The following is a 52,600-nucleotide window of genomic DNA, read 5'->3' on the forward strand; positions in this document are numbered from 1 at the left end:
GCATCTGGTTGTCGTTGGCGACGCGCGGCGGCGGCGCCTTCGGCGGGCGCGGGTTGTAGGTGAAGCTCTGGGCAGCGGCAGGCGACAGCGCAGACTCGGCCACGAGGCCGAGCGTCAGCGCGACGGCGCAGACGAGTACGGCAGACCCGGCGCAACGGGCGCCCGCGCAAGCAAGGCGCGCAACGGCATGCAGCCGGAGCGCGGCGAGCGCGGTCTGACGGACGGCAACGAACGACACTAGCCGTCCTCCTGGTAGAGCAAGGCCATAAAACCGGTGAGGCCGCCGACGAACACGGGCAGCCACGCCGCAGCGATCGGATTCATCAACGCAGCCTTGCTCAAATCTTCCGTTACTTTCGACAGCACGTAGAGCAGAAAGCCGGCGCCCACGCCACTCAAAACCATTTTTTGAACGCCACCCATACGGAAGAACCTGAGGGACACGGACGCAGCCAGCATGACCATCGCAGCCAGCAAAAACGGCTGCGCGATGAGCTTATGATACTGCAGTCGGTACCCCGCGGTCGCGAAGCCCGAACTCTCCGACGAACGGATGTAGCTCGGCAGTTGCCAAAACGACACAGTTTCGGGGGTGGAGAAGCTGTTGCGGACCTGCGCCGGCGTCAAAGTGGTGGGCAGGACGAACGTCGGTTCGTCCACCGGCGGTGCATCGAGCGAGAATCGGCGCACCGATTTGAACACCCATTGGCCTTCCTCGAGACTGGCCTCGCGGGCCTCGATTCGGTCCTTGAAGCGATTCTGCGTATCAAAACGGAACAGCGTGAGGCCGGTCAGCCGAACGCCCTGCTGCTCGCTGCGCGCGGCGTTGATGATGACCGAGCCGTCCGGATTGAGCTGATTCAGCCAGAAGCCCGACGCATCCTGCACGCCGCCGCCCGGGGCCGCGCCGAACAGCTCGGCCTCCATGCGCTTCGACAGCTCGCGCAGATTGGCCGACATCGGATTGTAGAGCGTCGTCGCCATCAGGCCGAGCATGATCGCGCTCGCCAGCGCCGGCGCAATGAACTGCCAGGCCGAGACGCCGGCGGCGCGCGCCACCACGAGTTCGAGCCGCCGCGACAGCGCGAGATAGCAGGTCATGGCGCCGATCAGCACGCAGAACGGCATCATTTTTTCGAGCAGCTGCGGCACGCGAAACAGCGAGGTCTCCGCCACCATCAGGGCCGAGGCGGAAGCCAGGCCCGACGTCCTGCGCACCATCTCGATGTAGTCGACCAGCACCAGCAGCAGGAAGATGCTCGCGAACACACCGACCGCCGAAACCAGGAAACGGCCAGCAAAGTAGCGCCCGAGCGTGTTCGTGATCATGCTCATGCGGTGGCGGGCCTTCTGAACAGCCGCGCGATTCGCGCATTGGAGCGGTTGATGGCCTCCATGAGACGCGCCGGCGGCTCGACGACCACGCCGCCGACGATGATCCAGATGGACAGGCCAAGAGCGCCGAACAGCATCAGGTACTGGATCAATGCGGCGATCGGGGTTTTCACGGTCATGACCGAGCAGGCAAAGCCGGCCATACGGACGCCGAACACGGCGAGGATGGCGCTGCCGAACGAGAAATTTCGGCTCTGGCGCGTGGTCCGCGGCGCTCCCAAAAATGCGAAGGTGAGCGCGGCGAACGCGAACGGGTAGATCGGGGCGAGGAAGCGGTCGTGCAATTCCTGCCGGAATTGTCCGGGGATCTGCTTGTAGATGGGATCATCCTCGGCCGGCGCCATCAGCTCCCACACGTAGCGTTCGCGGATGCCGAGCGTGACGTCACGTCCCTGATTCGAGAACTTCGACATGTCGAAGGCATAGCGGGCGAACGCAACCATCGCCGGCTCACGCTTGCCGATCTCGAACCGCTCCAGATTGCCGTCCTCCAGCACCAGGAACGAACCGTCGGCGTTCTTCACTACGGTGCCCTTTTCGGCGATGATCGTGATCCGTTCCTTGGGATCGCGACGGTCGTCGATCAGGATGTTCTTCAACTCGCCGCCCGGCTGGCGTTCGCCGATCCGGATCGTCAGGTTCTGGTCGAGCTGCGCAAACCGCCCCGGCTGCAGGATGTTGGTCAGCACGTCGGCGGTGATTTCTGCGTCCCACTGCTTGATCCTGCGCAGACCGTCTGGCGCGATATAGGACGCGAGCAAGGTGACGAGCAGGGCGACCACGCAGGTCGCATAGGCGAACGGCACGAACAGCCGGATCGGCGACATGCCGGCGGCGTTCATGACGATGATCTCCGAATCGGTCGCGAGCTTGTTCAGCGTGTGCGAGACCGCGATCATCAGCGCGATCGGCGCGATGACCCCGAGCAGCGAGGGAATGACGAGGCCGGTGATGCCGAGGAAGGTCAGGATGGTCTGGCCCTGGCTCGTCATCAGGTCGATGCCGCGCAACGCCTGGGTGATCCAGATCACCCCGGTGAGGCTCACCAGGACCAACGCAAACGACGCGAGCGTCGTGCGAAAGATGTACCTGTCGATGGACCCCATCGTGTGCGCTCGATCCCCAATCAGCGGTCCCGGAACGAGCGCTGCAGCCACCCCTCGAAACGGGTCCTTACGCTGCCTGCGCCGTCACGTTCCAAGGGCAGAGAATATCTTTACCATCCCTTTGATCCGTCGACAAAATGGCTGTGGCGTGGCGTCACGAAAATACGATCAAAATTTCATTGATGTGGCCGCCCCGCCACGGGAAGGCTTGGCAGCTCTGGCCAAGCCGGGTCATACTGTTGCCAAGTTGGGTTCCGAACTGCCGCCATCCTCGCCTGTCCGCACGGATTTCGGCCGGTCGCGGCGGCTCTCACGTCGAAATTTTGGAGGATTGCTTGATGTCCGACACCGTCAAGGTCGGCTTCGTTCCGCTGTCGACCGCTCCGCGCGGTATCATGGTGGTGTTCTGTGATGATTCGCTGCGACTTGGAGCCGCGACCGAGAAGGCGCTCGGAGGGGTTTCGGACCTGATCAAGCGTGCCGCGTCGGCCGCGCGATTCAAGGGCAAGGATGGCGCCGTGCTGGACCTGCTGGCCCCCGAGGGAATCAAGATTCAGCGCTTGATCGTCATCGGGACGGGCAAGGGCGCTGACCTCAAGGACAAGGATTTCCTCAAATTTGGCGGGACCTTAACCGGAAAACTGAATGCCGGAACTGAACCGGTGACGGTGCTGGCCGAGCTGCCGGCCGGACCGATGACGCCGGATCAGGTCAGCTCGCTCGCCGCCGGGATCAGGCTGCGGGCCTATCGATTCGACCGCTACAAGACCAAGAAGAAGGACGACGAGGCGGGCGTCAGCGCGGCTGTGTCCGTCGCGGTCGCGGATGTCGCGGCGGCCAAGAAGGCGTTCGCGCCGCGCGCCCACGTCACCGATGGCGTGATTCTGGCGCGTGATCTCGTCAACGAGCCGCCGAACGTGCTCTACCCTGAGGAGTTCGCCAAGCGCGCCGCCGCGCTGCGCAAGCTCGGCGTCACCGTCGAGATCCTCGATGTGCCCGCGATGAAGAAGCTCGGCATGGGGGCGCTGCTCGGCGTCGGCCAGGGCTCGGCGCGGCCGAGCCGCACCGTGGTGATGCGCTACGATGGCGGCAAGAAAGGCGAGCAGCCGGTCGCCTTCATCGGCAAGGGCGTCTGCTTCGACACCGGCGGCATCTCGATCAAGCCGGCCGGCTCGATGGAGGACATGAAGGGCGACATGGGTGGCGCGGCCTGCGTGGTCGGCCTGATGCATGCGCTGGCGGCCCGCAAGGCCAAGGCCAACGTGATCGGTGCGATCGGGCTGGTCGAGAACATGCCGGACGGCAACGCCCAGCGTCCCGGTGACATCGTCACCTCGATGTCCGGCCAGACCATCGAGATCATCAACACCGACGCGGAAGGGCGGCTCGTGCTCGCCGACGTTCTCTGGTACGTCGCCACCAAGTTCAAGCCGAAATTCATGATCGACCTGGCGACCCTGACCGGCGCGATCATGGTTGCGCTCGGCACCGAGCATGCGGGCCTGTTCTCCAACAACGACGATCTGGCCGACAAGCTGCTCAAGGCGGGGCAGGAGACCGGCGAGAAGGTCTGGCGCATGCCGCTCGGTCCCGAATACGACAAGCTGGTCGATTCGCAGTTTGCCGACATGAAGAACACCGGCGGCCGCCACGGCGGCTCGATCACGGCCGCGCAATTCCTTCAGCGCTTCGTCAACGACACGCCGTGGGCGCATCTCGACATCGCCGGCACGGCCATGGGCGCGCCGAAATCCGAGATCAACCAGAGCTGGGGATCCGGCTACGGCGTCCGCCTGCTCGACCGTCTCGTCTGGGACTCGTACGAAGGGAAGGCGTGACGGAGCTGAGCCGATGACCGAAGTCCTGTTCTATCATCTGCAGAACATGACCCTGGAAGGCGTGCTGCCGCCGTTGCTCGAGAAGTCGCTCGAGCGCGGCTGGCGTGTCGTGGTGCAGTCGACCTCGGAGGAGCGTGCAGATGCGCTCGATGCACATCTGTGGACCTATCGTGACGATTCGTTTCTGCCGCACGCTACCTGGCGCGTGGCCGATGTAGCCGATCAGCCGATCGTGCTTTCGGTGGAGGAGAGCAATCCCAACGGCGCGAACGTCCGGTTCCTGGTGGACAACGCGGCGCTGCCGGCCGATTCACACAGCTATGAGCGCATGGTGCTGGTCTTCAACGGTGACGATGCCGATGCGCTTGCTGCAGCGCGATCGGCCTGGACCGATTGCAAAACACGTGGATTCGAGGTCACCTATTGGCAGGCCGACGAGCGTGGGCGCTGGCAACGCCGACAATGATGGCGTAAGCGGAGCGAGCGTGCCGATGATGGCAGCGCCGCGCGATTAATGATAATCTGCCGATTTGCCGGCAGAGCGTTGGCAAAGCCACGAACGTGCCGCAAAGTGATGATGGGACAACACGTTAGAGTGTCCACAAGTTGCAATTCAGCAAGGTTCATCGTGCGAGACCACACCAAACAACTGACGCGCGTTCTGCCGTTCCTTGTGCTTGCAGCGGTCGTGTCCGGATGCTCGAGCACGCCGGATTTCCTGTCCAAGGACGCCGAATGGTTCAATCGGCCGCAGCGTCTGTTCATCAAGAACATCTCGATCGACGCGCCGCCGCTCACGCCTGACAAGCCCGTCAACGCCGACGATCTCGTCAGCGCAGAGGGCGCGTGTCCGGGCATGGCGCCGGCTGGCGGTGCTGCCGGTGCGAATGCGTTGACGAACGATGCGGCTGCGGCGCCGCCGCCGGCCGCAGGCGGCACTGTCGCGCTCGGTCACACCGAATGCGACGTCGTGCGAGGCATCGGCGCGCCGGACAGCGTCAACATCGGCAACAATGGCGGCGATCGGGTTGCGACCGTGACGTGGCTGCGGGGCGCACGAGCCGGCGTCTACACGTTCACCGCAGGCCGCCTGTCCTCGGTGGAGCGCGCTCCCGATCCGGGGCCGGCGCCGAAGATGGCCAAGCCCAAGGCGGCCAAGAAGCGCGCGACCTGAGCGGGCTCGCCGCCGGCGCGGTCGGTCGACGACGATCAGTTCGTCAACCGGCGACCTCGTCATACAGCGTGCTGGCCTCCAGCCACTGCTCCTCGGCTCGCGCCAGCGCATCGGCGGCATTGGCTCGCGCCTTCGACAATTGCGCCGCCTGCTTCGGATCGCGCGTGAAGATGTCGGGCAGCGACAACGCGCCGTCGATCTTGGCAATGATCTCGGTGATGCGGGAAATCTCGGCCTCGGCGGCCGTGATCTTCTGCTTCAGTGCGTTGCGCCGGTTGTCGCCGCGCGGCCGCTCCGTCTTCTCGGTCACCTGCGTGCGGTCCGTCTCACGCGCGGCGGCGCCGCTGCGCGAGGACAGGATCATCCGCCGGTAATCGTCGAGATCACCGTCATAGGTCTTGACGGTCTTGTCGGCGACAACCCACAGCCGGTCGGCGCACGCCTCGATCAGGTAGCGATCGTGCGACACCATGATCACCGCGCCCGGAAATTCGTTGATCGCTTCTGCCAGCGCGGCGCGGCTGTCGATGTCGAGATGGTTGGTCGGCTCGTCCAGGATGATCATGTTCGGGCCGAAGAACGTGGCGAGGCCGAGCAGCAGTCGCGCCTTCTCGCCGCCCGACAAGCTCTTCACCAGCGTATCCGCAGCCTTGCCGGAGAAGCCGATCGCGCCGGCGCGCGCGCGCACCTTCGATTCGGGCGCCTCTGCCATCAGTTTGCGGACATGCGTGTAGGGCGAGCCGGTCTCGTCGAGCTCGTCGAGCTGATGCTGGGCGAAATAGGCGATGGAGAGCTTGTCGGCGCGCGTGACCTTGCCGGAGAACGGCGCGAGGCGTCCGGCAAGTAGCTTGACCAACGTCGACTTGCCGTTGCCGTTCGAACCGAGCAGCGCGACACGATCGTCATTGTCGATGCGCAAGGTGACGCGGTTGAGCACGGGCTGCGCGGGATCGTAGCCGACCGAGGCGTTGTCGACGGCGATGATCGGTGGCGACAGCAATCGCTCCGGGGCGGGGAAAGTGATCTCGCGCACGTCCTGGGTGACGAGCGCGGCGATCGGCTTCATCCGCTCCAGCATCTTGACGCGGGATTGCGCCTGGCGTGCCTTCGAGGCCTTGGCCTTGAAGCGCTCGACGAAGGCCTGCAACCGGGCGCGCTCGGCCTCCTGGCGCTTGACCGCCTTGGCGTCGAGCATCTCGCGCGTGGCGCGCTGCTCTTCGAACGAGGAATAGCCGCCGCGATACAGCGTCAGCCTGCCGCGGTCCAGATGCAGGATCTGGTCGACCGAGGTCTCCAGCAGGTCGCGGTCATGGCTGATCACGATCACCGTGCGCGGATAGTGCGCCAGATGGTCCTCGAGCCACAGCGTGCCTTCGAGGTCGAGATAGTTGGTCGGCTCGTCCAGCAGCAGCAGGTCAGGCGCGGCGAACAGGGTGGCGGCGAGCGCGACCCGCATGCGCCAGCCGCCGGAGAACTCCGAACATGCCCGCGCCTGGTCGGCGGCGGAGAAGCCGAGGCCGCTGAGAATGGCTGCGGCGCGCGCCGGCGCCGAATGCGCGTCGATGTCGACGAGGCGGGTCTGGATCTCGGCAATGCGATCTGGGTCGTCGGCCGTCTCGGACTCCCGCAACAGCGCATCACGCTCGAGATCGGCCCGCAGCACCACCTCGATCAGGCTTTCGGGCCCGCTCGGCGCCTCCTGGGCCAGGCTGCCGACGCGCCACCGCGGCGGCAGGCTGATGCTGCCGCTCTCCAGCGACAGTTCGCCGCGGATGGCTTTGAACAGCGTCGATTTGCCGGTGCCGTTGCGGCCGACCAGGCCGACGCGCGCACCGGGCGGAATCTGCACCGTGCTCTGGTCGATGAGCAGCCGTCCGGCGAGACGGATGGAGATGTCGGTGATGGAAAGCATTCGCGCCTTGTCACCGCGCGCGCGGCCAAACGCAACCGCTTTGTCGCCGATTCAGGCGCAGCGGCCTTCAATCGAAACGCGCGAGCGGCTCATCGCGCTTACGCAACTCGTTCATGAGAGGCGCCAGCGGATCGGGCAAATGAGAGCCGTCAGGCGGCAGACTGCGCTGCAGCCGTTCGCCCACGGCGTCGCAGATCGACCGGCTGGTCTTGCGATCGAGCGCCTCGCTGAAATCGGCGGTGCGGCCAGTCATGACGGAGTTCCACGAGCAGTTGCAATACGATGTCGTATCAAGTCGTGGGCGGCCGATTTGTTTCCGGAGTGCTGCCGGAATGCGCCGGATTGAGTTGAAAATGCATGAAAAAAGCCCCGGCGTGGGGGAACGCCGGGGCGATGCGAGTTCGGAGCGGCGGGGGGCGGGTGCCGCGCCGAGGCTCGTATCAGAGGCTCAAATCAGTAGCAGCGGTTGATCCAGCGCCAGCGCGGTCCCCACGGGGTCGGAACCACGCGGCGGACGTAGCAGCCGCCGTAGCCGTAGCTGTAGGCCGGGCCGCCGACGAAGAAGCGGGGGCCGTAGAACGGACGGTGCCAGCCGCCATGCCAGCCTCCGCCATGATGCCAGCCGCCACCATGATGCCAGCCGCCGCCATGCCATCCTGCCGATGCGGCGGTCGGGGCGAGGGCGGCTGTGCCCAGGGCAATTGCGGCCGCCGCGGTGAGGGAGAGTTTGCGCAACATGATCGTCTCCTGGATGACAGCGCTGGTGGCGCCGAAATTGTCCGACGGATGAGGCTGGGAGAAGGCGGCCAGCGGAAGGCGGCTGGTTCATCTTCGCCCGATACCGATCACCTTAAGTCACGGCAGCTGAACGCTGGTCGCACGGCGCCTTCAGACTATGTTCAGAATCGTGAAATTGTCGTAAGGCGTCGCGCCTCCGGCAGGGGCCCGGTCGCTTGCCGTCGGCCAATCGCGTCGATATAAGCCCGCAACTCACCCAAATCCCGCATCTCCAAGGACGATATCATGGCGATTGAGCGCACCTTTTCCATCATCAAGCCCGACGCGACCGAGCGCAATCTGACCGGCGCGATCAACGCGCTGATCGAGAAGGCCGGCCTGCGCATCGTGGCCCAGAAGCGGATCCGCATGACCCGCGATCAGGCCGAGACCTTCTACGCCGTGCACAAGGCGCGGCCGTTCTTCGGTGAACTGGTCGACTTCATGATCTCCGGCCCTGTCGTGGTCCAGGTGCTGGAAGGCGAGGGCGCCATCCTGAAGTACCGTGACGTGATGGGCGCGACCGACCCGTCCAAGGCGGCCGATGGCACCATCCGCAAGGCGCACGCGAAGTCGATCGGCGAGAATTCCGTGCACGGCTCGGACGCGCCGGAGACCGCCGCGATCGAGATCGCGCAGTTCTTCGCCGGCAACGAGATCGTCGGCTGAGCGGGGTTCGCTGCGGCGAGGCCTAAGCTTCGCCGCAGCATCGCCCGCATGCGAAATCACGTCGAACGCATCTGAAAGGTCTGGCCGTGAACTGGCTATCGCAGCTTGCTGATCCCGCCACTTACGGCCATTTGCTCGCTCAATTCGAAGCCGACCTGCACAGCCCGGGCTTCTGGCTCGCGCTCGGCAAGATCGTCTGGATCAACGTGCTGTTGTCGGGTGACAACGCGCTGGTGATCGCGCTCGCCTGCCGCGGCTTGCACGGCAAGCATCGCGTCTGGGGCATGGTGGCCGGCTCCGGCATCGCCGTTGCGCTGCGCATCGCTTTTACCGGCATCGTCGCCACCCTGATGGCGCTGCCTTATCTGAAGCTGATCGGCGGTCTGGCGCTGCTGGTGATCGCTGCCAAGCTGCTGGTGCCCGAGGACGAGAACGACGACATCGCCGCCGGCACCACGCTGTGGCACGCGGTGCGCATCGTCGCGCTCGCCGACCTCGTGATGAGCCTCGACAACGTGATCGCGGTGGCAGCCGCCGCCAACGGCCAGGCCTCGCTGCTGATCATCGGCCTCGCCATGAGCATCCCGTTGATCATCGCGGGCGCCGCGCTGATCATGCTCGTGCTCGACCGTTTTCCGCTCTTGGTCTGGCTCGGCGCCATGCTGCTCGGCTGGGTCGCCGGCGAGGTGATCGCGACCGATCCGGCCATCGAGCCGATGCTGCACCATCTCCTCGACGGCACCGTGGTCATCAACATCGAGGCAGCCTCGGGCCTGTTCGCGGGCAAGACTCATCTCTCCAGCCATGTCGACGTCATGGAGACGCTGATGTCGCTGCTCGGCGCCGCGGTCGTGCTGGTCGCCGGCTCGATTTGGCGCCGTCGCGCCCTGGAGCACCAGGCCAAGGACGAACTCGAGGCGGTGCCCGCGCGCGGCGTCAACCTGCCGTAGCTGATCCGCCGCGGTTCAGACTTCTCACGCGCCATCGATCGCGGCCGCTCGTCACATGAGCGGTCCGCCCGATCCGCGTCTCGATCGGCCTAAGCGCCGGTCGTGATGATCGAGCCGAGTGATGGCCGCGAAGCGCTGCCGTCAGCCGAACCCGGTACCAGCTCTCGGATATCTCGCGGATTGCGCGGCCCCAATTGCCCGATTATGGAGGGCTGAGCCGTCGCTCTCTCGCGGCCGGACCTGTGCGTGCCGCATCTTTCCCGATGTCGATACGGCTGCGGCAAGGTGCCGCGCTGCGGGCAAATACCGTAGGGTCGGTTATCAGCTCCTCGTAGTCTTGAACCACAATGTGCCGCGGCGACACCACCACGTCGTACTCATTCCTCGCTGCTGATTTGCATGCCTTGAACCGGACTTGATAATGTTGACTGCAGAGGAGATCGGTCACGTCAGATCGTCGTTCGACATGGTGTTTGCCAATGCTTCGGACATGACGACGACGTTTTACAACCGTGTTTTCGAGCTCGCCCCGGAATGCCGCCCGATGTTTCGCGACGATATGGACGTGCTCAAGCGGGACTTCATCGCAACGCTGGCCGTGCTCGTCGGCAGTCTCGACCAGATGACGGGATTGATGTCGAGCACCGACATTCTCGGCCGCAACCATGCGCGCTACGGCGTCAAGCCGGAGCATTATCCCGTGGTCGGCGAAGCGCTGTTGTGGACGCTGGCCAGGGGGCTTGGCCCGCAATGGAGCGACGAGGTGGAGCAGGCCTGGCGCAAGGTCTACGGCATCATCGCGCAACGCATGATCGCGATCTCTGCGCGGGCGCCGCGGCCCTGATCCCGCTCAAGCGAGCAGAAACGCTCGCGGGGACCGCCTCGCGATTCCTGCCGTGTCGTGCAGATCGTTGGCGAACGCCTCGAACATGGCCGCTCAGTTCAGCACTACAGAGCCCGAGCGCCCGACCAGCCGCGCGAGCTGCTTGAAGCGGCCGCCGACGCGGTCGGCGACGAGGTCGACCAGATGATGCTCGAACACCAGCATCAGCTTGCGGTCCTGGGTGCGGAAATGGGTGGCGGGCAGCACCCCCGGCCGCGCGGCCGAGATCAGATGCGCGACGCGGAAGGCGGTGCCGAGCAGACGCGCGCGATCGATTTGGGCCGGGCTCAGCTGCTCGGTGAGGGCAGGCGCCGCGGCCTCGTCGCCCAGGCCCTCGTAGCGAAAGAACACCGACAGCGCCGCGAAGATGCGGCCCTCATGGCTGATCGAGCCGAAATTGCCGTTGAGGATGATGCCATAGGTCTGCTCGCCGCGATGATCCGGATGCATCCGCCAGCCAATGTCGGACATCAGGCAGGCGGCATGGCGCAGCCTTCGCTCCTCCTCGGTCTCGCGGATATGAACCACGCGGAACAGCCGGTCGGTCCAGTCGATCAGCTCGCGCGCATGCTGGGCGGAGCGCGACAGCAACTCGTTCAGCCCTTGCGCTGCAGAGAGCAGGCCGTCCTTGGCGCGCTCGGGATCGGGAAGCTTGGAGTACAGCAGGCCCTCGCGCACGCCGAAGGTCGAGAACACCACGGTGGTCGGCTTGGCAACGCGGATGATGTGCTCGAGCACGAGCGCGGCATAGGCGAGCAGGGGGCGCCGGGCTTCGGCGATCGCCTCGATGTCGGCCAGCATGTCGGCGGCGACGAGCCGGCGCAGGCGGCGCACGAAGGCAAGGGCATCGGTCGCGGGGATCGCATAGCCGTGCATGACGCCGAGCGGATAGCCGCTCTGGATAATGTGAATGCGGGCTAGCGCGCGCCAGGTCCCACCCACGGCGTAGAAGGTGCGGCCCTCGCCGGCCAGCAGTTGCGGCAAATCGGTCAGCGCCTCGCTGGCGATTCGCTGCGCTTTCTTCAGCGACTTCTCCGCCAGATCCTGCAGCGCCAGGCTGCCGAGCGGCAGGGTGACGCCGCTGCGCACCTGGTGGCCGCGTACGTCGATCAGCTCCAGCGAGCCGCCGCCGAGATCGCCGACGATGCCGTCGGGCTTATGAATGCCGGAGATGACGCCGAGCGCCGAATAGCGGGCTTCCTCGGGCCCGGTGAGGATCTGGATCGGCGCGCCGCAGATCTTCTCCGCCTTGGCGATGAAGTCGGGGCCGTTCGAGGCATCGCGGCAGGCGGCTGTCGCGATGGCGTAGACGCTGCCGACCTGCTGCACCTTGCACAGCGCGCGGAAACGCTTCAGCGCGGTCAGCGCCTTGTCGACGGCATCGGTCGCCAGCAGGCCCGTCGTCTGGACCTCGCGGCCCAGCCCGCACAGCGCCTTCTCGTTGAACACGGTGACGAGGCTGCGCTCCATCGCCTGGTAGACGACGAGGCGGACCGAGTTCGAGCCGATGTCGATGACGCCAACGCTGGCCGCCTGGGCAGCGGGCCGTCTCACCGCGGCGTCCTCCGACGAGCGTCGCCGCTACGAAGAGTTGCGTTCGTTCCGGCGCGTGAGCCGGCGCGGCGATGATTCCTTGAGCGACTTTCCACGGCCGGACAGACTCGGATTCGTCATGAAGTAATTGTGCAGGTTGAACGGCTCCTCGCCCTTCGCGGCCTTCATACGCGTTGACGACCCATCCGGCAACAATTGCCAGCTCTGCTCGGTATCCTTCAGATTGGCGACCATGATCTGCTCCAGAACCTGCTGATGAACAGTCGGGTTCTGCAGCGGGCACAGCACCTCGACGCGGCGGTCGAGATTGCGCGGCATCATGTCGGCCGAGGAGATGTAGACGGCGGCCTTGGCGCTCGGCAGGCCCTGACCCATACCAAAGCAGTAGATGCGGCCGTGCTCGAGGAAGCGGCCGATCACCGATTTGACTCGGATGTTGTCCGAGAGGCCGGGAATGCCCGGACGCAGGCAGCAGATGCCGCGCACGATCAGCTCGATCGACACGCCGGCCTGCGAGGCCTCGTACAGCGCGTCGATGATGTCGGGATCGACCAGCGAATTCATCTTCATCCAGATCACGGCCGGCTTGCCCTGGCGGGCGAAGCTGGTCTCGCCCTGGATGTGCTCGATCATGCGCTTGCGAAGCGTGAGCGGTGACACCGCCATCTTCTCGATGTCGATCGGCTCGGCATAGCCGGTGATGTAGTTGAACACGCGCGTGACGTCGCGGCCGATCACCGGGTCCGACGTGAAGTAGGACAGGTCGGTGTAGATGCGTGCCGTCACCGGGTGATAGTTGCCGGTGCCGGTGTGCACATAGGTCGTGAGGCTTCCGCCCTCGCGGCGCACGACCATCGACAGCTTGGCATGCGTCTTCAGCTCCAGGAATCCGTAGACGACCTGCACGCCGGCGCGCTCCAGATCGCGAGCCCAGCGGATATTGGCCTCCTCGTCGAACCGCGCCTTGAGCTCGACCAGCGCGGTCACGGACTTGCCGGCCTCGGCGGCTTCCACCAGCGTGCGCACGATCGGCGAGTTGTTGGAGGTGCGGTACAGCGTCTGCTTGATCGCCACCACATCGGGATCGCGCGCCGCCTGCTGCAGGAACTGCACGACGACGTCGAACGATTCATACGGATGGTGGACGATGAGGTCCTTCTGCCGGATGGCGGCGAAGATGTCGCCGCCATGGTCACGGACGCGCTCCGGATGGCGCGGCACGTAGGGCGCGAATTCGAGGTCGGGACGGTCGACCCGCGTCAGCTGCGACAGCTCGTTCATCGCCAGCACGCCGTCGACGACGAACACCTCGTCGTCGGTCGTGGACAGCGCATTCTGCACGAAACGGCGCAGCTCCTCCGGCATGTTGGCCTCGATCTCGAGCCGGATCACCGAGCCGCGGCGGCGCCGCTTCAGTGCCGTCTCGAACAGCCGCACCAGGTCCTCGGCCTCTTCCTCGATTTCGATCTCGCTGTCGCGGATGATGCGGAAGGCGCCCTGGCCCTTGACGGTATAGCCCGGGAACAGCCGGCCGATGAACAGGCCGGTGGCCTGCTCCAGCGTGATCAGGCGGATCGCGCCGTCCTTGGCGCCGGGGAAGCGGATGAAGCGGTCGATCTTGCCGGGCATGCGGATCAGCGCATTCATCGGCCGACCGTCGGCGGTGCGCGTCAGCTGCAGCGCGACGGTGAAGCCGAGGCTCGGGATGAACGGGAACGGATGCGCCGGATCGATCGCGAGCGGCGTCAGCAGCGGGAAGATGTTGGCGAGGAAATGGTCCTCGATCCAGGCCCGCTCGCTCTTGCTGACGTCCTGGCCGTCGACCAGCACGATGCCGAGTTCGGCGAGAAATTTGCGCAGGTCGCGCCAGATCGCCTGCTGGTCGATGGCGAGCTGGGAGACGGTCTCGTTGATCAGCTTCAGCTGCTCGGTCGGCGTCAGCCCGTCCGGGCTGCGCTCGGCGATGCCCTCGCGCACCTGGGCGCGGATGCCGGCGACGCGGACCATGAAGAATTCATCGAGATTGTTGGCGGAAATCGACAGGAAGCGCACCCGCTCCAGCGCCGGATGGCGCGGATTGACCGACTCCTCGAGCACGCGGCGGTTGAAATGCAGCCAGGACAGCTCCCGATTGATGAAGCGCTCGGGACTCGACGCGATCTGCAGCGGCGCCGCCACAGCCGGCTCTTTCGAAACGATCTCAGAAACTTGTTCGGTATCCATCAGAAATTCGATCCATATCCGATCACGGCATCAAATCAGGGCGCTCACCCTCGACCGTAGCCCACTCTGGGTGACCAGGGGATGACGTTCCCGGCACCATTGAGGTTCCCCGGCGGACCGGCGTCAAGATGGCCGCAAGATGGCCGCCCGTCACACCGGGCGCAGCAGTTCGGCGGCCAGTGCGCGGGTGACCGGTCGGCCGAGCCTCAACGACTCATTGTCCAGCAGCGCGATGGTCTCGCGGGCTGCGGCGTAGGATCGCTCGATCCGGGTGGCGAGGTAGCTGACGACCGTTTCGTCGATCGCCAGTTGCCGGTCCGCGGCCAGCTTGACGATCAGGGCGCGGAACAGCTGGTCGTCCGGTGGCAACAGCGTGACCACGGGAACGGCGCGCAGCCGCGATCTCAGATCGGCGAGCCCGATCGGCAGCGCCGCCGGCGCCTCCCGCGCGGTGACCAGGATGTAGGCCTCGTCCTGACGCGCCAGGTTCAGCAGGTGGAACAGCGCCCGCTCGTCGAGATCGGTCGCCGTCAGATCCTCCAGCACCAGGGCCCCCGTGGCGAGCGCCCCGGGCACGGTGCTCGCCTCCAGCGCATGCGCCGACAGCGAGCGGGCGCCGGAGCGCTCGGCCCAGATCGCCGCCAGATGACTTTTGCCCGAGCCGTCGGGGCCGACGAGGAACATGGTCCGCGCGGGCCATTCCGGCCAGGCATCGACCAGCGCGAGCCCCGCCGCATTGCCCGGCCCCTCGAAGAAATTGTCCCGCGTCAGGCTCTCCGCATGCGGCAGCGCGAGCGCCAATTGACGAGGGGGGATATGGCCGGCCAAGGTTGACGTGCTCCGTGTCGTGTCGTCGGCGGGGGCGGTACAGGGCCTGCCTGGCGGGCTCATCGCACTTCGATCGTGTTCATGTGGCGCACCCATTCGACGAGATACAGCCCGACCGATACGAGGGTAAAGACCGTCACGAGCACCATCAGCACGACATCGTAGGGCTTGGGCTCGAAGCCGAACGCGAGCGCGGCCAGCACCAGCCCTGCGAATCCGACCTGCGCCGCGGTATTCAGCTTCGAGACCATCAATGGCTTCATTGCGACGGGCCGGTCGAACAGCCAGGAGACGATCACGGCAGCGACGATCATGATGTCGCGCGACACCACCAGGATCACGATCCAGCGCGGGATGGCCCCCCAAATGCCGAGGGTGACGAATATCGACACCAGCAGGGCCTTGTCGGCGAGCGGGTCGAGCAGGGCGCCGAGCTCGGAGCGCAGATTGAAGCGCTTGGCCAGAAAACCGTCCACCGCGTCGCTCACGCCCGCGACGACGAACACCATGAATGCGACTTCCATCTCGCCGGCCGCGATCGCCCAGACGACGATCGGAACCAGCAGGATTCGGCCGAGTGTAATGAGATTGGGGATAGAGTGGGGAATGGTCACGCAGAACGTCCCGACGACAACTCGATCAAAATCCAACCCGATTCCGAAGCGGGGCGAACCGGTCCGGTTCCTAGATAGTATGGGGACGAGCCCCTTGCGAGCCATTGCGCGCGGCCGGATTCCGACGTAACCAGCGGCCAGATTAGGGGTTTTGACCATGACCGAGCGCAAGAACGGGCTCACTTATGCAGATTCGGGCGTCGATATCGATGCCGGCAATCGTCTGGTCGATATGATCAAGCCCATGGTGCGCGCCACCGCGCGCGCTGGCGCGGATGCCGAGATCGGCGGCTTCGGCGGCCTGTTCGACCTGAAGGCGGCCGGCTTCAAGGATCCGGTGCTGGTGGCGGCCACCGATGGGGTCGGCACCAAGGTGAAGATCGCGATCGAGACGGGGCTGCATGGCGGGATCGGCATCGATCTGGTCGCCATGTCGGTCAACGACCTGGTGGTGCAGGGCGCCGAGCCGCTGTTCTTCCTCGACTACTTTGCCTGCGGCAAGCTCGATCCCGAGGCGACCGCGTCGATCGTGGCAGGCGTCGCCGAGGGCTGCCGGGAGTCCGGCTGTGCCCTGATCGGCGGCGAGACCGCGGAGATGCCGGGCCTCTACAAGGATGGTGACTATGATCTCGCCGGCTTTGCGGTCGGCGCGGCCGAGCGTGGCACGTTGCTGCCGTCGCCGGACATTGCCGCTGGCGATGTGGTGCTGGGGCTCGCGTCGTCGGGCGTGCATTCGAACGGCTATTCGCTGGTACGCAAAATCGTTGCCCAGTCCGGCCTCGGTTTCGATGCCCCTGCGCCGTTTGCGCCGGTCCTGACCCTGGGAGCGGCGCTGCTGACGCCGACCCGGCTGTACGTGAAATCCTGTCTGCGTGCGATCCGCGAGACCGGCGCGGTGAAGGGGCTGGCGCACATCACAGGCGGCGGCTTCACCGACAACATTCCGCGCGTGCTGCCGAAGCACCTCGGCGTCTCGATCGACCTGGCGCATCTGCCGGTGCTGCCGGTATTCAAATGGCTGGCGGAGCAGGGTGGCATTGCCGAGCGCGAGCTGCTCCGCACCTTCAATTGCGGGATCGGCATGATCGTGATCGTCAAGGCCGAGGCCGTCGATGCCGTGACCGAGGTGTTCACCGCCAATGGCGAGCACGTCGCACGGCTCGGCGAGGTCGTTGCTGCCGCAGGCGACGAGCGCGTGATCTATACCGGCGCGCTCGACCTGTCCCTGTGAGACGAGTGACGAGATGAAGCGCCGCGTCGCCATCCTGATTTCCGGCCGTGGGTCCAACATGGCCGCGCTGATCCGAGCGGCCACGCAGTCGGATTTTCCGGCCGAGATCGCCGTCGTCATCTCCAACCGCGCCGACGCCGCCGGTCTGCAAAAGGCGGCGGAGAGCGGCATCGCCGTCGAGGTCATCGAAAGCAAGCCGTTCGGTAAGGACCGGGCGGGCTTCGAAGCCAAGCTGCAGACGGCGTTGGATGCGCGGGGCATCGAGATCATCTGCCTCGCCGGCTTCATGCGGCTATTCACGGCGGAGTTCGTCCAGCACTGGTATGGCCGGATGCTGAACATCCATCCGTCGCTGCTGCCGTCGTTCCCAGGCCTCGATCCGCACGGCCAGGCGCTGCGCGCCGGCGTGAAGCTGTCCGGCGCGACCGTGCATTTCGTCATCCCCGAGACGGATGCGGGACCGATCGTCATGCAGGGCGCTGTGGTGGTCAGGGACAATGATACGCCCGATACGCTGTCGCAGCGCATTCTCGGCGTCGAGCATCGGATCTATCCGGAGGCGCTCAAGCTGCTGGCAAGGGATCAGGTGCGGCTGGAAGGCGACCTCTGCCGTACGGCCGCGACGACACAGGCGGATCAGATGATGATCTGGCCGGTGGTCTCGTAGTCGCTCTGCGTGTTGTCTGTTGGCCTCCATCTAAGACGGTGCTCTCTCGCGGAGAGAACCCGTCATTGTGAGGACCACGCCGGCGTCCGTGTAGCTCTCTTCCACGAGGGGAGAGGGCGAATTCATGGGCAATGCACGAACTTGGATTAGTGCAAAAGCACTGACGGGCTCTGCGGCACGATTGCGCGATACAGCGCCCTCTTCCCTTGAGAGGGCATCGCCGCCCCATTCGCAGGCTCGCTCGGTGAGGGGGCCTCTCAACGCAGAGACGGTCGCGTGCAGCTCATTGCCACAGCCGGACAAAAAAATCCCCGGCAGGGCCGGGGGCACATCAAGGGGCTGACGAAGTCTGATCATCCGCGCGGAGTTAGTCTTGCGCGGACCTCGTTGGTCGAGACCGGCGTAGGCAACGACGCCCGGCGCCTGAGCACCTCAAGAGAGCTTCAGGTTCTCCGCCGACGTCTTTCCCCGGCTCTCCACGAGATCGTATTCGATCGGCTGGTTTTCGTTGAGCGTGGTCAGCCCCGCGCGCTCCACGGCCGAGATGTGGACGAACACGTCCTTGTCCCCGCCGGTCGGTTTGATGAAGCCATATCCCTTGGTCGGGTTGAACCATTTCACGCTGCCTTTGTAGGTCGGCATCGCCGTCTCCTCGTCTAGACGAAAAAAAGACGCGGTCACGCTCTCGCGTGCCACGCCACAAGCGGGCTTTCCGAAGTCTGCTGGATTTTCGAATTCACGAAACGCACAGTCGAACGGCCAAATCCGATTGTTGCTGGGATTGCAACACGATTTCTCATCGATATCAAGTTGGGGCGCGAGATGAGAACGCGTCGCGGAGTCGCGGTTGCAGGAGCTTGTCACCGCCGTCGTTGTGGCGTTGGAACCACAATTCGTCGGACGGCAGGCTTGGCGAAGCCGATCGCGATTGACCGCGCTCGGGAACTACAGGCAAATCATTCGGCCACATTTAGACAGATTTGAGCGGGCGGCGGACAGAGCCGATGCGGGGACCATTTCAGCTTGGACGGGACGGACGACCGTGCACCGGCGCGTTCGTAGCCGTGTCGTTCGTTGTTGCGCTCGCCGCCGGTTGTCTGGCGACGAGTGCGACTGATGCCGCGAGCCTTCCGAGCGTCGCCGCAAGTCCAACGCCGGCTCCGACGCCCAGCCCTTCGCCGAGCCCGATTCCGAGTGCCGTCAGTTCCGATCTCTCATCCGGACGAACGGTGCTCGACCTCGGGTCGAATTTCCTCGAACGGCTCGGCAATCAGGCGACGTTTGGCGGCAGCCGGCTGCAGCGAAGCAATCCCGGTGGCGGTGGTGCCTCCGGGGCGTCGGAGCAGCCCCGGTTCCGGAGCTGGGCCGAAGCCTATGGCGTGACGGCTCGTTCCAACGCTCAAGGTGACTTCGTGGGCGACAAGAGGGTGACGTGGGGCGGCGTCGCCGGTATCGGCATGCGGCTCGCACCCGGTGTCAACGTCGGGCTGTCGATCGACCAGAGCCGGACCCGAGTCGACGTGCCGCTGGCGCTGCAGTCGGCAGCGCTGGACCTGACCCAGCTCGGATTCAACGCTTCCGTCGACCACGGCCCGTGGACCTGGGCGATTGCCATCGTCCACGGCTTCGGCGGCATCAATGCGCGGCGCGATACCATCCTCGGTGCGACGACCTCCGTCTATGGCGCCCACATCACGGGGGTTCTGAGCGAGCTCGACTACTACTGGAGCTTCGGCGAGAGCCGCGTGGTTCCGAAGCTCGCCTTCGAATATGCGCGCGCCACGACCGCTGCGTTCCAGGAAACCGGCGGGCTCGACCCGCTGTCGGTCAGCGGCACGTCGCTGGAGCGCGGCCGTGTCCTGGTCGGCGCCGAGGTCGGCCGCTATTTCGTCGTCGACGGCAGGATTCTCGACGTCTCCGCCTACGGCAAGTTCGTCGACAACTTCACGCAGAATCTCGGCACGGTCACCGTCAGCCTCGGCGTGCAGAGCATCACGCTGCAAGGGCTCGGCGAAGGACGCTATGGCGCCGACGCCGGCGCGGCGCTGTCGCTCTCCCTGAGCAGCACGGCGCGCCTTTACCTGAACTACGATGCCAAGCTGCGCTCGGCGCTGCAGTCGCATCAGGGCACGCTGGGCGTCGAGCTCAAATGGTAGGCGATCCCACCGGCCTCGGTGCCACATAGTCGTTGAAGCCGACGACGTGGCGCGCCTCGGTCATCATCGGCACGAGATCGAGGGGGTGGATGAAATCATCGCGGAAGCAGGCGTGAACCTTCGGATCGAAGATGCGCTTGAGCCAATCGATGACCACCTTGTGCCGATCAGAGGTGCGAAACTCCTTGTGATAGGTCAGCCACAGATCCATGTGGTAGTTGATGCCGAGATCGACCGGAACCAGCGGCGCGCCTAGCGCGACCGCAGATGTCGGAAGAAAGCCGATGCCGGCGCCGCGCTCGACCGCGTAGAGCACCGCCACGCTTGAATTGGTGGAGATGCCGACGATCCCTTCGAGCGATTCCAATCCGAGGATGCGCGCATAGCCGGTCTCGTCGAGCTGCACGCCGTGCTGCTTGATGATGCGGTGGTTCCTGAGGTCGGCCAATGAGGCCGGCAGGCCATGAGCCTCGCGATAGGATTCCGACACGAAGCCGTAGATGTGCAGCCGGCCGAGCTTGGTGACGATCACGTCCGGATTGGTCGGCCGCTCGAACTGGATCGAGATGTCGGCCTCGAGCCGTGAGACATCGGCCTGCTGCATGGCGCAGCTCAGATCGACGGTGATCCTGCGATACGTCTTCTGAAAATCGATCAGCCGCGGCAGGACCCAGAAATTGCCGGGGCCTTCAGTCACGGCGACGCGCACCGATCCTTGCGTATCGGTCGACAACGAGGCGCGACGGAAGATGTTGAAGCTCAGCCGTTCCATCTGCTCGACGTCGAACAGCAGCGACCGGCCCTCGTCGGTCAGCGAAAGCCCGGACTGATCGCGGATGAAGAGCTTGCATCCGAGCTCGTCCTCGAGCCGGTCGATCTTGCGCATCAGCGTGGTGCCGGTCAGTCCGAGAACCTCCGCCGCGTTCCTGAAGCTCTTGTGCCGCGTGCAAAGGAGAAATGCTCTTAAATCTTCCCACGAGGCATTAAGCGTTTCGTCAGATTTCCCGCGCTGCGTAGATGCAGCACCCCGATGCAAATGTTGCCGCATACACTCCAGCCCCGACAAGTATGATGACGTCATCAAAGCCAAGCTGGAAACATAGATGCAGAACCTGCAGCGCGGAAGCACAGAATTCACAGTGCGACATCAGCTCGACGCATTGCCCTGCACTGATCTGATCACCGCGCAGGCGGTCACCTCGGATCGGCTCGGCGAGCTCGCGGCGCTGGCGCGGCGGGAGATCCCGGGCGTGCGCGCGTCCGAGGCGGAGCTTGCGGAGTTCTTGCGGCACGATCCGGACTCGATCTTCGTGCTCTGTCGCGGCCGAGCCCTGTTGGGCGGCATCGCGTTCCTTTATCTGAACTGCGCCGGCCTGGATGCGCTGCTGCTCGACGATTTCAATTTGAACGATCCGCCGCGCCGATATCTGGCGCGGCCGGGCGAGGAGGTCGCGGCCATCTACGTCTGGGCGCTGGTGGCGCAGGGACGAGGCGCGATCGGGCTCGGCAATGTCGCGCGGACGCTGCGCGGACCGCGGTACCATGCAGCCGACTACTACGCCCAGCCCTCGAGCCCGGAGGGGCGGGCGTTCCTCGGCGCGCTCGGGTTCGCGCCAGTTGCGAGCTTTCAGCCGGACCTCTGGTGGTACCAGCGGCCTTGGAACCGGCTGCCCGACGTGATCGCGCCTTCCATTCAATCGACCACGAATTGCGAAAAAGGGAGTCTTGCGGATGCACGGCATTAGTTCAGTCAGGACGACGAAGTCTGGCCCGCGCACGATCACGGTGCGCATCGCACGAGATCCGAACGATTTGATGCTCGTCACGGCGATCCGGTCGGCGGTCTATCTGACCGAGCAGGATTGTCCGATGGAGGAGGAGTTCGACGGGAACGATCTCGTCGCGGCGCATTTCCTCGGCTTCGTCGGCAAGGAACCGGCCGGCTGCGTGCGCGTGCGCTTCTTCGGCGAGTTCGCCAAGGTCGAACGTCTCGCGGTCCGTCATCAATACCGGCGGTCGCGGTTGTCGTTCAAGCTGGTGCGGGAGGCGCTCGACTACTGCAGGCGCAAGGGCTTCAAGAAGGCCTATGGTCATGCGCAGGATCGCCTGGTCGATTTCTGGGCGCATTTCGGCGCCAGGCCGCTCGGTCACAACCGCAAGCTCACCTTCTCCGATTTCTCCTACACCGAGATGGTGCTGGATCTCGAGCCGTGCGACGACGCGATCACGCTCGACAGCGATCCCTACATGATCATCCGGCCCGAGGGTGATTGGGATCGGCCGGGCGTGCTCGATCTGTCTGCCGGGCGGCCGGCGTCCTCGCCTCTGCGCGATTTTGCTGCAGCGAGACCGTGATGGGGAACCGCGATCTGTTCGGCGCGACCGAGACGGATCCGCCGGTTCTGGTGTGCGCCGACCTGCAGTGCGAATATCTCACTGAGGGACGCAAGCACCTGATCGCCGACGGCGACGCCACCATGGCGCGCTGCCGGCAGTTGATCGCGTTGTGGCGGGACAATCTCTGGCCCGTCATCCATCTCAAGCGGATCGCGCAGGCGGCCTGGTTCAATCCGGCTTCGAACCTCACCAACTGGCTCGACGACTTCAAGCCGAAGCCGGGAGAGATCGCCTTCGAGCACCCGCTGCCGTCGGCCTACAGCTCGGCGCGGTTCGCCGACTACATGTCGAACATGCGCAGCATCCGCTGCGTCGTGCTCGGCTTCTCGCTGGACGAGACCATCCTCTCGACCGTCGTCGACGGCTATCATCGCAGCCACCGATATCAGGTGATCGGGGATGCGGTGGCCTGCCGTCAGGCGTGCGTCGGTGACGTCGCCTCCTATAAGCTGGTCGTCACCCGGGTGATCAGCAATTTTGCCGGCGTGGTCGACAGCGCCGAACTGATGGCCGCGAGCGGCCGGCTGGCGGTCTGAGCGGCAGGAGCTGCGCCGGCGTCAGCCGCCGGCGAGCCGTTCAGCCAGATCGATGACCATGCGGCGATCGGACGGGTTGCTGATCTTGTTGAATGCAACGACCAGGCGCAGCGCCTCGACGACGTGCAAATCAACAGGATTTTCGCTGAGCAGCCGCAGCAGCTTCTGTTCCGGCGGCTCGCAATCGTCTTTGCTCACACGGGCAGCTCCAGCACCGAGACCATGACATGACCCGAGAGGAAGAGCTCAAAGAGCTGGCGAGCAGCCTCCAGGCGGCCATTGCGAAGGCGCGCCAGCTCGACCTGCCGACCAGCGCCTATATCCTTTCGTTGGCTCTGGTCGAGGTGTCCCAGACAATCGCGGCAGAGTTGAGGGGGCCGTCCGATTCCAAATGACGTGCGCCGACCGTGGCCGCTTGCCACGCGGTCCGCAATCAACTGGGTAAACGCCCCGGAGGGGACGTCGAGCCCAATGCGGGCGCTCAGGCCCGGTCGACCCTGACGACGCGGCCCTTGTCGATGGCGAGCGCGAGCTTGCCATGCTTCAGCGCCAGCGCGGCCTCGCCGAACAGCTCCCGCCGCCAGCCCTGCAGTGCAGCAACGTCGGCATGATCGTCCGCGGCGATCTGCTCGAGATCGTCGACGGTGGCGATGACCTTGCTGGCGACGGCATGGCGCTCCGAGGTCATGCGCAGCAGCACCTTGAGCAGCTCGACGATCGCGGCGCCGTTGGAGTTGTTGCGCGGCTTCTCCAGCTTGGGCAGGGCCGCGAGATCGCGGGCCAGCCCGCGCTGCACGGCGGCGACGATGTCGGACCCCCATTTGGAGCGCTCGAAGCCCTTGGGCAGCGAGCGGAGATTGCCGAGCTTCTCGATCGAGGTCGGCGCGTGGGTGGCGATGTCGCCGACGGCATCGTCCTTCATGACACGGCTGCGCGGCACGTCGCGGCTCTGCGCCTCCTGCTCGCGCCAGGCGGCGACCTCGATCAGCACCGCGAGCTCCTTGGGCTTGCGGACGCGGGTCTTCAGCCGTTCCCAGGCGCGCTCGGGATGGAAATCGTAGGTCTTGGGCGAGGTCAGGATCTCCATCTCCTCGCTGACCCAGTCGCTGCGGCCGCGCTTCTTCAGGTCGGCGTCGAGGGCAGCGAACACGTCGCGCAGGTGGGTGACGTCGGCCTCGGCGTAATGCGCCTGCTCCTTGGTCAGCGGCCGGCGGGACCAGTCGGTGAAGCGATGGGTCTTGTCGGGGCGGTGGCCGGTGATGCGCTCGACCAGCTGGTCATAGGCGATGCTGTCGCCGTATCCCAGCACCATCGCAGCGACTTGGGTATCGAAGATCGGGTGCGGCACGATGCCGGCCCGGTGCCAGATGATCTCGATGTCCTGGCGGGCGGCGTGGAAGACCTTCAGGACCTTCTCATTGGCCATCAGCTCGAAGAACGCCTTGAGATCGATGCCCTCGGCGAGCGCGTCGATCACCACGGCTTCGTCCGGGCTCGCCATCTGCACGACGCAGAGCAGCGGGTAGTAGGTGGTTTCCCGCAGGAACTCGGTATCGACGGTGATGACCGGGTGCTGGGCGAGGCGGGCGCAGGCGGCTGCGAGGTCCGCGGTGGTCGTGATCAAGTCCATGAACGATCCATGACGAGGCTCTTACGCCGTCGTCCGAAAACGCTGACAAGTCAAGGGTGTCGGCAAAGGGTACGAGACGAAATTCATCTCCGCTTGTCGGCCCAATCCGCCCCGAACGCAAGCGCCGCGGTGTCAGTCGATCGCTCTATGTTTGATGATGACCCGGCCTGGAGGCCTGTCAGTGGTGCCTGACGCGGCCCGAGGGCCGCCGCCCGGAGGGCACCGCGAGCACGATCAGGCACAGCGCGATCATCGCCAGACCCATGAATTCGAACACCAGCGCGTCCACCTTCGCGACCTCCCCGAGTTGTTGCTTCAACTTGTCGGGGCTGCGTTGATCGTTTCTTAAGGACCCCGGCGTGGTCAAGGCGATGGTGGACGCGAAGTTAAGACTGCGTGTCAGGTGCCGCAGAAGGTCTGCAGCACGCGCTCTTCCGGCTGCGGCGGCTCGGCGTAATCGGCGCGATCCGGCTGGTCGTCATAGGGCTTTGCCAGCACCGCATGCAGCTCCTCGAACGGCGCGTAGTCGTCATTCTCGACCGCCGCGGTGATGACCGCCTCGATGCGGTGGTTGCGCGGGATGAAGGCCGGGTTGACCTTGCGCATGGCCTCGCGCCGCTCGGCCGGGGTTTGCGATTCCAATGCCAGCCGCTGCTGCCAGCGGGCGGCCCATTCGTCGAACCCTGCGGGATCCTCGAACAGGGCGCGGACCTCGCCGAGATCACCGCTACCCGCGGCGTCGCTGAGTCGGCGGAACGTCAGGGTGAAATCGACCTTGGCCGCGGCCATGGTGTCGAACAGTGCCTGGGCCAGCGGCTGGTCGCCCTCGCGCTGAGAGAACAGGCCGAGCTTTCGGCGCAGGCCCGTCTGGTGCGCCTCGGTGAACTGAGCCGCAAAACCGTCGAGCGCAGCCTCGGCCTGCTTGATCGCCTGGTCCTTGTCGTCGCCGAACAGCGGCAGCAGGCATTCGGCCAGCCGGGTCAGGTTCCACAGCGCGATGCGCGGCTGGTTGGCGAAGGCATAGCGGCCGAACTCGTCGATCGAGGAGAACACCTGCTTCGGATCATAGGCGTCCATGAAGGCGCAGGGGCCGTAATCGATGGTTTCGCCCGAGACGGAGGTGTTGTCGGTGTTCATGACGCCGTGGATGAACCCGACCAGCAGCCAATCGGCAATCAGCTTGGCCTGGCGTGCGATCACCGCGTCGAGCAGGGCATGATACGGCCGCTCGGCGCCGGCGAGATCGGGATAGTGCCGGCTGATGACGTGATCGGCGAGCCGGCGCACCGCGTCGGTATCCTGGCGTGCGGCGAAATATTGGAACGTGCCGACCCGGATGTGGCTGGTGGCGACGCGCGTCAGCACCGCGCCGGGCAGGGCGATGCCGCGATTGACCTGCTCGCCGGTGACCACGGCCGCCAGCGACCGGGTGGTTGGAATGCCCAACGCCGCCATGGCCTCGCTGACGATGTATTCGCGCAAGACCGGCCCGAGTGCCGCCCGGCCGTCGCCCCGTCGCGAGAACGGGGTCGGGCCGGAGCCCTTGAGCTGGATGTCGCGGCGGACGCCGTTGCGGTCGACGACTTCACCGAGCAGCACCGCCCGGCCGTCGCCGAGTTGCGGCACGAAATGCCCGAACTGGTGCCCGGCATAGGCCATCGCGATCGGCTCGGCGCCTTCGGGCACGGTCTTGCCGGCCAGGATCTCGGCGCCCTCCGGCGTCTCGAGCTCGGCCGGGTTCAGCCCGAGCTCCTCGGCCAGCGGCCGGTTGAGCTTGATCAGGCGCGGCGCGGCGACCGGGGTGGGCGCCACCCGGGCAAAGAAATTGTCCGGCAGCGCGGCGTAGGAGTTCTGGAAGGGGAAATGCACGGTCATGGCTCCAAGATAGGCGCGGGCCGGCCGCTTTTCGAGCCCAAACGGCCGTCAGATGAGCGTTTCAGCGCCAGCTCAATTCGGCATCAGCGCCGACGTTGCAGTGCGGGTCGAGGCGGGCGGCCTTTATCCGGCGCGAAGCCGAAAAGGCCCGTTCCTGCGGTTGCCGCGCCGGGGCGGCTCGGCTAAACCCAGCGCGCATTCGGCCATGCGCCTTCGCGGCTGCGCCGATTCCCTTTTCCTCACGCCGACCATTCAGGACGACCATGCATCGCTACCGGACCCATACCTGCGGCGCGCTCCGCGACAGCAACATCGGAGAGACGGTCCGGCTGTCCGGCTGGTGCCATCGCATCCGCGACCATGGCGGCGTGCTGTTCGTCGACCTGCGCGACCATTACGGCATCACCCAATGCGTCGTCGATCCCGACTCCAAGGCGTTCGGGCTGGCCGAGAAGCTGCGCTCGGAATGGGTCGTGCGCATGGAAGGCAAGGTCCGTCACCGTCCCGAGGGCACCGAGAATGCCGAGCTGCCGACCGGGCAGGTCGAGCTCTACGTCGCCGACATCGAGGTGCTCGGCCCCGCGGCCGAGCTGCCGCTGCCGGTGTTCGGCGAGCAGGACTACCCCGAGGACATCCGGCTGAAGTATCGCTTCCTCGACCTGCGCCGCGACAGGCTGCATCAGAACATCATGACCCGCGGCGCGATCATCGATTCGATGCGCCGGCGGATGAAGGAGCAGGGCTTCTTCGAATTCCAGACGCCGATCCTGACCGCGTCCTCGCCGGAGGGCGCGCGCGACTTCCTGGTGCCCTCGCGCATCCATCCCGGCAAGTTCTACGCGCTGCCGCAGGCGCCGCAGCAGTACAAGCAGCTCTTGATGATGTCGGGCTTCGACCGCTACTTCCAGATCGCGCCGTGCTTCCGCGACGAGGACCCGCGCGCCGACCGCCTGCCCGGCGAGTTCTATCAGCTCGACGTCGAGATGAGCTTCGTCGAGCAGGAGGACGTGTTCGCGGCGATGGAGCCGGTGATCACCGGCGTGTTCGAGGACTTTGCCAAGGGCAAGCCGGTCACCAAGGGCTGGCCGCGCATCCCGTTCGCCGAGGCGCTGCGCAAATACGGCACCGACAAGCCGGACCTGCGCAATCCGCTCGAGATGCAGGACGTCTCCGAGCACTTCCGCGGCTCCGGCTTCAAGGTGTTCGCGCGCATGCTCGAGGACCCGAAGAATCAGGTCTGGGCGATCCCGGCGCCGGGTGGCGGCAGCCGCGCGTTCTGCGACCGCATGAACTCCTGGGCGCAGGGCGAAGGCCAGCCCGGCCTCGGCTACATCATGTGGCGCGAGGGCGGCGAGGGCGCGGGTCCGCTCGCCAACAACATCGGTCCGGAGCGCACGGCTGCGATCCGCAGGCAGCTCGGCACCAAGGAGGGCGATGCCGCCTTCTTCGTGGCTGGCGATCCCGACAAGTTCTGGAAGTTCGCAGGCCTCGCCCGCACCAAGGTCGGCGAGGAATTGAACCTGATCGACAAGGACCGCTTCGCGCTGGCCTGGATCGTCGACTTCCCGATGTACGAGTACAACGAGGACGACAAGAAGGTCGACTTCTCGCACAATCCGTTCTCGATGCCGCAGGGCGGCCTGGAAGCGTTGCAGACCAAGGACCCGCTGACCATCAAGGCGTTCCAGTACGACATCGCCTGCAACGGCTACGAGATCGCCTCCGGCGGTATCCGTAACCACAAGCCGGAAGCGATGGTGAAGGCGTTCGAGATCGCGGGCTATGGCGAGCAGGAGGTGGTCGACCGCTTCGGCGGCATGTACCGCGCCTTCCAGTACGGCGCCCCGCCGCATGGCGGCATGGCCGCCGGCGTCGACCGCATCGTGATGCTGCTCTGCGGCACCACCAACCTGCGCGAGATCTCGCTGTTCCCGATGAATCAGCAGGCCATGGACCTGCTGATGGGCGCGCCGTCGGAAGCCACCACCAAGCAGCTCCGCGAGTTGCACATCAGGACCAACCTGCCGAACAAGTAGGTCGGCAGACGGTCTCGCGTCGCCGCCCTCATCCGGGCGACGACATCACGCCGCCGGCCGCCCGGGCAACATCCGCGTCAGCACGCCGTCGCGGCGCACGGCGTGGTGAAACAGCGCCGCGGCGACATGCAGGCCGACCACGACCCAGGCGATCCACTTGCCGACGAAATGATGGACCGCATCGACGGGCGGTTCGAACGCCTCCCAGGATAGCGCCCAGCGGGATTCCATCCAGCCGAACAGCGCGGTCTCGCGGAAGCTCGGGACCGCGAACGCTCCGAAATCGGTCGCGGCATCGGTGCCGATATAGCCGGTCAGCGGCATCAGGATCAGCAGGGCGTAGAGCCCCAAATGCGCGGCGTGCGCAAGCCATGCCTCGGCATGCGATGCATGCGGCTGATCGGGCTGCACGTTGACGAGCCGCCACAGCAGGCGCGGCACGACGGAGACGCCGACGAAGATACCGAGCACCCAATGGACATTGAGCACCGGCAGAACTTCGGGCGCCGTGTCGTCCATGAACCAGATGACGTAGTACACGACGGCATAGGCCGCGATGAACGCAGCCGCGCTGGTCCAATGGAAGAACTTCGCGATCGCGCCGAACTCCATCCTCGTATTCTTCCACGGCATCACGGATCCCCTCGCACTCACGGCGCACCGGCAGCCGCGATCTGCTGCTATCGTCAGAGCGCCCGCTGGGCCAGAGGCTTGCGCGTGCGCCAAGCGGTCGCTCCCGTCAAATTCGCCTCACCTTGTCGTTATCGATACCGAACTGCGGCAAGCCGTCGCTGGTCGTGTCGCGGGGCGCGCTCCGTCGGACGCAAGATGACCCAGCCTTGAAAGCGTCGCTCTGCATTTGATGTTCTCGCGTTAACGCCGGTTAAGACTGCTAACAACTTCATCGTGGCGTCCGATCGCGTCCGGGCCGGGCCGGATACATCACAGGCGCCGCATCGACATCATCGGCGGGACGGCTACACCTTCCGCCGCGCACCTCGGCAAACCGTTGATTCTCAGAACTAATCGAGCATGCGGGTTGTTAGTCCGGGACGTTGCACGACGTCGCCCGAAACGGGGTGGCGCGATGTCGCGTGCCGCAAGTTCCAGGGGGCCGGCGATCGGACGAATGGATATTGCGGTGTCATGCAACCTGTCCTTAATACGATGCCTGTCTGACTCACGTAGTGAACATAGCCAACCAATCAGAAGAAAACGGATAGCTCAAAAATGACCGTTCGCTGGTGTGCGCTCCTTCTCGGAGTCTGCTTCTTCGCGTCTTCCGCTTCCGCTGCTCCCATTGCCCCCGATGTCGTTCGTGATCTCGCCTCCCGCGTCGGGCCGGTCGTCGGTCAGGCCGCGACCTGCCGCGAGATTGCCCAGGGGCGCGTCCAGACCATCATCGATCAGTTCAGCGAGGTGATCCGTCAGGGCTCGTCCAACAGCGGCGAGCGCGACGGGCTCATCCGCAGCTTCAACAGCTACATCGCCGAGGGCCGCGGTCGGGTCGCGTCCTCGCAGGTGAATTGCCAGACCGCAGAGCGCCAATTGGCGGAGCTCGAGCGATCCCTGAGCCAGCAGCAGTCCGCGGCTCCTACGCTGTCCTTCGCGCTGGCGCCCACGACCGCAGCCGCAGCGACGCAGCCCACCGCCAATCTGCCGCCACCGCTTCCGCACGGCGTCAGCGATTCCGAGATCCGCTTCGGCACCGTCATTCCGTTCTCCGGCGTCCGCAAGGAGTCCGCGCGGCAGATGAAGCTCGGCATCGAGACGGCGTTCGCCCGCACCAATGATGCCGGCGGCATCAATGGCCGCAAGCTGCGGCTGGTCGCTGCCGACGACGGCTATGATCCCACGCGGACGCTCGGCGCCATGACCCAGCTGTACGAGAAGGACCAGGTCTTCGGCTTCATCGGCAACATGGGCACGGCCAACAATGCGGTTGCGATCCCTTACGCGCTGGAGCGCCGCGCGCTGTTCTTTGCACCCTATAGCGGCTCCGCCGTCGTGCGCCGCGATCCGCCGGACCGCTACGTCTTCAACTATCGTGCAAGCTACGCGGAGGAGACCGCCGCGATCGTGCGCTATCTGATGAAGGTCAAGCGCATTCCGGCGAAGCAGATCGCGGTGTTCGCGCAGAACGATGCGTATGGCGATGACGGCGCCAACGGCGTCGCCAAGGCCTTCCGCTCGCTCGGCATCAACGACCCGATCATCCGCTACGGCTTTCCGCGCGGCTCGCTGGACGTCGACGAGGCCGTCAGCAAGCTGAAGGCGCAGACCAAGCCCGCGATCAAGGCCGTGATCATGATCGCGACCGACCGCGCGGCAGCGAAGTTCATCGAGAAGACCCACGAGGCGGTGCCGGGATTGATCTACGCCAACATCTCGGCGGTCGGATCGTCGTCGCTGGCCGCCGAGCTGAAGCTGCTCGGCAGCAAATACACCAACGGTGTCATCGTCACGCAGGGCGTTCCCTCGGTCGCGGGCTATTCGAGCCTCGTGCTCGACTACAAGACCGCACTGGCCAAGTACTTCCCCGGCGAAGCGCCTGACTACACCTCGCTGGAGGGCTTCATCTCGGCGAGCATCCTGATCCAGGCGCTGAAGCAGACGGCGCCGCTGGACACCGAGCGACTGGTCGATACGCTGGAGTCGATGCAGAGCATCGATCTCGGCCTCGGCAGCAAGCTCTCTTTCGGACGCGCCGAGCACCAGGCCTCGCACAAGATCTGGGGCACCGCGCTCGACGAGACCGGCACTTACCAGGCGATCGAGCTGGAATGATGCGCGAGGCGGGGCGGCAAGCCGCGGTCATCGCGCTTGCCGTCCCGACCGCTTATGGCATCGTGCATGGTGGTGGAATGAGTCGCACGGCGCTGCATGTTGACGATCGCAATGGAAAACCCGTCCGCGGCTGATTCCGATGCCCTGATGGCGGAGCTGTCGGCGACACTCGCCCGCATCACCGGCGATAGCGGCCGGTCGTCGTTCGACCCGGATGATGTGCGCGGGCCGCAGGCGTGCTTCGTCGTCGCGCGTGATGGCGAAGGGCAGGCGGTCGGCTGCGGCGCGCTGCGGCCCCTGGCGGCAGGAATTGCGGAGGTGAAACGGATGTATGCGCGTCCCGGCACGCAAGGCGTCGGCGTGGCGATCCTGCGGCATCTCGAAACGACGGCGGCCGGGTTCGGCTATCGGGCGATCTGGTTGGAGACGCGTCTCGTCAACGTGCGTGCGGTCGCGTTCTACGACAAGCACGGCTATCGACGTATCCCGAACTACGGCAAGTACGCCGGCAGGCCGGAGGCGGTATGCTTCGGGAAGAAGCTGTAGCGAGGCCCTGCGGTCTTTCTGGGCAGCCGTGTGCGCGGAGTGCGCGGACGGTGCCGTCGTGGAACCCATAGCCAATGTGGTCAGACCACCGCCATTTGAAGCCCGCCTTCCCGAGTTGCAGCGCTTCTGCTCCGAGATAGAAGTAGGAGTCCGGATCCTTGTTGAGGCATCGTCGGGTCTTCGACATCAGCCTCTCGCTCGGGGTCATTCGGTCGTAGCCCGTTGCACATCTGCCCGACGGGCCATTCCCGCAATCCCGCCATGCGCAGATTGCCCGTCGTGTTAGTTTGCCGCACGGTGCCCCCTTGCACCGACGGGCAAATCACCTTCACATTTCCGGCCATCCCGCCTCGATGAAGAGGGACGGTTCGCGGTCGTCACGAGACGTGAGGTGGGAGGCGGTGGCTGCATCGTGTTCGCAACGTGCCGATGGCGCGTGGACGAACGGCACGGTGCAGACGGTCAAGTCGCGTGGTCTCGACACCCCGACGCTGGTGTCAAGCGCAATGCGCGTCAGCGCATTGTCGCCATGGTGGCCAACAAGCCCGGTGCACCAGGGAGAGCGCGAAGCAGCCGAAAAGCCCATCGCGCAGGGAATGCCGGATGTCGGCTGAACCTGTGGTACCTGCCGCCTGCATTCTTCTTCGCAGGCGGGCCATGGGTTGCGGCCAGCAGCCCGGCATTCCCTGCGCCCTCTGTTTGAGGAGGGGGAGCGAAAGCAGCAAGACTCGGGCACGGCGTGCCGCGAGAACAAGTTTGCATGATCGAACACCGTCCTTGCGAGCGCAGCAAAGGCAGCCCGAAGTTCTCGGCGAACCGGCTCAGTTCGTCTCGCGTGCTCGCAGGTATGTCAGCCATCCTTCGTCTCGCCGAGACGCGATCAGATGCCGAGGGCCTGCATCGCCGCGGCGATGTCGCCGGTCGAGCGCACCAACACGGCCTGCAGCCCGCTGGCGCGGGCCCCCTCGATGTTTTCCGCGAGGTCGTCGAAGAACACGATGCGCTCGGCGGGGACGCCGATCGCCTGCACCACGTGCTCATACGCCGCGGCATCGGGTTTGCGCAGGCCGATCGACGACGACAGGAATATCTCGCGGAAATGGCCGAGCAGCCCGGCGTAGCGCGGCGAGAAGTGATCGATGTGCGGCTGGTTGGTGTTGGAGAAGGCATAGAGCGGAAGCGCGTCCGCGGCGCGGGCAAGCAAGGCGGCGATGCCGGGCATCGGGCCGACGAAGATCGCGTTCCAGCCGTCGAGAAACTGCCCGTCGGTGATGTCGATGCCGAGCTGGCGGCGCAAATGGGCGAAGAAGGCGGCATCCGACACGGTGCCGCGCTCATGGCCATGATAGATCTCGTCGCGCACGAAGCGCTGCGCAATGCGCTCCGGCGAGCAGCCTGCATGCGCGGCCCAGCGCAATACGACCTGAACGAAATCGATGTCGATCACGACGCGGCCGAGATCGAACAGCAGCGCGTCGGCGGCGCCAGGGCGGAGATCGGAGGGAAGCATCGCGACGCGCATCTTTGCCGGAGAGGAAGCCGAAGCAGGGCCTCGTCAATAGCGGTAGGGCTCGATGTCGGCCAGCGGAAACGCGCTGAACACGCCGGGCATGTGGGTGGCGGCCGCCGGATGCAGATAGGACGCGTTCAGCTCGGCAAAGGAGGTGACGCCGAGCAGTCCGAGCGCGCGAATGACCTCGTCCTCCAGCAGCTCCAACATGCGCAGGATGCCGTCCTCGCCGGCGGCGGCCAGCGCCCAGCATTGCAGGCGGCCGATGCCGACCATGTCCGCGCCGGAGGCGATCGCCTTGACGATGTCGGTGCCACGGCAGAAGCCGCCGTCGACCATGATCCTGGCACGGCCCTTCACCGCCGCGACGATCTCCGGCAGCACGTGCATCGCGCCGCGGCCATGGTCGAGCTGGCGGCCGCCATGGTTGGAGACGTAGATCCAGTCGACGCCGTGATCGAGCGCGATCTGGGCGTCCTCGGCGGTGGCGATGCCCTTGATGATCAGAGGCAGCTTGAACTTGTCCTTGATCAGCTCCACGGTGCGCCAGCTCAGCGCCTTCTGGTGATCGCCGCCGGTGGCGCGCAGCCTGCTCTCGCGGACATATCGCTTGGCGATGTCGCGCTCGCGCCGGCTGTAATGGGCGGTGTCGACAGTCAGGCAGAACGCGGTGTAGCGGTTCGCCACCGCGCGGCTCACATAATCCTCGACGAAGGCATCGTCGCCGCGGACATAGAGCTGGAAGATGCGCAGCGCGTCCGGCGCGGCCTCGGCCGTCATCTCCAACCCGGGTTCCGACACCGAGCTCAGCATGTGCGCAGCTCCGAACCGGCCGGCGCCGCGCGCCACGGCCGCCGCGCCCATCGCATCGAAGATCTCGAGCGCGCCGACCGGGGCCAGCACGACGGGCAGGCGCAGCCTGCGCCCGAACACCTCGACCGAGGCGTCGACCCGCGAGACGTCGCGCAGCACCCGCGGGCGGAACGCGATCTCGTCCAGCGCCATCCGGTTCCGGCGCAGCGTGGTCTCGGTCTCGGCGCCGCCGATGATGTAGTCCCAGGCGTTCTGGTTGAGCTGCGTTCGTGCCTTGCGGATGAACTCGTGCAGGTTCTGGAACTTCTCGTCGCTGGCGCCGAGCTCGACGTTGCGCCAGCCGGCCTCGATCGGGGTCTGTTGATTCATGCATGCCTCCCAGCAAGGATTATCATTTGTTATCCAACATCGCCCATCGGACGGGCCATACGCAAGCCATTCCGAACTGCGGCTGGCCGCGCGCGCCACGCCTGCGCATCGATTCGCCGCTGCGAACACGGCTCGTCGAGTTGTGATCGGCCGGCGACCGTGAAAGACCGGATAATCACGGTCGGGCATGATGCCGGCGTGATCGCGATCTTGATTTCGGTCGGGGAGCGTCCATTTCGGTTGACAACGCCACGGCCCTTCGCGGCACTCTGGTGGAATGTGCCGGGCCGGATATCGGCCTTGAAGAAACCGGAAATGTGGTGTGAGTTCGTAGGCCAATCCTGCCGGCGTTGCGTTCGGACCATGTGATCCGCCGGCCACCAAGCAAACCCTCGGGAAGCAAAGCAATGCGGAAAAACTGGCTGTTCCTGGCAGGCACGATGACCGGCGTCTGTCTGACCCTGATGGTCGCAGGCCCCGAGGGTGCGCAACTCGTCGCACGGGCGAAGGCCGCCGCCGGAATGGCCGACACCTATTCGCAGCTCAATCTGTTCGGCGCGGTGTTCGAGCGTGTTCGTGCCGACTATGTCGAGAAGCCGAACGATCCTGCGCTGATCGAGGGCGCCATCAACGGCATGGTGTCTTCGCTCGATCCGCATTCGCGCTACATGAACGACAAGTCCTGGCGCGACATGCAGGAAACCACGACCGGCGAGTTCGGCGGTCTGGGAATCGAGGTCACCATGGAAGAGGGGCTCGTCAAGGTCGTCGCGCCGATCGACGACACACCGGCCTCGAAGGCCGGCATCCTCTCGGGCGACCTCATTGCCAAGATTGACGGCGACAGCGTTCAGGGCCTGACGCTCGAGCAGGCGGTCGCCAAGATGAAGGGCGGCGTCAACACCAAGACCAAGCTCACCATCATCCGCAAGGGCAAGGACGCGCCGCTCGACGTCACGCTGACGCGCGAGATCATCCGCGTGCGGCCGGTGCGCTATCACACCGAGGGCGGCGATATCGGCTACATCCGCATCACCTCGTTCAACGAGCAGACCACCGAGAGCCTGCGCAAGGCGGTCGCCAGCATCTCCAGAGACATTCCGCAGGAGAAGCTCGCGGGCTTCGTGATCGATCTGCGCAACAATCCGGGCGGCCTGCTCGATCAGGCGGTGTCGGTGTCCAGCACGTTCCTGCCGCGAGGCGAGGTGGTGTCCACCCGCGGCCGCAATCCCGAGGAGACGCAGCGTTTCACCGCCCGCGGCGGCGATCTCACCAAGGGCAAGCCGCTCGTGGTGCTGATCAATGGCGGATCGGCGTCCGCGTCGGAGATCGTGGCGGGCGCGTTGCATGATCACAAGCGCGCGACGCTGGTCGGCACGCGCTCGTTCGGCAAGGGCTCGGTTCAGACGATCATTCCGCTCGGTGCCGGCAATGGCGCGCTTGCGCTGACCACGGCGCGCTACTACACGCCGTCCGGTCGCTCGATCCAGGCGCAGGGCATCGCGCCGGACATCGAGGTCAAGCAGGACGTTCCGGACGAGCTCAAGGACCGCACCGACATCAAGGGCGAGGCGGGAATGCGCGGCCATCTGTCGGCCGCCGACGGCACCGAGCAGACCGGCTCGCAGTCCTACGTTCCGCCGGACGAGAAGGACGACAAGGCCTTGCACGCGGCCTTCAACGTGCTGCGCGGCGTCACCGTGAATGCGGACGTCCGGGCCAAGGCAGCGGTGCCGAATTGAGATGAAGGGCAGGGCGCGAGGGATCTCGCGCCTGCTCCGTTCTCACACCGACGGGGCGGCTTTGCAGCCGTCCCGTCGTGGTTTTCGACCAGTGTGCACGGGCGGACATGGCCATGTCCGCCGCTCGAGATATTTCCGTGGCGGGGACCGACTGCAAGCGTCCGGCGCGGCGATCTGAAGATAGGGTTTGAAAACGGCTTGCGGAAAAGGACCAGATTGCAGCGGTTTTAGCGGTTGAATGCTTGTCCGTCAGGCCGCATCGGAGCGCGGGCGACGGCCGGTCGACGCGTCCCGGCCATGGGCGCGATGGGCCTCGAACAGGCCTCGGACGTCGGCTGCGGGCTTCGGGGGGCTGAACAGGTAGCCCTGCATCTCCGAGCAGCCGAGCCGCTTCAGCACCTGGCGCTGCGCCTCGGTCTCGACGCCTTCCGCCGTCGTGGACATCTTGCGGATCGCGGCGATGTTGACGACGGCCTGGACGATCGCGGCGGAGCCTTCGCTCTCCGTGATGTCCTTGACGAAGCAGCGGTCGATCTTGATCTTGTCGAACGGGATCCGTTGCAGATAGCTCAGGCTGGAATAGCCGGTGCCGAAATCGTCGAGCGCGATGCGGACGCCGAGCGCCCGCAGCTCGTGCAGCGTGTCGAGCGCATCGTCGTCACGAATGAGCACGGCCTCGGTGATCTCCAGTTCCAGCCGGCGCGGCGACAGGCCGGAGGCCGCGAGCGCCTTGGCAACCTTGAGCGCGAGCGTGCCGCTCTTGAACTGCACCGGCGAGACGTTGACCGCGAGCCGGATGTCATCCGGCCATGTCGCAGCCTCGGTGCAGGCGACGTTGAGAACGCGCTCGCCGAGCTGGTTGATGAGGCCGGTGTCTTCGGCGATCGGGATGAACTCGGCGGGCGAGACGTAGCCGCGGGTCGGATGCCTCCAGCGCACCAGCGCCTCGCAGCCGACGATGCGGTCGTCCTGCAGGCTGAGGCAGGGCTGGTAGTAGACCTCGAGCTGGTCGTCGACCATAGCCTGGCGCAGGTCAACCTCGAGCTGATGGCGGGCCTTGACCTGGGCGTCCATCTCCGGCTCGAAGAACCGCCACGTGCGACGTCCCGCAGCCTTGGCGGCGTACATCGCCAGATCGGCGTTCTTCATGATCTGGTCGATATCGGTGCCGTGCTGCGGAATCAGCGCCACGCCGATCGAGGCGTCTGCGGTCAATTGGTGGCCGAGGCAGTCGCGCGGGGCGCGGATGGCGGCCAGCATCTCGTCGATCAGGCAGCTGACGTCCTCGCGGCTCTTGATCGTGGTCTGCACCACGGCGAACTCGTCGCCGCCCAGACGCGCGACGAAGCCGGCGGTTCCGACACAGGCCTGCAGGCTTCTTGCAACCGACTTCAACAATTCGTCGCCGATCAGGTGGCCCAGCGAGTCGTTGACCCCCTTGAACTCGTCGATGTCGATGTAGTGCAGCGCCAGCTGCCGGCCGCTCGCCACGCCGGCCATTTCCTGCTTCAGCCGCTCGTGGAACAGGGTGCGGTTGGGCAGATCCGTCAGGGCGTCATAGTGGGCCAGATGCGTGATCTGCTCCTCGGACCGCTTGCGCTCGGTGATGTCCTCGTGGGTTGCAAGCCAGCCGCCGCCCACGATCGGCTCGTTGACGATCTGGATCCAGCGGCCGTCGGTGGTCTCGATGATCTGGGAGGTCTTGCGGCCGATGTTGCGCAACACGGCATCGGCATATTCTCCATCGTCACCGGCGAGCGAGCCGGATGCCTTGCGGTGTGCGATCAGCTCGCGGAACGTGCAGCCGGGCTTCACGACATCGGCGGACAGGCCGTACATGTCGATGTAGCGCTGATTGCTGATGACCAAGTGCTCCGATGCATCGAACAGCAGCAGACCCTGGGTCATGTTGTTGACTGCCTTGTCGAGGCGTTCCTTCTCCAGCGTCAAGCGGCGGCTGGAGGCCTCGTGATCGCTGATCAGCCGTCGCACGACGACGGTGAGCATGCCGGCGATCAGCAGCACCGAGATCAAGCCGACGGCGATCAGGAACCTCATCTGCTCGCGCCAGTCGGCCAGCGCCGCGGACACGGTGGTCGTCGCGGTGACGATCAGCGGATAGCTCGTCAGCCGGTGCGACGCGCCGATGCGATGCTCGCCGTCGACCGGGCTGCTGAAGATGCCGGTGGTGTTGCCGTCGCCGGCCAGGATCTGGCGGAAGATCGGCGCGTCCTTGTAGTTCTGGCTCAGCATCCCCTCATGGCGAGGATAGCGTGCCAGCAAGATGCCGTCCCGATGCATCATCGAGATCGCAGCGTCCGGTCCGAGCGCGACGGACGCGAAGAAGCGCTCGACGTTGATCGGTTCGAGAGTGCGGCTGATGACCCCGAGGAACTCGCCGCTCGGGCCGGTCAGCTTGAGCGCGATCACGGCGACGTTCGTGCCCGTGACCCGGCTCACGACCGGCTCGATCAGCAACTGCGGCGCCGTCGGGTCGGATTTCAGCCGCTTGAAATAGGTGCGATCAGCAACGTTGACCGGCGGCACCGGCCAAGCGGTTGCCGAATTGATCAAGTTGCCGTCGGAATCGAAGATGCTGACGCCGCCGACATAGGAAACCGCGCTCAGCTTGCCCTTCAGCATCGCGTTGACGGCCGCGGTGCCCATCTGCTCCTTGAAGCGCACGCTGGTGTCGATCCGGCTCAGCCGGACGTAGTTGGCGAGATCGCGCTGGATCGCGCCGAGGTCCTCCATCTGCTGATCGAAGTGACGCGCCAGCAGCAGCACGGTGTTTTCCAGCTCGCGCGTCGCGCTGTTGAGCGCGCGCTCCCGAAAGCTGTCGGCCATGATGGTCGCGCCGATCGCGATGGCCGCAATCAGCACGAGGCCTCCTCCAACCAGCCAGCGGATTGGTCCGCCGCGGTCAGCCGAAGCCTTGAGGGCAATTCCTGGACTGGTGTTCGTCGTCATCGGTCCCGAATACGCGTGCAAAGGGCGTCTGAGGATGGACCGCTGCAACGTCCCTCCCATAGCAATGGCTACAGGCCCGCAATGGAAGTGAGGTTAGCAAGATGAGTTAGCGAACGATTAATTTGAAGTTGTAATTGGCTTCCTGATACCGTCAGGCGCGATAATGGCCCGACTTGCCGCCGATCTTTTCTGTCAGATGGATGCCTTCGATGCGGACCCCGCGCTCGGCGGCCTTGATCATGTCGTAGATGGTCAGGCAGGCCACGGACACGGCGGTGAGCGCTTCCATCTCTACCCCGGTGGGGCCGGTCACCTTCACGGTCGCCGTAACGATGCAGCCGGGCAGGGCGGCGTCAGGCGTGATATCGACGGTGACCTTGGAGAGCGCCAGAGGGTGGCACAGCGGAATGAGTTCGGAGGTCCGTTTGGCTGCCATGATGCCGGCGATGCGGGCCGTGCCCAGCACATCGCCCTTCTTGGCGTTGCCGGACACGATCAGGTCCAGCGTTGCCGGGCTCATCACCACGCGACCTTCGGCCGTTGCCGTCCGCTCCGTCGCGGCCTTGTCCGACACGTCGACCATGCGCGCTTCGCCGCGGGCGTCGATATGGGTGAGGGACGGCTTGTCGGTCATTTGCAGCTACTCAGCCGCGCTGACGGAGGCGGCATCTCGCGCGAGCAGTGCGCGTGTCGCGGCCGTCACGTCGGCCTGCCGCATCAGGCTCTCGCCGACCAGGAAGGTCTGGATCTGGACGCGCGCCAGACGCGCGAGATCCGCGGGCGTAAAGATGCCGCTCTCGCCGACCAGCAGGCGCTCCTTTGGCACAAGCGGCGCCAGCGCTTCGGAGGTTGTTAGCGTGGTCTCGAAGGTGCGCAGATTGCGGTTGTTGATGCCGATCATCGGCGAGCGCAGCTTCAACGCTCGGTCGAGCTCGGCGCGGTCGTGGATCTCGATCAGCACGTCCATGCCGCTGTCGAGTGCCGCCGCCTCGATGTCTTGCGCCGCGGCGTCATCGAGCGCCGCCATGATGATCAGGATGCAGTCCGCGCCATGCGCCCGGGCCTCGACCACCTGGTAGGTGTCGAACATGAACTCCTTGCGCAGCACGGGCAGGGCGGTGGCGGCACGCGCCGCGACCATGAAGTTCAGATGCCCCTGGAAAGACGGGGTATCGGTGAGCACCGACAGGCAGGCTGCGCCACCGGCCTCATAGGCCTTGGCGAGGGTGGGCGGGTCGAAATCGGCACGGATCAGGCCCTTCGAGGGCGAAGCCTTCTTCACCTCCGCGATCAGCGCGTAGTCGCCCTTGGCGTGCTTGCTCCGGATCGCCGCGACGAAGCCGCGCGGCGGCGAGGCGTCACGGGCACGGGCCTCGAGCTCCGCCAGCGGGCACGCATGCTTGGCGGCGGCGATCTCCTCGCGCTTGTAGGCTTCGATCTTGGCCAGGATATCGGACATGACGCGCTCCGCGAGATCAGCCGTTGGAGACTGCGATCAGCTGCTTCAGCCGTGCCGCGGCGGCGCCGCTGTCGAGGGAGTCCTTGCCGATCGCCACGCCCTCTTTGAGAGACTTGGCGCGGCCGGCAACGACCAGAGCCGCAGCTGCGTTCAACAGAGCAACGTCGCGGTAGGGACTGGGCAGGCCGTCGAGCACGCTCTGCAGCGCCACCGCGTTGGCCGCGGCGTCACCGCCCTTGAGCCCGTCGCTGCCGCACAGGCCGAGCCCGGCCTCATCGGGCGTAACCTCGAAGGTGCGGATATGGCCGTTCTCGAGCGCCGCCACAAAGGTCGGGCCGGTCAGCGTGATCTCGTCCAGCCCGTCGGAACCGTGCACGACCCAGGCAGCTTCCGAGCCGAGATTCTTGAGTACTTGTGCCAATGGCTCGACCCATTGCCGCGAGAACACGCCGACCATCTGACGCTTGACGCCGGCGGGGTTGGACAGCGGCCCGAGCAGGTTGAAGATGGTGCGGGTCGCGAGCTCGACGCGGGTCGGGCCGACGTTCTTCATCGCCGGATGATGAGCGGGCGCGAACATGAAGCCGATGCCAGCCTCGCGCACGCAGCGCCCGACCTGGTCCGGCTTCAGGTCGATCTTGACGCCCAGCGCAGCGAGCACGTCGGCTGCGCCCGAGCGCGACGACAGCGCGCGGTTGCCATGCTTGGCGACCGGAATGCCGGCGCCGGCCACGATGAAGGAGGCGCAGGTCGAGACGTTGACCGAACCCGAGCCGTCACCGCCGGTGCCGACGATGTCCACTGCGGTTGCCGGCGCGTCGACGCGCAGCATCTTCGCCCGCATCACGCTGACGGCGCCGGTGATCTCCTCGACCGTCTCGCCGCGAACGCGCAGCGCCATCAGCAGTGCGCCCATCTGCGACGGCGTGGCCTCGCCCGACATCATGCTGTCGAAGGCGGACGCGGCCTGTTCACGGGACAGCGGCGCGCCGGTCGCGACCTTGCCAATGATCGACTTGAGATCGTCCATCACGCGTTTCCTCGCGAGCCGTCACTGGTTGCTGCCGCCGCCGACCACCTGGGCCACGGCCGCTTCGTTGATGGTGGTGCCGATGTCCTTCTCGAGCTTCAGGACATACGATGTGCCCTGCTCGTCGGCCAGGGCCCGCTGCAACTGCTCCTTCAGCTTCTTGACGTCGTCGGCTGCGAGATCGACCTTCGGCTCGACGATGTCGGTGACCCGAAACACGATCCACTGCCGGCCGCCATCCGCCTCGGTCTGTCCGACGCCGTCCTTGGCCGTGCGGAACGCTGCCGTGATGGCGCCGGTCGGGACGCCGGGCAGGGTCGCGTCCCGCTTGAATGCGCTTGCGGTCTCGAGCTTGACGCCGAGCGATGTCGCCTCGTCGCCAAGCTTGGCGCCCTCGGTGAGCTTCTTCGCAAGCTCGGTCGCCTTGGCGCGGAGCCGCGCCGCGACCTCGTCGTCGCGCCACTTGGCTGCAACCTGGTCCTTGACCTCGTCGAGCGGGCGGTCGCGCGGCGGAGTGATGCCGAGCACCTCGAACCAGACATAGCCGCCGCGGAACGAGATCGGCTCATTGTCGACGCCGACGTCGCTGTTGAACGCCTGGGACACGACATCGAGGCCGAGCGGAATGTTCGGGACTGGCTGACCATTCGGCTCCTTGCCCGACCGATCCACCGCTTCGATCGTTACGGCATTGAGGCCGAGCTTCTTGGCGGCCTCGGCCACGCTCGCGCCGCCCCCGCGCTCGTCCTCCATCTTGTCGCGGAGATTGGCGACCTCCGACTTGGCGCGGTCGGCGGCGATCTCCTTCTTGATGTCGGCGGCAACGCTCTCATAGGCCGGCTCCTGGCCGGGCTGGATCGCACTCACCTTCACCAGCGCCACGTTGAAGGCGCCCTTGACCGGCTGGCTGACCTCGCCGGTCGGCAGCGAAAACGCGGCATCGGCGACCGCGGGGTCGAGGATGGCCGACTTCGTCACCAATCCTAGATCGAGGTCGGCCGGGTTCAGGTTGCGCTCCTTGGCGAGTTCGTCGAACGTCACTTCGCCCGACGCAATCCGTGCCCGTGCCGCCTGCGCCTCTTCCATGCTCGGGAAGGTCATCTGCTGGACTTGGCGCTTTTCCGGCGTGCCCATCAGAGCCTTGCGCTGATCGAACAGCTTCCGCGCATCGTCGTCCGAGACAGTGGTCCACTTGCCGATCTCTTCAGGGGTCACCACGACGAACGAGAGCTTGCGATATTCCGGCGCCTTGAACTGCGCCTTGTGCGAGTCGAAATAGGCCGCGAGGACTTCAGGCGCGGGTGTCTCGATGGTGCCGGCCTGCGCCGCGTCGAGCTTGATATAGTCGATCGAGCGCTGCTCGTTCTGAAAGCGGCTCAGCGCATCGAGCATCGTATTCGACGGCTCGAGCCCGGCCGCGATGGTGCCGGTGATCTGCCGACGCAACGACTGCCGGCGCTGGTCAGCCAGATAGCGCTGCTCGGTAAAGCCGAAATTGCGGATGATGGCCTGGAAGCGCTGGGGATCAAATGCGCCGTTCGGGCCCTTGAAGTTGGGGTCACTGAGGATCACCCGCATTGTCTCGGCATCGGATTGGCCAAGACCGAGTCGACGGGCCTGCTCGTCGAGCGCAGCTTCCGCGATGGTCTGCTGCAGCACGGAGCGGTCGAGCCCGAACAAGCGGGCCTGATCCGTGGTCAACGGACGGCCGATCTGCCGGCCGATCTGTTGCAGCCGGTCGGTATAGATCTGGCGGAACTCGTTGATCGAGATCTCGGTGCGTCCCACGGTTGCAGCCGTCGACTGCCCGAAGCCGCGGAAGATGTCGGCGATGCCCCAGACGCCGAAACTGACGATTAGCACGCCCATGACCACCGCCATGATGGTCTTGCCGAGCCAGTTTGATGAGGCCTTGCGTAATCCTCGAAGCATGGGTCCAATCTGTCTGCAGGAAAAAGGATGAAGGGGCCGCACCTTGGAGCGAATTCCGCGGAAGGGCGTCACCGAGTTGGAACGGCTTATAATGAGGCAGCCGCCCGGTCGCAACCTCGCGCCTGAGGCGGATTGAAGCGGTGGGAAGACCGTTCCCGCTCTGGTACTCCTGCAGGGGCTCTGCTAGCCGATCTCCTGTCACAACGCTTGCTGGAATCCTGCCATGACCGACCGCATCCACCCCCTGATTGCCGGCAACTGGAAAATGAACGGTCTGAGGGCTTCGATCGCCGAGTTCGAGGCGATGATGGCGGGGGCCGCGGAGGTCACGGCGAAGGCCGATCTGCTGGTCTGTCCGCCGGCGACCCTGGTGTCGGCCTTCGCCGAGAAGGCGCTTGGCAACAAGGCGATCGTCGTCGGTGCGCAGGACTGCCACGCCAAGGCGTCGGGCGCCCATACCGGCGACATTTCGGCGGAGATGCTGGCCGATGCCGGCGCGCGCGCCATCATCGTCGGTCATTCGGAGCGGCGGGCCGATCACGGTGAAAGTGATGTCGTGGTGCACCAGAAGACCGAGGCGGTCTGGCGTGCCGGTTTGGTCGCCATCGTCTGCATCGGTGAAACCCAGCACCAGCGCGATGCCGGCCAGACGCTGGATATCCTGCGCGGCCAGCTCAACCTCAGCCTTCCCGAGGGTTCGCAGGCCGGCAATCTGGTCGTCGCCTATGAGCCGGTCTGGGCGATCGGCACCGGGCTGACGCCGACGGCAAAGGATGTCGAGCAGATTCATGCCTTTATCCGGGAGTTGCTGATCGACCGCTTCAAGGGGGAAGGTGCGAAAATGCGGATCCTCTACGGCGGTTCGGTGAAGCCCTCCAATGCCGCCGAGCTGATGGCGGTCGCGAATGTGAATGGCGCGCTGGTCGGCGGCGCCAGCCTGAAGGCGGCCGATTTTCTCGCAATTGCGAAGGGATGCTGAAGGGCCATCTCAACACGGCGCGCGAACACTCGCGCGTCATGCCGCTTGCCCTAGCCGCTTCCAATAGATCTTGGTTCCGGTGAGGCCGCCATGCGGCTTCACGGCATAGTCCGGGATGATTCCGCTGAGCTGAAAGCCGAGACCCTCGTACAGCTCCGACGCGCCGCCGTCTTCGGCGGTGTCGAGCACGAGCATCGTCCGTCCGTGCTGACGGGCGAGGCCCTCGGCGGCGCGCAGCAGCGCGGTGGCAATGCCACGTTTGCGGTGACTCACACGCGTCATCATCTTCGCGATCTCAGCGCGATGCGGCTGGTTCGGCGGCAGCTTGAGCTGCAAGGTCACGGTGCCGACCACCGTATCGCCGTCGATGGCGCCGAGCACGATCCGCTCGCCGCGCGCGGCGCTCGACAGCGAATCGCGCCAGAACGCGTTGGCGTCGTCAGCACTGAGCGGGTGCATGAAGCTGACGGAGCCGCCATTCGCCACCGTCTCGATCAGCATCTCGTTCAGCCCGGCACGAATGTCCGGCGTATCGGACAGGGGCGCAATCTGGATCGTGGACATTCTCAACTCCGGGCTAGCGCCACCACATAGGTGCAGGGCGCGTCGGTCTCATTGGCGAAGGTGGTTTCGATCGGCGGGCCGAAGCCCAGGCAGTCGCCGGGGCCAAGCTCGTGGCGCTCAGCGCCTTCGATGATCGTCAGGCGTCCGCTCTGCACCCAGAGCAGCTGGCGGATGTGGATGTAGGACGAGGCCGGCAGGGTCACGCTGCGGCGAGCGGGCATCTCGACGGACACCAGCTCGACCGGATGGTCGGGACGCAGGAACACCTGCCGCCTGAGATAGCCGGTGTCGGGATCGCGCCAGACCGGCTGCTCGCCGGCTCTCGACACACGCTCCGGCTGGGCTTCCGCGCGGAGCATCAGGCCCGCCAGGGTCAGCTCGAAGGCGCTGGCCAGCTTGACGAGCACCACGGCGGTCGGGCTCACTTCGGCGCGCTCGATCTTGCTGATGGTGGCTTTCGAGACACCCGAGCGCTCGGCGAGGTCGGCCAGCGACCAGCCGCGGCCGTCGCGCTCCAGCTGGAGGCGCCGGGCGAGCCGTTGGCTGAAATCGTCTATTATATGATCCATTCGTCTCTGATAATGGAATGTGGTTTGGCTTTCAAGAGGAAGCGACACCGCTCGTGTCTGCGCTTGTGAGAAGCGCGGCTGCGATTATCTGCGGGGTGGCGTTGCCCGATTTGATCGTGTAACACCGCGCAAATTTCCGAATAGCCCGCGAAGCTCTCGCGATCTCGGCCTCCGGTCGGGGCCAGCGAGGGCTTGTGACGGAAGGTCACCATGCAGACTGTCTTGATCGTCATCCACCTCATGATCGTCGCCGTCCTGATCGGCGCGGTGCTGTTGCAGAAGTCCGAAGGCGGCGGCCTTGGCATGGGCGGCGGCGCCGGCTTTATGTCGAGCCGTGGCACCGCGAACCTGCTGACGCGCACGACGGCGGTGCTGGCGGTCGGCTTCTTCATCACCAGCCTGCTGCTGACCTGGCTCGCCGGCCTCGAGCGCAAGCCGACCTCGATTCTCGGCAACATGCCCGGCCAGACGCAATCAGGCGGCGCGACGCCGGTGGCGCCGGGCAGCGGTGGCGTGCTCGACCAGCTCAAGAAGGCCGACGAGCAGCAGGCGCCGGCGGCGCCGAGCGCGCCGTCCGCCCCGCAGTCGCAATAACGCGGGGAAGCCATGCAGGAACGTACTTGGCGCCCTGCATCAGGAGGCGGTCTCAAGTCCCTGAGACCATTCACATTCTGACGTAACCCACAGGCCCGCGGCGTTGTTGCGGGCTGCAGGCGATTCGTTTTGGCGAATCGCGCGCGCGGCATTAAAGGTAGGGTCCCATGGCGCGGTACATCTTCATCACCGGCGGCGTGGTTTCCTCGCTCGGAAAGGGTCTGGCTTCAGCCGCGTTAGGCGCGCTGCTGCAGGCCCGCGGCTACAAGGTCCGGCTTCGCAAGCTCGACCCCTATCTCAACCTCGATCCAGGCACGATGTCGCCGTATCAGCACGGCGAAGTGTTCGTGACCGACGACGGCGCCGAGACCGATCTCGATCTCGGCCACTACGAACGCTTCACCGGGCGGCCCGCGACCAAGGCCGACAACATCACCACGGGGCGCATCTATCAGGACATCCTGACCAAGGAGCGCCGTGGCGACTATCTCGGCGCAACCATCCAGGTCGTCCCGCACGTCACCAACGCGATCAAGGATTTCGTGCTGTCGGGCAATGACGAGTACGATTTCGTGCTGGTCGAGATCGGCGGCACCGTCGGCGACATCGAGGGCCTGCCGTTCTTCGAGGCGATCCGGCAACTCGGCAACGAGCTGCCGCGCGATCACGCGATCTACATTCATCTGACGCTGCTGCCCTACATCCCAAGCGCCGGCGAACTGAAGACCAAGCCGACGCAGCACTCGGTGAAGGAGCTGCGCTCGATCGGCATCCAGCCGCACATCCTGCTGTGCCGCACCGACCGTCCGATTCCCAAGGAGGAGCGGCGCAAGCTCGGCCTGTTCTGCAACGTGCGTGAGAGCGCCGTGATCGAGGCGCGCGACGTCGACAACATCTATGCCGTGCCCGAGGCCTATCATGCCGCCGGTCTGGACGACGAGGTGCTGGCCGCGTTCGGCATCGAGCCGCGGGTGCCGCCGGCGCTGGCGAGCTGGCACACGATCAACGAGCGTGTCCGCAATCCGGAAGGCGACGTGACGATCGCGATCGTCGGCAAGTACACGGGCATGAAGGATGCGTACAAGTCGTTGATCGAGGCGCTGTCGCATGGCGGCATCGCCAACAAGGTCCGCGTCAAGCTCGACTGGATCGAGAGCGAGGTGTTCGAGAACGAGGACCCCGCGCCGTTCCTCGAGCACGTCAACGGCATCCTGGTGCCCGGCGGCTTCGGCCAGCGCGGCGCGGAAGGAAAGATCCGCGCGGCGCAGTTCGCCAGGGAGCGCGACGTGCCGTATTTTGGCATCTGCTTCGGCATGCAGATGGCGGTCATCGAGGCGGCGCGCAATCTCGTCGGGATCGCCGAGGCCAACTCCACCGAGTTCGGTCCGACCAGGGAGCCGCTGGTCGGCCTGATGACCGAATGGCTGCGCGGCAATGAGCTGGAGAAGCGCTCCAAGAGCGGCGATCTCGGCGGCACGATGCGGCTCGGCGCCTATCCTGCGGCGCTCAAGCGCGGCAGCCGCGTCTCCGAAGTCTATGGCGGCGCGACCGAGATTTCCGAGCGCCATCGCCACCGCTACGAGGTCAACACCGCCTACAAGGATCGGCTCGAGCAGCACGGTCTGAAGTTTTCCGGCCTGTCGCCGGACGGCGTGCTGCCGGAGATCGTGGAATACGAGGACCATCCCTGGTTCATCGGCGTCCAGTTCCACCCCGAGCTGAAGTCGCGCCCGTTCGAGCCGCACCCGCTGTTTGCGTCCTTCATCCAGGCCGCGGTGGTGCAGTCGCGGCTGGTGTGAGTCGGTTGCGTCGGGCGAGAACACGCTGCTCACGGCCAATGTGCACCGCCGATTGTCGCACTCAACCCCCTCCATGAACACGACTGTCGACGTGTTCATTGTCGACGCGCAGGACCGCCCTCGGTGCCAAAACCTCATGGTGAGGAGCGTCGCCCTTGCGACGCGTCTCGAACCATGAGGCCAAGGTCCGGGGCCTCGCCCTTCGAGACGCGCGCCAAGGGGCGCGCTCCTCAGGGTGAGGGGCGAACGTCGTTCTGGCCGGCGCAAAATGGAGCGGCCACTCCGCCTTTGACGGCCGCGGCGATTGTTGCGACAACGCTCCCCGGTTGAGAAGAACAGATCAGGGAGTGACCAATGATCTACGAGAGCCGCATCTATCGTTGCATTCCGGGCCGGCTGCCGGCGCTGCTGAAGCGTTTCGAAAACACCACCCTGAAGCTGTGGGAGAAGCATGGCATCCGCCCAGTCGGCTTCTTCACCACCCTGATCGGTGAATCCAACCAGGATCTGACCTATTTCCTGGCCTGGGAATCGCTGGCCGAGCGCGAGACCAAATGGACCGCGTTCATGACCAATCCCGAGTGGATCGCGGCGCGTGCCAAGAGCGAGGAGGACGGCCAGATCGTCGCCAACATCACCAGCCAGTTCCTGGTGCCGACGGCGTTCTCGGCGCTGAAATAGGCCCGGGACGGCGGCGGGGATGACCGATCCCCGCAACCCTGCTATTCGCGGGCACGCGCCGGGTTGATCCGGATGCCCGCGCCGGGCCATGGTCGCGCGCTCAAAGAGGAAGAAGTCGTGAACGCTCCGATCTCTGCCGCGCCGGTCGTCAGCCTCGGCTCCGTCAAGTTTGGCAATCAGCTGCCGCTCGCGGTGATCGCGGGGCCGTGTCAGCTCGAGAGCCGCGCCCACGCGCTCGAGGTCGCCTCGGCGCTGAAGGAGATCGCAGGCCGCCTGAACATCGGCCTCGTCTACAAGACCTCGTTCGACAAGGCCAACCGCACCTCTGGCTCGGCCGCGCGGGGGCTTGGGCTGGCACAGTCGCTGCCGATCTTCGCCGAGATCCGCGCCTCGCTCGGCCTTCCCGTGCTGACCGACGTGCACGACGCCAGCCAGTGCGCCGAGGTGGCGCAGGCCGTCGACATCCTGCAGATCCCCGCCTTCCTGTGCCGCCAGACCGACCTGCTGCTCGCGGCGGCGGCCACCGGCAAGGTGATCAACGTCAAGAAGGGTCAGTTCCTGGCGCCCTGGGACATGGCCAATGTGGTCGCCAAGATCACCGGCGCCGGCAATCCCAATGTGCTGGCGACCGAGCGCGGCGTTTCGTTCGGCTACAACACGCTGGTGTCGGACATGCGTGCGCTGCCGATCATGGCGCGCACCACCGGCGCGCCGGTCATCTTCGACGCGACGCATTCGGTGCAGCAGCCGGGCGGGCAGGGCACCTCGTCGGGCGGCCAGCGCGAATTCGTCCCGGTGCTCGCACGCGCCGCGGTCGCGGTCGGCGTGGCCGGCGTGTTCATCGAGACCCATCCCGATCCCGATCATGCGCCCTCCGACGGGCCGAACATGGTGCCGCTGGCGCAGTTCGAGGGATTGCTGCGGACGCTGATGGCGTTCGACGCGCTTGCCAAGGGACAGACGGCGGACGCCATCAGCTGATGCACCAGCCCGTTGCCAAGCCCGAGACTAAGTTTCCGCCAGCGGTCAACATCATCGCGCTGGCCGGCTTCTCGGCAGCACTGTCGACCCGCGCGCTCGATCCGGTGCTGCCGCATGTCGCCGAGGATTTTTCGATCAGCATCGCCACCGCGGCCGGCATCGCCGCCGGCTATGCGCTGATCTACGCCTTGATCCAGCCGGCGATCGGCGCCGCCGCCGACCTGTTCGGCAAGGCGCGGCTGATGACCTTGTGCCTCGCGCTGCTCGGCGTCGCCAGCGTGCTCGGCGCGCTCGCCACCTCGTTTCCGCTGCTGTTCGCCAGCCGCATCCTTGCCGGCATTGCCTCGGGCGGCGTGTTTCCGGTGGCGCTCGGATTGACCAGCGATCTGGTCGCGCCCGACAAGCGGCAGGTCGCGATCGGCCGCACGCTGGCGGGCTCGATGGCCGGCAATCTGCTCGGTGCCACCGCGTCCGGCATCATCGGCGATTTCATCGGCTGGCGCGGCGTGCTCGCGATCCTCGGCGCGCTTGGGCTGATCGCCTCCTTCGCGGTCGCCGCCGGCTTCCGCGGCGCCAAGGTCACCCACGCCGCGACCACCGATCTCGCCACCTTGAAGAAGGGCTATCGCACCATCTTCACCAATCCGAATTCGCGCTTCTGCTTCCCGGCGGTGTTCGTCGAAGGCTGCTGCGTGTTCGGGCTGTTTCCGTTCATTGCCGCGTTCCTGTTCGATCTCGGCGAGACCTCGCTGTCGATCGCCGGCATCGTCATCGCGGGCTTTGCGGTCGGCGGCCTGTTCTACACGGCCACTGTCTCGAACTTCCTGCCGCGGCTCGGCGTCAAGGGCATGATGATCTCCGGCGCTGCCCTGGTGGCCCTGCAGCTCGCCGCACTCGCCTTCGGCCCCGGCTGGAAGCTGCAATTCGCCTGCATGCTGATGATGGGCTGGGGCTTCTACATGATCCATGGCTGCCTGCAGGTGTTCGCCAGCGAGCTGTCGATCGGCGCCCGCGCGACCGCGATGTCGCTGCACTCGTTCTTCTTCTTCCTCGGCCAGACCGTCGGCCCGATCGCCTACGGTTTTGGCGTCGTCCATGGCGGCAAGCAGCCGACGCTGCTCGTCGCCGCGGCCCTGATGGTCGTCCTCGGCTTCGCCTGCGCCGCGCTGCTGCGGCAGCGCCCGCCGGCGGATGCGGCGGCGACGTGAAGGTCGTCTCCGGTGCGGGCGCATGGCCGCATTCGCCGACGTAGGGCCAGGGCCGCAGGAAGGGCTGCTCATTTGTTTCTCCGTCATGCCCGGGCTTGTCCCGGGCATCCACGTCCTTCCACGCGTGCCGACCGACGTGGATGGCCGGGACAAGCCCGGCCATGACGACGTGGAGAGAGAGGAGCGGATAATGCCCACCGTCCGCTGCGTTCGCCGTGGGCGAGAGCGAGGACGCCCTTTCTTGCTCTCGATGTTGAACATGCGCGGCTGAGACGTCTGTGTCCGGCTCATCATTCGCCGCGGGACGCACCGCCGCCATCTCGCGGCGCATCTGCGTCCGAGCTTTGCCTTTGGACATGCCCTCTTTCCTTCGAAGAGGGCACGGGGAATGCCGGGAGCTGGCCGCCCCCATGGCCCGCCTGCGGAAAAAAATGCAGGCGGCAGGTACCACAGGTTCAGCCGAGACATCCCGGCATTCCCCGCGCGATGGTTGGGCGGCTTATACGTACTCTCCCCGGGGACCGGGCTGTCTTGCCCCCGTGACCGGCGGATCATCACCGCCAGCGTAGCCTCAGCGTCGGGAGGCCAGGACCATACGACTTCGCCGGCGCATCAGGTTCGTTCGTCCGCATGAGTGATCACGCTGCAAACCCGACACGCCCACCGCATCCCGCCTCAACGTCCGTGACGACCGCGAAGCGCCCCTCCGATCGAGACGGGATGGCGGCAGTCAATCATGAATTCCGATAAATAGAAAGTCAGATATTTTTCGCGAACGATCTGACAGGCGTGATCGGCTTGAAAGCGCAGCAAAAATGGGCTTTCGGGAGCAGCGGTTTGATGGTCGCATGGAATGATAAAATCAAGCTGGGGCGTGCCCGTCGGGCGACTCAGGGGCGATGGATTGCCGACCAGAAAAGATGTATTCCGGGGTGCGGTAGAGGGCTGAGACCCAGAAAGTCCTGCTCAGCTGAAACGTGCCAAGCCAAGTAGATGAGTATCAGTGAGGCTGCACGGGCGCAGGTTGTCTGAATGTTCTCCGAACAACCGAGCGGCTTGTTTCTCATTCCCAGAAGGGACCACATAAGCCGCTGATGACCGCAAAGCCCAATGTCGTCCAAGGTCCATCGGTGAGGGCCAAGTATTCGAACTAGGTGACATAGACAGTGTCTCTGCTATGCGCGGCCCTCAAGTGTGTGAACCCGAACTCTGGTTCAGGAGCTGCCGGCCGATGGGACGCGGTCAGCTCGCCTGCCTGGACCATGCAAAGCCATCCGAAAGCTGATGGCTGTGCCGCCTTCGACTGCGATGCATCAAGCGCGGCCCAGTGCGGTGCACGAGATCGTTCACGAGCTAATGACGTTTTGCGCAGGCGAGGGGACCGACGAGCGCGAGACAACTGAAGTGAGGTCATCTATTTTTGATGCTTGCACAAGTTGTAAACCACCCGGTAGAGTGTCCCAACTCTATCGCTTGGGGGCGCTTGTTGCAGTCCATTTCGGTTTTCAACAATAAGGGGGGCGTTGGCAAAACCACCCTAACTTTCCATCTAGGATCTGTACTCATAAATGGATTCCGTTAGCTGACGAACGGTGATTCACTCCCCTTAGGTGATT

At 65.5% G+C, this 52,600-nt stretch carries 49 protein-coding genes (1 of these 49 running past the window's edge); 23 read left to right on the forward strand and 26 right to left on the reverse strand.

Going from position 1 to position 52,600, the window contains the following annotated elements; translation table 11 throughout:
* The 3 genes in view from HL666_RS28835 to lptF are tightly spaced (each overlapping or abutting the next) and all read right to left on the reverse strand, a layout consistent with a single transcriptional unit that may run on beyond the window.
* Nucleotides 1-238 carry the beginning of an LPS-assembly protein LptD gene (locus HL666_RS28835; RefSeq protein ID WP_172109337.1) on the reverse strand. 2,258 nt of this gene lie to the left of the window's left edge, so the window shows 238 of its 2,496 coding nt (coding positions 1-238); the start codon lies at nt 236-238; the stop codon falls past the left edge of the window.
* Nucleotides 238-1,335, reverse strand: a complete 1,098-nt coding sequence (lptG, locus tag HL666_RS28840; protein ID WP_172109336.1) for an LPS export ABC transporter permease LptG — start codon at nt 1,333-1,335, stop codon at nt 238-240. Before lptG ends, HL666_RS28835 begins: the two co-directional genes overlap by 1 nt.
* Nucleotides 1,332-2,501: an LPS export ABC transporter permease LptF gene (gene lptF, locus HL666_RS28845; RefSeq protein ID WP_172131972.1), complete on the reverse strand. Its 1,170-nt coding sequence runs from the start codon at nt 2,499-2,501 to the stop codon at nt 1,332-1,334. The genes lptG and lptF overlap by 4 nt, the downstream gene beginning before the upstream one ends.
* 338 nt (nt 2,502-2,839) lie before the next feature.
* Between lptF and HL666_RS28850 the strand changes: the two genes are divergently transcribed.
* The 3 genes from HL666_RS28850 to HL666_RS28860 all read left to right on the forward strand — a co-directional run bounded on the left by HL666_RS28850 (nt 2,840) and on the right by HL666_RS28860 (nt 5,513).
* Nucleotides 2,840-4,339 carry a leucyl aminopeptidase gene (locus HL666_RS28850; RefSeq protein ID WP_172184967.1) on the forward strand — a complete coding sequence of 500 codons (1,500 nt, stop codon included), beginning with the start codon at nt 2,840-2,842 and terminating at the stop codon, nt 4,337-4,339.
* A gap of 13 nt (nt 4,340-4,352) precedes the next feature.
* Entirely contained in the window at nt 4,353-4,805 is a 453-nt protein-coding gene (locus HL666_RS28855; RefSeq protein ID WP_172109333.1) for a DNA polymerase III subunit chi, read from the forward strand.
* 207 nt (nt 4,806-5,012) lie between these two features.
* Nucleotides 5,013-5,513: a hypothetical protein gene (locus HL666_RS28860; protein ID WP_172109815.1), complete on the forward strand. Its 501-nt coding sequence runs from the start codon at nt 5,013-5,015 to the stop codon at nt 5,511-5,513.
* Nucleotides 5,514-5,556: 43 nt separating this feature from the next.
* Here HL666_RS28860 and HL666_RS28865 read toward each other — a convergent pair whose 3' ends face one another.
* The 3 genes from HL666_RS28865 to HL666_RS28875 form a co-directional block, all read right to left on the reverse strand.
* Entirely contained in the window at nt 5,557-7,425 is a 1,869-nt protein-coding gene (locus HL666_RS28865) for an ABC-F family ATP-binding cassette domain-containing protein (RefSeq protein WP_172184920.1), read from the reverse strand.
* Between the two features lie 67 nt (nt 7,426-7,492).
* Nucleotides 7,493-7,678 (reverse strand): hypothetical protein, encoded by a 186-nt coding sequence (locus tag HL666_RS28870; RefSeq protein WP_172184922.1) that lies wholly within the window; start codon nt 7,676-7,678, stop codon nt 7,493-7,495.
* A gap of 200 nt (nt 7,679-7,878) precedes the next feature.
* Nucleotides 7,879-8,163 (reverse strand): sulfur globule protein precursor, encoded by a 285-nt coding sequence (locus HL666_RS28875; RefSeq protein WP_172109330.1) that lies wholly within the window; start codon nt 8,161-8,163, stop codon nt 7,879-7,881.
* 285 nt (nt 8,164-8,448) lie between these two features.
* On the opposite strand from HL666_RS28875, the gene ndk reads away from it, so the two are divergent.
* The 3 genes from ndk (at nt 8,449) to HL666_RS28890 (ending at nt 10,665) form a co-directional block, all read left to right on the forward strand.
* Nucleotides 8,449-8,871 (forward strand): nucleoside-diphosphate kinase, encoded by a 423-nt coding sequence (gene ndk / locus HL666_RS28880; protein ID WP_172131970.1) that lies wholly within the window; start codon nt 8,449-8,451, stop codon nt 8,869-8,871.
* Between the two features lie 86 nt (nt 8,872-8,957).
* Nucleotides 8,958-9,821: a TerC family protein gene (locus HL666_RS28885; protein ID WP_172109329.1), complete on the forward strand. Its 864-nt coding sequence runs from the start codon at nt 8,958-8,960 to the stop codon at nt 9,819-9,821.
* Nucleotides 9,822-10,242: 421 nt separating this feature from the next.
* Nucleotides 10,243-10,665 (forward strand): globin family protein, encoded by a 423-nt coding sequence (locus HL666_RS28890; protein ID WP_172131969.1) that lies wholly within the window; start codon nt 10,243-10,245, stop codon nt 10,663-10,665.
* A 93-nt stretch (nt 10,666-10,758) separates the two neighbouring features.
* Here the strand turns inward: HL666_RS28890 and ppx are convergent, their stop codons facing one another.
* The 4 genes from ppx to HL666_RS28910 all read right to left on the reverse strand — a co-directional run bounded on the left by ppx (nt 10,759) and on the right by HL666_RS28910 (nt 15,923).
* On the reverse strand, nt 10,759-12,258 hold the full coding sequence (gene ppx / locus HL666_RS28895; RefSeq protein WP_172184923.1) for an exopolyphosphatase: 1,500 nt from the start codon (nt 12,256-12,258) through the stop codon (nt 10,759-10,761).
* Nucleotides 12,259-12,285: 27 nt separating this feature from the next.
* The gene (locus HL666_RS28900; protein WP_172184925.1) at nt 12,286-14,481 is read right to left on the reverse strand and encodes an RNA degradosome polyphosphate kinase; all 2,196 of its coding nucleotides are present in this window, start codon (nt 14,479-14,481) and stop codon (nt 12,286-12,288) included.
* Nucleotides 14,482-14,631: 150 nt separating this feature from the next.
* Nucleotides 14,632-15,309 (reverse strand): P-loop NTPase family protein, encoded by a 678-nt coding sequence (locus tag HL666_RS28905; protein WP_172109325.1) that lies wholly within the window; start codon nt 15,307-15,309, stop codon nt 14,632-14,634.
* A 59-nt stretch (nt 15,310-15,368) separates the two neighbouring features.
* Complete coding sequence (locus HL666_RS28910) at nt 15,369-15,923, reverse strand: CDP-alcohol phosphatidyltransferase family protein (RefSeq protein WP_172109814.1); 555 nt, start codon at nt 15,921-15,923, stop codon at nt 15,369-15,371.
* 157 nt (nt 15,924-16,080) lie between these two features.
* On the opposite strand from HL666_RS28910, the gene purM reads away from it, so the two are divergent.
* Both purM and purN read left to right on the forward strand, forming a co-directional pair.
* Nucleotides 16,081-17,154 (forward strand): phosphoribosylformylglycinamidine cyclo-ligase, encoded by a 1,074-nt coding sequence (gene purM / locus HL666_RS28915; RefSeq protein ID WP_172184927.1) that lies wholly within the window; start codon nt 16,081-16,083, stop codon nt 17,152-17,154.
* Between the two features lie 13 nt (nt 17,155-17,167).
* A complete protein-coding gene (gene purN, locus HL666_RS28920; protein WP_172184929.1) occupies nt 17,168-17,821 on the forward strand; it encodes a phosphoribosylglycinamide formyltransferase in 654 nt (217 codons plus the stop codon).
* A 432-nt stretch (nt 17,822-18,253) separates the two neighbouring features.
* Here the strand turns inward: purN and HL666_RS28925 are convergent, their stop codons facing one another.
* On the reverse strand, nt 18,254-18,463 hold the full coding sequence (locus HL666_RS28925; protein WP_008961173.1) for a cold-shock protein: 210 nt from the start codon (nt 18,461-18,463) through the stop codon (nt 18,254-18,256).
* A gap of 362 nt (nt 18,464-18,825) precedes the next feature.
* Here HL666_RS28925 and HL666_RS28930 point away from each other — a divergent pair, with 362 nt between their 5' ends.
* Nucleotides 18,826-19,977: an autotransporter outer membrane beta-barrel domain-containing protein gene (locus HL666_RS28930; protein ID WP_172184931.1), complete on the forward strand. Its 1,152-nt coding sequence runs from the start codon at nt 18,826-18,828 to the stop codon at nt 19,975-19,977.
* Here the strand turns inward: HL666_RS28930 and HL666_RS28935 are convergent.
* Nucleotides 19,967-21,025, reverse strand: a complete 1,059-nt coding sequence (locus HL666_RS28935) for a LysR family transcriptional regulator (RefSeq protein WP_172184933.1) — start codon at nt 21,023-21,025, stop codon at nt 19,967-19,969. The two genes, HL666_RS28930 and HL666_RS28935, sit on opposite strands and share 11 nt — an antisense overlap.
* A 55-nt stretch (nt 21,026-21,080) precedes the next feature.
* Here HL666_RS28935 and HL666_RS28940 point away from each other — a divergent pair, with 55 nt between their 5' ends.
* From HL666_RS28940 to HL666_RS28950, 3 genes are read left to right on the forward strand one after another with little or no spacing between them, the layout of a single operon-like run.
* Complete coding sequence (locus HL666_RS28940; protein WP_172184935.1) at nt 21,081-21,722, forward strand: hypothetical protein; 642 nt, start codon at nt 21,081-21,083, stop codon at nt 21,720-21,722.
* Nucleotides 21,709-22,332, forward strand: coding sequence for a GNAT family N-acetyltransferase (locus HL666_RS28945; protein WP_172109319.1), 624 nt, complete (start codon nt 21,709-21,711; stop codon nt 22,330-22,332). The genes HL666_RS28940 and HL666_RS28945 overlap by 14 nt, the downstream gene beginning before the upstream one ends.
* Nucleotides 22,332-22,910: an isochorismatase family protein gene (locus HL666_RS28950; protein WP_172109318.1), complete on the forward strand. Its 579-nt coding sequence runs from the start codon at nt 22,332-22,334 to the stop codon at nt 22,908-22,910. The genes HL666_RS28945 and HL666_RS28950 overlap by 1 nt, the downstream gene beginning before the upstream one ends.
* Before the next feature lie 21 nt (nt 22,911-22,931).
* On the opposite strand, the gene HL666_RS28955 is transcribed toward HL666_RS28950, so the two are convergent.
* Complete coding sequence (locus HL666_RS28955; protein ID WP_172109317.1) at nt 22,932-23,108, reverse strand: hypothetical protein; 177 nt, start codon at nt 23,106-23,108, stop codon at nt 22,932-22,934.
* A 29-nt stretch (nt 23,109-23,137) separates the two neighbouring features.
* Between HL666_RS28955 and HL666_RS28960 the strand changes: the two genes are divergently transcribed.
* On the forward strand, nt 23,138-23,305 hold the full coding sequence (locus tag HL666_RS28960; protein WP_172109316.1) for a hypothetical protein: 168 nt from the start codon (nt 23,138-23,140) through the stop codon (nt 23,303-23,305).
* 86 nt (nt 23,306-23,391) lie between these two features.
* On the opposite strand, the gene rnd is transcribed toward HL666_RS28960, so the two are convergent.
* The 3 genes from rnd to HL666_RS28975 all read right to left on the reverse strand — a co-directional run bounded on the left by rnd (nt 23,392) and on the right by HL666_RS28975 (nt 26,415).
* Nucleotides 23,392-24,540 (reverse strand): ribonuclease D, encoded by a 1,149-nt coding sequence (gene rnd / locus HL666_RS28965; RefSeq protein WP_172109315.1) that lies wholly within the window; start codon nt 24,538-24,540, stop codon nt 23,392-23,394.
* A 178-nt stretch (nt 24,541-24,718) separates the two neighbouring features.
* Nucleotides 24,719-24,859, reverse strand: coding sequence for a hypothetical protein (locus HL666_RS28970; RefSeq protein WP_172184801.1), 141 nt, complete (start codon nt 24,857-24,859; stop codon nt 24,719-24,721).
* A gap of 80 nt (nt 24,860-24,939) precedes the next feature.
* Complete coding sequence (locus HL666_RS28975) at nt 24,940-26,415, reverse strand: protein adenylyltransferase SelO (protein ID WP_172184937.1); 1,476 nt, start codon at nt 26,413-26,415, stop codon at nt 24,940-24,942.
* A gap of 263 nt (nt 26,416-26,678) precedes the next feature.
* Here HL666_RS28975 and aspS point away from each other — a divergent pair, with 263 nt between their 5' ends.
* Nucleotides 26,679-28,451, forward strand: coding sequence for an aspartate--tRNA ligase (gene aspS, locus HL666_RS28980; RefSeq protein WP_172184939.1), 1,773 nt, complete (start codon nt 26,679-26,681; stop codon nt 28,449-28,451).
* 45 nt (nt 28,452-28,496) lie between these two features.
* Here aspS and HL666_RS28985 read toward each other — a convergent pair whose 3' ends face one another.
* Entirely contained in the window at nt 28,497-29,084 is a 588-nt protein-coding gene (locus tag HL666_RS28985) for a cytochrome b (protein WP_172184941.1), read from the reverse strand.
* Nucleotides 29,085-29,681: 597 nt separating this feature from the next.
* Here HL666_RS28985 and HL666_RS28990 point away from each other — a divergent pair.
* On the forward strand, nt 29,682-31,238 hold the full coding sequence (locus HL666_RS28990; RefSeq protein ID WP_172184943.1) for an ABC transporter substrate-binding protein: 1,557 nt from the start codon (nt 29,682-29,684) through the stop codon (nt 31,236-31,238).
* A gap of 96 nt (nt 31,239-31,334) precedes the next feature.
* Entirely contained in the window at nt 31,335-31,784 is a 450-nt protein-coding gene (locus HL666_RS28995) for a GNAT family N-acetyltransferase (protein ID WP_172109311.1), read from the forward strand.
* An 880-nt stretch (nt 31,785-32,664) separates the two neighbouring features.
* Here the strand turns inward: HL666_RS28995 and HL666_RS29000 are convergent.
* Together HL666_RS29000 and HL666_RS29005 are read right to left on the reverse strand one after the other, a co-directional pair.
* The gene (locus HL666_RS29000) at nt 32,665-33,294 is read right to left on the reverse strand and encodes an HAD-IA family hydrolase (protein ID WP_172109310.1); all 630 of its coding nucleotides are present in this window, start codon (nt 33,292-33,294) and stop codon (nt 32,665-32,667) included.
* Nucleotides 33,295-33,339: 45 nt separating this feature from the next.
* The gene (locus HL666_RS29005) at nt 33,340-34,476 is read right to left on the reverse strand and encodes an alpha-hydroxy acid oxidase (RefSeq protein WP_172184945.1); all 1,137 of its coding nucleotides are present in this window, start codon (nt 34,474-34,476) and stop codon (nt 33,340-33,342) included.
* 407 nt (nt 34,477-34,883) lie between these two features.
* Here HL666_RS29005 and HL666_RS29010 point away from each other — a divergent pair, with 407 nt between their 5' ends.
* On the forward strand, nt 34,884-36,218 hold the full coding sequence (locus HL666_RS29010) for a S41 family peptidase (protein WP_172184947.1): 1,335 nt from the start codon (nt 34,884-34,886) through the stop codon (nt 36,216-36,218).
* Between the two features lie 249 nt (nt 36,219-36,467).
* On the opposite strand, the gene HL666_RS29015 is transcribed toward HL666_RS29010, so the two are convergent.
* The 5 genes from HL666_RS29015 to HL666_RS29035 all read right to left on the reverse strand — a co-directional run bounded on the left by HL666_RS29015 (nt 36,468) and on the right by HL666_RS29035 (nt 43,609).
* The gene (locus HL666_RS29015) at nt 36,468-39,188 is read right to left on the reverse strand and encodes a bifunctional diguanylate cyclase/phosphodiesterase (RefSeq protein WP_172184949.1); all 2,721 of its coding nucleotides are present in this window, start codon (nt 39,186-39,188) and stop codon (nt 36,468-36,470) included.
* A gap of 151 nt (nt 39,189-39,339) precedes the next feature.
* Nucleotides 39,340-39,822: a cyclic pyranopterin monophosphate synthase MoaC gene (gene moaC / locus HL666_RS29020; protein WP_172109306.1), complete on the reverse strand. Its 483-nt coding sequence runs from the start codon at nt 39,820-39,822 to the stop codon at nt 39,340-39,342.
* A 6-nt stretch (nt 39,823-39,828) separates the two neighbouring features.
* Entirely contained in the window at nt 39,829-40,647 is an 819-nt protein-coding gene (gene trpC, locus HL666_RS29025; RefSeq protein ID WP_172109305.1) for an indole-3-glycerol phosphate synthase TrpC, read from the reverse strand.
* 16 nt (nt 40,648-40,663) lie between these two features.
* Nucleotides 40,664-41,677, reverse strand: a complete 1,014-nt coding sequence (gene trpD, locus HL666_RS29030) for an anthranilate phosphoribosyltransferase (protein ID WP_172184951.1) — start codon at nt 41,675-41,677, stop codon at nt 40,664-40,666.
* Between the two features lie 21 nt (nt 41,678-41,698).
* Nucleotides 41,699-43,609, reverse strand: coding sequence for a peptidylprolyl isomerase (locus HL666_RS29035; protein WP_172109303.1), 1,911 nt, complete (start codon nt 43,607-43,609; stop codon nt 41,699-41,701).
* Nucleotides 43,610-43,832: 223 nt separating this feature from the next.
* Between HL666_RS29035 and tpiA the strand changes: the two genes are divergently transcribed.
* Nucleotides 43,833-44,588, forward strand: coding sequence for a triose-phosphate isomerase (gene tpiA / locus HL666_RS29040; protein WP_172184953.1), 756 nt, complete (start codon nt 43,833-43,835; stop codon nt 44,586-44,588).
* A gap of 36 nt (nt 44,589-44,624) precedes the next feature.
* On the opposite strand, the gene HL666_RS29045 is transcribed toward tpiA, so the two are convergent.
* Both HL666_RS29045 and HL666_RS29050 read right to left on the reverse strand, forming a co-directional pair.
* Nucleotides 44,625-45,152 (reverse strand): GNAT family N-acetyltransferase, encoded by a 528-nt coding sequence (locus tag HL666_RS29045; RefSeq protein WP_172109301.1) that lies wholly within the window; start codon nt 45,150-45,152, stop codon nt 44,625-44,627.
* A 2-nt stretch (nt 45,153-45,154) separates the two neighbouring features.
* Nucleotides 45,155-45,721 (reverse strand): helix-turn-helix domain-containing protein, encoded by a 567-nt coding sequence (locus HL666_RS29050; protein ID WP_172109300.1) that lies wholly within the window; start codon nt 45,719-45,721, stop codon nt 45,155-45,157.
* A 210-nt stretch (nt 45,722-45,931) separates the two neighbouring features.
* On the opposite strand from HL666_RS29050, the gene secG reads away from it, so the two are divergent.
* From secG to HL666_RS29075, 5 genes are all read left to right on the forward strand, one after another.
* On the forward strand, nt 45,932-46,315 hold the full coding sequence (secG, locus tag HL666_RS29055) for a preprotein translocase subunit SecG (RefSeq protein ID WP_172109299.1): 384 nt from the start codon (nt 45,932-45,934) through the stop codon (nt 46,313-46,315).
* Between the two features lie 167 nt (nt 46,316-46,482).
* On the forward strand, nt 46,483-48,114 hold the full coding sequence (gene pyrG / locus HL666_RS29060) for a CTP synthase (RefSeq protein ID WP_172184955.1): 1,632 nt from the start codon (nt 46,483-46,485) through the stop codon (nt 48,112-48,114).
* Between the two features lie 354 nt (nt 48,115-48,468).
* On the forward strand, nt 48,469-48,795 hold the full coding sequence (locus tag HL666_RS29065) for an NIPSNAP family protein (RefSeq protein WP_172109297.1): 327 nt from the start codon (nt 48,469-48,471) through the stop codon (nt 48,793-48,795).
* A gap of 117 nt (nt 48,796-48,912) precedes the next feature.
* Complete coding sequence (gene kdsA, locus HL666_RS29070) at nt 48,913-49,776, forward strand: 3-deoxy-8-phosphooctulonate synthase (protein ID WP_172131947.1); 864 nt, start codon at nt 48,913-48,915, stop codon at nt 49,774-49,776.
* Nucleotides 49,776-50,984 (forward strand): MFS transporter, encoded by a 1,209-nt coding sequence (locus tag HL666_RS29075; protein ID WP_172184957.1) that lies wholly within the window; start codon nt 49,776-49,778, stop codon nt 50,982-50,984. Before kdsA ends, HL666_RS29075 begins: the two co-directional genes overlap by 1 nt.
* Nucleotides 50,985-52,600: the final 1,616 nt, after the last annotated feature.

This window comes from Bradyrhizobium aeschynomenes, from assembly GCF_013178945.1.
GTDB classification, from domain to species: domain Bacteria; phylum Pseudomonadota; class Alphaproteobacteria; order Rhizobiales; family Xanthobacteraceae; genus Bradyrhizobium; species Bradyrhizobium aeschynomenes.

Coding starts and splice junctions, on each gene's coding strand:
- HL666_RS28900 (WP_172184925.1), bottom strand. CDS start 14,481: ATGGATACCGAACAAGTTTCTGAGATCGTTTCGAAAGAGCCGGCTGTG.
- HL666_RS28975 (WP_172184937.1), bottom strand. CDS start 26,415: ATGACCGTGCATTTCCCCTTCCAGAACTCCTACGCCGCGCTGCCGGAC.
- HL666_RS28995 (WP_172109311.1), top strand. CDS start 31,335: ATGTTGACGATCGCAATGGAAAACCCGTCCGCGGCTGATTCCGATGCC.
- pyrG (WP_172184955.1), top strand. CDS start 46,483: ATGGCGCGGTACATCTTCATCACCGGCGGCGTGGTTTCCTCGCTCGGA.
- HL666_RS28850 (WP_172184967.1), top strand. CDS start 2,840: ATGTCCGACACCGTCAAGGTCGGCTTCGTTCCGCTGTCGACCGCTCCG.
- HL666_RS28945 (WP_172109319.1), top strand. CDS start 21,709: ATGCACGGCATTAGTTCAGTCAGGACGACGAAGTCTGGCCCGCGCACG.
- HL666_RS28935 (WP_172184933.1), bottom strand. CDS start 21,025: ATGCGGCAACATTTGCATCGGGGTGCTGCATCTACGCAGCGCGGGAAA.
- HL666_RS29045 (WP_172109301.1), bottom strand. CDS start 45,152: ATGTCCACGATCCAGATTGCGCCCCTGTCCGATACGCCGGACATTCGT.
- moaC (WP_172109306.1), bottom strand. CDS start 39,822: ATGACCGACAAGCCGTCCCTCACCCATATCGACGCCCGCGGCGAAGCG.
- HL666_RS29015 (WP_172184949.1), bottom strand. CDS start 39,188: ATGACGACGAACACCAGTCCAGGAATTGCCCTCAAGGCTTCGGCTGAC.
- HL666_RS28875 (WP_172109330.1), bottom strand. CDS start 8,163: ATGTTGCGCAAACTCTCCCTCACCGCGGCGGCCGCAATTGCCCTGGGC.
- purM (WP_172184927.1), top strand. CDS start 16,081: ATGACCGAGCGCAAGAACGGGCTCACTTATGCAGATTCGGGCGTCGAT.
- HL666_RS28940 (WP_172184935.1), top strand. CDS start 21,081: ATGCAGAACCTGCAGCGCGGAAGCACAGAATTCACAGTGCGACATCAG.
- HL666_RS28925 (WP_008961173.1), bottom strand. CDS start 18,463: ATGCCGACCTACAAAGGCAGCGTGAAATGGTTCAACCCGACCAAGGGA.
- HL666_RS29065 (WP_172109297.1), top strand. CDS start 48,469: ATGATCTACGAGAGCCGCATCTATCGTTGCATTCCGGGCCGGCTGCCG.
- trpD (WP_172184951.1), bottom strand. CDS start 41,677: ATGGACGATCTCAAGTCGATCATTGGCAAGGTCGCGACCGGCGCGCCG.
- HL666_RS28930 (WP_172184931.1), top strand. CDS start 18,826: ATGCGGGGACCATTTCAGCTTGGACGGGACGGACGACCGTGCACCGGC.
- HL666_RS29075 (WP_172184957.1), top strand. CDS start 49,776: ATGCACCAGCCCGTTGCCAAGCCCGAGACTAAGTTTCCGCCAGCGGTC.
- aspS (WP_172184939.1), top strand. CDS start 26,679: ATGCATCGCTACCGGACCCATACCTGCGGCGCGCTCCGCGACAGCAAC.
- HL666_RS28960 (WP_172109316.1), top strand. CDS start 23,138: ATGACCCGAGAGGAAGAGCTCAAAGAGCTGGCGAGCAGCCTCCAGGCG.
- HL666_RS28890 (WP_172131969.1), top strand. CDS start 10,243: ATGTTGACTGCAGAGGAGATCGGTCACGTCAGATCGTCGTTCGACATG.
- HL666_RS29010 (WP_172184947.1), top strand. CDS start 34,884: ATGCGGAAAAACTGGCTGTTCCTGGCAGGCACGATGACCGGCGTCTGT.
- rnd (WP_172109315.1), bottom strand. CDS start 24,540: ATGGACTTGATCACGACCACCGCGGACCTCGCAGCCGCCTGCGCCCGC.
- HL666_RS28865 (WP_172184920.1), bottom strand. CDS start 7,425: ATGCTTTCCATCACCGACATCTCCATCCGTCTCGCCGGACGGCTGCTC.
- purN (WP_172184929.1), top strand. CDS start 17,168: ATGAAGCGCCGCGTCGCCATCCTGATTTCCGGCCGTGGGTCCAACATG.
- lptG (WP_172109336.1), bottom strand. CDS start 1,335: ATGAGCATGATCACGAACACGCTCGGGCGCTACTTTGCTGGCCGTTTC.
- trpC (WP_172109305.1), bottom strand. CDS start 40,647: ATGTCCGATATCCTGGCCAAGATCGAAGCCTACAAGCGCGAGGAGATC.
- HL666_RS28855 (WP_172109333.1), top strand. CDS start 4,353: ATGACCGAAGTCCTGTTCTATCATCTGCAGAACATGACCCTGGAAGGC.
- HL666_RS28985 (WP_172184941.1), bottom strand. CDS start 29,084: ATGCCGTGGAAGAATACGAGGATGGAGTTCGGCGCGATCGCGAAGTTC.
- HL666_RS28870 (WP_172184922.1), bottom strand. CDS start 7,678: ATGACTGGCCGCACCGCCGATTTCAGCGAGGCGCTCGATCGCAAGACC.
- HL666_RS28950 (WP_172109318.1), top strand. CDS start 22,332: ATGGGGAACCGCGATCTGTTCGGCGCGACCGAGACGGATCCGCCGGTT.
- secG (WP_172109299.1), top strand. CDS start 45,932: ATGCAGACTGTCTTGATCGTCATCCACCTCATGATCGTCGCCGTCCTG.
- HL666_RS29005 (WP_172184945.1), bottom strand. CDS start 34,476: ATGAATCAACAGACCCCGATCGAGGCCGGCTGGCGCAACGTCGAGCTC.
- HL666_RS29000 (WP_172109310.1), bottom strand. CDS start 33,294: ATGCTTCCCTCCGATCTCCGCCCTGGCGCCGCCGACGCGCTGCTGTTC.
- HL666_RS29035 (WP_172109303.1), bottom strand. CDS start 43,609: ATGCTTCGAGGATTACGCAAGGCCTCATCAAACTGGCTCGGCAAGACC.
- ndk (WP_172131970.1), top strand. CDS start 8,449: ATGGCGATTGAGCGCACCTTTTCCATCATCAAGCCCGACGCGACCGAG.
- HL666_RS28990 (WP_172184943.1), top strand. CDS start 29,682: ATGACCGTTCGCTGGTGTGCGCTCCTTCTCGGAGTCTGCTTCTTCGCG.
- lptF (WP_172131972.1), bottom strand. CDS start 2,501: ATGGGGTCCATCGACAGGTACATCTTTCGCACGACGCTCGCGTCGTTT.
- tpiA (WP_172184953.1), top strand. CDS start 43,833: ATGACCGACCGCATCCACCCCCTGATTGCCGGCAACTGGAAAATGAAC.
- HL666_RS29050 (WP_172109300.1), bottom strand. CDS start 45,721: ATGGATCATATAATAGACGATTTCAGCCAACGGCTCGCCCGGCGCCTC.